Source organism: Pseudomonas reactans (genome assembly GCF_013387025.1).
Taxonomy (GTDB): Bacteria; Pseudomonadota; Gammaproteobacteria; order Pseudomonadales; family Pseudomonadaceae; genus Aquipseudomonas; species Aquipseudomonas reactans.
In genome coordinates, this window is the sequence record NZ_JACAQP010000006.1 from 291,877 (window position 1) to 349,547 (window position 57,671).

General features: G+C 61.7%; 47 protein-coding genes and 1 pseudogene (2 of these 48 only partly in view). 15 read left to right on the forward strand and 33 right to left on the reverse strand.

All coding sequences use genetic code 11. The features are described from left to right. From gltB to hemE, 3 genes are all read left to right on the forward strand, one after another. Nucleotides 1-2,997, forward strand: the 3' portion of a protein-coding gene (gene gltB / locus HX793_RS07785) for a glutamate synthase large subunit (protein WP_028615425.1). The gene continues 1,449 nt to the left of window position 1, outside the view; only the last 2,997 of its 4,446 coding nucleotides appear in the window; the start codon falls outside the window, past its left edge; it ends in the stop codon at nt 2,995-2,997. A 32-nt stretch (nt 2,998-3,029) separates the two neighbouring features. Continuing rightward, entirely contained in the window at nt 3,030-4,448 is a 1,419-nt protein-coding gene (locus HX793_RS07790; RefSeq protein WP_177094606.1) for an FAD-dependent oxidoreductase, read from the forward strand. Between the two features lie 199 nt (nt 4,449-4,647). After that, entirely contained in the window at nt 4,648-5,715 is a 1,068-nt protein-coding gene (gene hemE / locus HX793_RS07795) for a uroporphyrinogen decarboxylase (RefSeq protein WP_177094608.1), read from the forward strand. A 56-nt stretch (nt 5,716-5,771) separates the two neighbouring features. Here the strand turns inward: hemE and HX793_RS07800 are convergent, their stop codons facing one another. After that, complete coding sequence (locus HX793_RS07800; RefSeq protein WP_438810837.1) at nt 5,772-6,989, reverse strand: MFS transporter; 1,218 nt, start codon at nt 6,987-6,989, stop codon at nt 5,772-5,774. Between the two features lie 181 nt (nt 6,990-7,170). Between HX793_RS07800 and HX793_RS07805 the strand changes: the two genes are divergently transcribed. Next, nucleotides 7,171-8,064 carry a LysR family transcriptional regulator gene (locus HX793_RS07805; RefSeq protein ID WP_177094612.1) on the forward strand — a complete coding sequence of 298 codons (894 nt, stop codon included), beginning with the start codon at nt 7,171-7,173 and terminating at the stop codon, nt 8,062-8,064. A gap of 87 nt (nt 8,065-8,151) precedes the next feature. Further along, a complete protein-coding gene (locus tag HX793_RS07810; protein WP_177051637.1) occupies nt 8,152-8,538 on the forward strand; it encodes a type II toxin-antitoxin system PemK/MazF family toxin in 387 nt (128 codons plus the stop codon). A 207-nt stretch (nt 8,539-8,745) separates the two neighbouring features. Here HX793_RS07810 and HX793_RS07815 read toward each other — a convergent pair whose 3' ends face one another. Genes HX793_RS07815 through HX793_RS07910 form a run of 20 tightly spaced genes read right to left on the reverse strand, consistent with a single transcriptional unit; the run spans nt 8,746 to nt 26,090 of the window. After that, the gene (locus HX793_RS07815) at nt 8,746-9,189 is read right to left on the reverse strand and encodes a hypothetical protein (protein ID WP_095014395.1); all 444 of its coding nucleotides are present in this window, start codon (nt 9,187-9,189) and stop codon (nt 8,746-8,748) included. A 26-nt stretch (nt 9,190-9,215) separates the two neighbouring features. Beyond that, nucleotides 9,216-10,442, reverse strand: a complete 1,227-nt coding sequence (locus HX793_RS07820; protein ID WP_177094614.1) for a beta-ketoacyl-ACP synthase — start codon at nt 10,440-10,442, stop codon at nt 9,216-9,218. After that, nucleotides 10,442-11,170 carry a 3-ketoacyl-ACP reductase FabG2 gene (locus tag HX793_RS07825; protein ID WP_095014397.1) on the reverse strand — a complete coding sequence of 243 codons (729 nt, stop codon included), beginning with the start codon at nt 11,168-11,170 and terminating at the stop codon, nt 10,442-10,444. Before HX793_RS07825 ends, HX793_RS07820 begins: the two co-directional genes overlap by 1 nt. Further along, entirely contained in the window at nt 11,167-11,628 is a 462-nt protein-coding gene (locus tag HX793_RS07830) for a hotdog family protein (protein WP_177051631.1), read from the reverse strand. Before HX793_RS07830 ends, HX793_RS07825 begins: the two co-directional genes overlap by 4 nt. After that, nucleotides 11,625-12,791: a beta-ketoacyl-[acyl-carrier-protein] synthase family protein gene (locus HX793_RS07835; protein WP_177094616.1), complete on the reverse strand. Its 1,167-nt coding sequence runs from the start codon at nt 12,789-12,791 to the stop codon at nt 11,625-11,627. Before HX793_RS07835 ends, HX793_RS07830 begins: the two co-directional genes overlap by 4 nt. Continuing rightward, on the reverse strand, nt 12,788-13,270 hold the full coding sequence (locus tag HX793_RS07840) for a hypothetical protein (RefSeq protein ID WP_177051628.1): 483 nt from the start codon (nt 13,268-13,270) through the stop codon (nt 12,788-12,790). Before HX793_RS07840 ends, HX793_RS07835 begins: the two co-directional genes overlap by 4 nt. Beyond that, on the reverse strand, nt 13,267-14,001 hold the full coding sequence (locus HX793_RS07845) for a class I SAM-dependent methyltransferase (RefSeq protein ID WP_016979205.1): 735 nt from the start codon (nt 13,999-14,001) through the stop codon (nt 13,267-13,269). Before HX793_RS07845 ends, HX793_RS07840 begins: the two co-directional genes overlap by 4 nt. After that, a complete protein-coding gene (locus HX793_RS07850) occupies nt 13,998-15,245 on the reverse strand; it encodes an NAD(P)/FAD-dependent oxidoreductase (protein ID WP_177051626.1) in 1,248 nt (415 codons plus the stop codon). Before HX793_RS07850 ends, HX793_RS07845 begins: the two co-directional genes overlap by 4 nt. A gap of 33 nt (nt 15,246-15,278) precedes the next feature. Continuing rightward, on the reverse strand, nt 15,279-17,591 hold the full coding sequence (locus HX793_RS07855) for an MMPL family transporter (RefSeq protein WP_177094617.1): 2,313 nt from the start codon (nt 17,589-17,591) through the stop codon (nt 15,279-15,281). Further along, the gene (locus tag HX793_RS07860) at nt 17,581-18,264 is read right to left on the reverse strand and encodes an outer membrane lipoprotein carrier protein LolA (protein ID WP_177094619.1); all 684 of its coding nucleotides are present in this window, start codon (nt 18,262-18,264) and stop codon (nt 17,581-17,583) included. The genes HX793_RS07855 and HX793_RS07860 overlap by 11 nt, the downstream gene beginning before the upstream one ends. Further along, a complete protein-coding gene (locus tag HX793_RS07865; protein WP_016979209.1) occupies nt 18,261-18,686 on the reverse strand; it encodes an acyl-CoA thioesterase in 426 nt (141 codons plus the stop codon). Before HX793_RS07865 ends, HX793_RS07860 begins: the two co-directional genes overlap by 4 nt. Then, entirely contained in the window at nt 18,679-20,220 is a 1,542-nt protein-coding gene (locus HX793_RS07870) for an HAL/PAL/TAL family ammonia-lyase (RefSeq protein WP_177094621.1), read from the reverse strand. Before HX793_RS07870 ends, HX793_RS07865 begins: the two co-directional genes overlap by 8 nt. Then, the gene (locus tag HX793_RS07875; protein WP_177094623.1) at nt 20,204-21,139 is read right to left on the reverse strand and encodes a lysophospholipid acyltransferase family protein; all 936 of its coding nucleotides are present in this window, start codon (nt 21,137-21,139) and stop codon (nt 20,204-20,206) included. Before HX793_RS07875 ends, HX793_RS07870 begins: the two co-directional genes overlap by 17 nt. Then, nucleotides 21,136-21,870 carry a glycosyltransferase family 2 protein gene (locus HX793_RS07880; protein WP_177094625.1) on the reverse strand — a complete coding sequence of 245 codons (735 nt, stop codon included), beginning with the start codon at nt 21,868-21,870 and terminating at the stop codon, nt 21,136-21,138. Before HX793_RS07880 ends, HX793_RS07875 begins: the two co-directional genes overlap by 4 nt. Beyond that, complete coding sequence (locus tag HX793_RS07885; RefSeq protein WP_177058857.1) at nt 21,863-23,533, reverse strand: acyl-CoA synthetase family protein; 1,671 nt, start codon at nt 23,531-23,533, stop codon at nt 21,863-21,865. Before HX793_RS07885 ends, HX793_RS07880 begins: the two co-directional genes overlap by 8 nt. Next, nucleotides 23,530-24,075, reverse strand: a complete 546-nt coding sequence (locus tag HX793_RS07890) for a COG4648 family protein (RefSeq protein WP_016979214.1) — start codon at nt 24,073-24,075, stop codon at nt 23,530-23,532. The genes HX793_RS07885 and HX793_RS07890 overlap by 4 nt, the downstream gene beginning before the upstream one ends. After that, on the reverse strand, nt 24,072-24,326 hold the full coding sequence (locus tag HX793_RS07895) for an acyl carrier protein (protein ID WP_016979215.1): 255 nt from the start codon (nt 24,324-24,326) through the stop codon (nt 24,072-24,074). The genes HX793_RS07890 and HX793_RS07895 overlap by 4 nt, the downstream gene beginning before the upstream one ends. A gap of 9 nt (nt 24,327-24,335) precedes the next feature. Next, complete coding sequence (locus HX793_RS07900; RefSeq protein ID WP_014716603.1) at nt 24,336-24,605, reverse strand: phosphopantetheine-binding protein; 270 nt, start codon at nt 24,603-24,605, stop codon at nt 24,336-24,338. After that, the gene (locus tag HX793_RS07905; RefSeq protein ID WP_095014411.1) at nt 24,583-25,395 is read right to left on the reverse strand and encodes a lysophospholipid acyltransferase family protein; all 813 of its coding nucleotides are present in this window, start codon (nt 25,393-25,395) and stop codon (nt 24,583-24,585) included. The genes HX793_RS07900 and HX793_RS07905 overlap by 23 nt, the downstream gene beginning before the upstream one ends. Then, the gene (locus HX793_RS07910; RefSeq protein WP_177058858.1) at nt 25,371-26,090 is read right to left on the reverse strand and encodes a beta-ketoacyl synthase chain length factor; all 720 of its coding nucleotides are present in this window, start codon (nt 26,088-26,090) and stop codon (nt 25,371-25,373) included. Before HX793_RS07910 ends, HX793_RS07905 begins: the two co-directional genes overlap by 25 nt. Nucleotides 26,091-26,438: 348 nt before the next feature. Here HX793_RS07910 and HX793_RS07915 point away from each other — a divergent pair, with 348 nt between their 5' ends. Further along, on the forward strand, nt 26,439-27,209 hold the full coding sequence (locus HX793_RS07915; RefSeq protein WP_016979218.1) for a ParA family protein: 771 nt from the start codon (nt 26,439-26,441) through the stop codon (nt 27,207-27,209). A 337-nt stretch (nt 27,210-27,546) separates the two neighbouring features. Beyond that, a complete protein-coding gene (locus tag HX793_RS07920; RefSeq protein ID WP_177051612.1) occupies nt 27,547-27,762 on the forward strand; it encodes a DUF6124 family protein in 216 nt (71 codons plus the stop codon). Nucleotides 27,763-27,839: 77 nt separating this feature from the next. Here HX793_RS07920 and trxC read toward each other — a convergent pair whose 3' ends face one another. Beyond that, the gene (gene trxC, locus HX793_RS07925; protein WP_177051611.1) at nt 27,840-28,274 is read right to left on the reverse strand and encodes a thioredoxin TrxC; all 435 of its coding nucleotides are present in this window, start codon (nt 28,272-28,274) and stop codon (nt 27,840-27,842) included. A 236-nt stretch (nt 28,275-28,510) separates the two neighbouring features. Between trxC and HX793_RS07930 the strand changes: the two genes are divergently transcribed. Beyond that, entirely contained in the window at nt 28,511-28,810 is a 300-nt protein-coding gene (locus tag HX793_RS07930; RefSeq protein ID WP_016979221.1) for a type II toxin-antitoxin system HigB family toxin, read from the forward strand. After that, entirely contained in the window at nt 28,807-29,208 is a 402-nt protein-coding gene (locus tag HX793_RS07935) for a helix-turn-helix domain-containing protein (protein WP_016979222.1), read from the forward strand. The genes HX793_RS07930 and HX793_RS07935 overlap by 4 nt, the downstream gene beginning before the upstream one ends. A gap of 40 nt (nt 29,209-29,248) precedes the next feature. Here the strand turns inward: HX793_RS07935 and selO are convergent, their stop codons facing one another. From selO to HX793_RS31995, 5 genes and pseudogenes are all read right to left on the reverse strand, one after another. Continuing rightward, a complete protein-coding gene (selO, locus tag HX793_RS07940) occupies nt 29,249-30,712 on the reverse strand; it encodes a protein adenylyltransferase SelO (protein WP_177051609.1) in 1,464 nt (487 codons plus the stop codon). A gap of 48 nt (nt 30,713-30,760) precedes the next feature. Next, complete coding sequence (gene mscK / locus HX793_RS07945) at nt 30,761-34,102, reverse strand: mechanosensitive channel MscK (protein WP_177094626.1); 3,342 nt, start codon at nt 34,100-34,102, stop codon at nt 30,761-30,763. A gap of 50 nt (nt 34,103-34,152) precedes the next feature. Then, nucleotides 34,153-35,895: a potassium/proton antiporter gene (locus tag HX793_RS07950; protein WP_016977199.1), complete on the reverse strand. Its 1,743-nt coding sequence runs from the start codon at nt 35,893-35,895 to the stop codon at nt 34,153-34,155. Nucleotides 35,896-36,142: 247 nt separating this feature from the next. Next, nucleotides 36,143-37,015, reverse strand: coding sequence for a methyl-accepting chemotaxis protein (locus HX793_RS31990; RefSeq protein WP_370694346.1), 873 nt, complete (start codon nt 37,013-37,015; stop codon nt 36,143-36,145). A 30-nt stretch (nt 37,016-37,045) separates the two neighbouring features. Beyond that, nucleotides 37,046-37,768: pseudogene (locus tag HX793_RS31995) on the reverse strand (MCP four helix bundle domain-containing protein); the annotation flags it as partial. Nucleotides 37,769-38,046: 278 nt separating this feature from the next. Between HX793_RS31995 and HX793_RS07960 the strand changes: the two are divergent. Then, nucleotides 38,047-38,277 (forward strand): hypothetical protein, encoded by a 231-nt coding sequence (locus HX793_RS07960; protein WP_016977201.1) that lies wholly within the window; start codon nt 38,047-38,049, stop codon nt 38,275-38,277. Next, nucleotides 38,274-38,567 carry a cell division protein ZapA gene (locus HX793_RS07965; RefSeq protein WP_016977202.1) on the forward strand — a complete coding sequence of 98 codons (294 nt, stop codon included), beginning with the start codon at nt 38,274-38,276 and terminating at the stop codon, nt 38,565-38,567. The genes HX793_RS07960 and HX793_RS07965 overlap by 4 nt, the downstream gene beginning before the upstream one ends. Here the strand turns inward: HX793_RS07965 and HX793_RS07970 are convergent. Both HX793_RS07970 and putA read right to left on the reverse strand, forming a co-directional pair. After that, a complete protein-coding gene (locus HX793_RS07970) occupies nt 38,564-40,366 on the reverse strand; it encodes an acyl-CoA dehydrogenase (protein WP_177058863.1) in 1,803 nt (600 codons plus the stop codon). The genes HX793_RS07965 and HX793_RS07970 overlap by 4 nt on opposite strands. Nucleotides 40,367-40,576: 210 nt before the next feature. Beyond that, nucleotides 40,577-44,530 carry a trifunctional transcriptional regulator/proline dehydrogenase/L-glutamate gamma-semialdehyde dehydrogenase gene (gene putA, locus HX793_RS07975; protein WP_177058864.1) on the reverse strand — a complete coding sequence of 1,318 codons (3,954 nt, stop codon included), beginning with the start codon at nt 44,528-44,530 and terminating at the stop codon, nt 40,577-40,579. A gap of 461 nt (nt 44,531-44,991) precedes the next feature. Here putA and putP point away from each other — a divergent pair, with 461 nt between their 5' ends. The 4 genes from putP to HX793_RS07995 all read left to right on the forward strand — a co-directional run bounded on the left by putP (nt 44,992) and on the right by HX793_RS07995 (nt 50,281). After that, nucleotides 44,992-46,476 (forward strand): sodium/proline symporter PutP, encoded by a 1,485-nt coding sequence (gene putP / locus HX793_RS07980; protein ID WP_016977204.1) that lies wholly within the window; start codon nt 44,992-44,994, stop codon nt 46,474-46,476. 204 nt (nt 46,477-46,680) lie between these two features. Then, nucleotides 46,681-48,642, forward strand: a complete 1,962-nt coding sequence (locus tag HX793_RS07985; RefSeq protein WP_177051599.1) for a type VI secretion system Vgr family protein — start codon at nt 46,681-46,683, stop codon at nt 48,640-48,642. A gap of 21 nt (nt 48,643-48,663) precedes the next feature. Further along, nucleotides 48,664-49,347, forward strand: coding sequence for a DUF4123 domain-containing protein (locus HX793_RS07990; RefSeq protein WP_177094628.1), 684 nt, complete (start codon nt 48,664-48,666; stop codon nt 49,345-49,347). Between the two features lie 97 nt (nt 49,348-49,444). Then, complete coding sequence (locus tag HX793_RS07995) at nt 49,445-50,281, forward strand: 23S rRNA (adenine(2030)-N(6))-methyltransferase RlmJ (protein WP_177094630.1); 837 nt, start codon at nt 49,445-49,447, stop codon at nt 50,279-50,281. 109 nt (nt 50,282-50,390) lie between these two features. On the opposite strand, the gene msrA is transcribed toward HX793_RS07995, so the two are convergent. From msrA to aceE, 4 genes are all read right to left on the reverse strand, one after another. Beyond that, nucleotides 50,391-51,038 carry a peptide-methionine (S)-S-oxide reductase MsrA gene (gene msrA, locus HX793_RS08000; RefSeq protein WP_095014424.1) on the reverse strand — a complete coding sequence of 216 codons (648 nt, stop codon included), beginning with the start codon at nt 51,036-51,038 and terminating at the stop codon, nt 50,391-50,393. A gap of 73 nt (nt 51,039-51,111) precedes the next feature. After that, a complete protein-coding gene (locus HX793_RS08005) occupies nt 51,112-53,805 on the reverse strand; it encodes a putative bifunctional diguanylate cyclase/phosphodiesterase (protein ID WP_177094632.1) in 2,694 nt (897 codons plus the stop codon). Between the two features lie 305 nt (nt 53,806-54,110). Next, on the reverse strand, nt 54,111-55,766 hold the full coding sequence (gene aceF, locus HX793_RS08010) for a dihydrolipoyllysine-residue acetyltransferase (RefSeq protein ID WP_177094635.1): 1,656 nt from the start codon (nt 55,764-55,766) through the stop codon (nt 54,111-54,113). A gap of 11 nt (nt 55,767-55,777) precedes the next feature. Next, nucleotides 55,778-57,671 carry the 3' portion of a pyruvate dehydrogenase (acetyl-transferring), homodimeric type gene (gene aceE, locus HX793_RS08015; protein WP_016975588.1) on the reverse strand. 752 nt of this gene lie beyond the right edge of the window, so the window shows 1,894 of its 2,646 coding nt (coding positions 753-2,646); the start codon falls outside the window, past its right edge; its stop codon occupies nt 55,778-55,780.

The following is a 57,671-nucleotide window of genomic DNA, read 5'->3' on the forward strand; positions in this document are numbered from 1 at the left end:
GGTTCCATGGGCGATGACACGCCGATGGCCGTGCTGTCCCAGCGCGTGCGCACACCGTACGACTATTTCCGCCAGCAGTTCGCCCAGGTGACCAACCCACCGATCGACCCGCTGCGCGAAGCCATCGTGATGTCCCTGGAAGTGTGTCTCGGTGCCGAGCGCAACATCTTCCAGGAATCGCCTGAGCATGCTTCCCGTGTGATCCTCAGCTCGCCGGTTATTTCCCCGGCCAAGTGGCGTTCGTTGATGACCCTGGACCGCCCAGGCTTCGACCGTCAGATCATCGACCTGAACTACGATGAGAGCCTCGGCCTTGAAGCCGCTGTGCGCAACGTCGCTGACCAGGCCGAAGAAGCTGTGCGCGCCGGTCGTACCCAAATCGTGTTGACCGACCGTCATATCGCCCCAGGCAAGCTGCCGATCCACGCTTCCTTGGCAACCGGCGCAGTGCACCACCGCCTGACCGAAAAAGGCCTGCGCTGCGACTCCAACATCCTCGTGGAAACCGCCACCGCCCGCGACCCGCACCACTTTGCGGTGCTGATCGGTTTCGGCGCCTCGGCGGTATACCCGTTCCTCGCGTACGAAGTGCTGGGTGACCTGATCCGTACCGGTGAAGTGCTGGGCGACCTCTACGAGGTGTTCAAGAACTACCGTAAGGGCATCACCAAGGGCTTGCTGAAGATCCTGTCGAAGATGGGCATCTCCACCGTCACCTCGTACCGTGGCGCTCAATTGTTCGAAGCCATCGGTCTGTCTGAAGAAGTCTGCGACCTGAGCTTCCGTGGTGTGCCGAGCCGTATCAAGGGCGCGCGTTTCGTCGACATCGAAGCCGAGCAAAAAGCCCTCGCAGCCGAAGCCTGGAGCGCGCGCAAGCCGATCCAGCAAGGCGGCCTGCTCAAGTTCGTGCACGGTGGCGAATACCACGCCTACAACCCGGATGTGGTCAACACCCTGCAAGCCGCCGTGCAGCAGGGCGACTACGCCAAGTTCAAGGAATACACCTCGCTGGTGGACAACCGCCCGGTGTCGATGATCCGCGATTTGTTCAAGGTGAAGACCCTGGACACGCCGATGGACATCAGCGAAGTCGAGCCGCTGGAGTCGATCCTCAAGCGCTTTGACTCCGCCGGTATCTCCTTGGGCGCCTTGTCGCCTGAGGCTCACGAAGCCCTGGCCGAAGCCATGAACCGCCTGGGTGCGCGTTCCAACTCCGGCGAAGGCGGTGAAGACCCGGCGCGCTACGGCACCATCAAGAGCTCGAAAATCAAGCAGGTCGCGACTGGCCGTTTCGGCGTGACGCCGGAATACCTGGTCAACGCCGAAGTGCTGCAGATCAAGGTGGCCCAGGGCGCCAAGCCTGGCGAAGGCGGTCAACTGCCAGGCGGTAAGGTCAACGGTCTGATCGCCAAGCTGCGTTACGCAGTGCCGGGTGTGACGCTGATCTCGCCTCCGCCGCACCACGACATCTACTCGATTGAAGACTTGTCGCAGCTGATTTTCGACCTGAAACAAGTCAACCCGCAGGCGCTGGTTTCGGTGAAACTGGTAGCTGAAGCTGGCGTGGGCACCATTGCCGCTGGCGTGGCCAAGGCCTATGCCGACCTGATCACCATCTCCGGCTACGACGGTGGCACCGGCGCTTCGCCGCTGACCTCCATCAAGTACGCCGGCGCACCGTGGGAACTCGGCCTGGCTGAAACCCACCAGACCCTGCGCGGCAACGACCTGCGCGGCAAGGTGCGTGTACAGACCGACGGCGGCCTGAAAACCGGCCTCGACGTGATCAAGGCCGCGATCCTCGGCGCCGAAAGCTTCGGCTTCGGGACGGCGCCAATGATCGCCCTGGGCTGCAAATACCTGCGCATCTGCCACCTGAACAACTGCGCCACCGGCGTCGCCACTCAGAACGAGAAGCTGCGCAAGGATCACTACATCGGCACCGTCGACATGGTGGTGAACTTCTTCACCTACGTCGCCGAAGAAACCCGTGAGTGGCTGGCCAAGCTGGGCGTGCGTTCTCTCGAAGAGCTGATCGGTCGCACCGACCTGTTGGAAATCCTCGAAGGCCAGACCGCCAAGCAACATCACCTGGACCTGACGCCGCTGTTGGGCAGCGATCACATTCCGGCCGACAAACCGCAGTTCTGCGGCGTCGAGCGCAACCCGCCGTTCGACAAAGGCCTGCTGGCCGAGAAGATGGTGGAAATCGCCGGTTCGTCGATCAACGATGCCAGCGGTGGTGAATTCGCCCTGGATATCTGCAACTGCGACCGTTCGATTGGCGCCCGCATCTCCGGCGAAATCGCGCGCAAGCACGGCAACCAGGGCATGGCGAAAGCGCCGATCACCTTCCGCTTCAAGGGCACTGCGGGCCAGAGCTTTGGCGTGTGGAACGCCGGCGGCCTGCACATGTACCTGGAAGGCGACGCCAACGACTACGTGGGCAAGGGCATGACCGGCGGCAAGCTGGTGATCGTTCCGCCGAAAGGCAGCGTCTACAAGACCCAGGACAGTGCCATCATCGGCAACACCTGCTTGTACGGCGCCACCGGTGGCAAGCTGTTCGCCGCCGGTACTGCCGGTGAGCGTTTCGCCGTGCGTAACTCCGGTGCCCACACCGTGGTGGAAGGCACTGGCGATCACTGCTGCGAGTACATGACCGGGGGCTTTGTCGCGGTATTGGGCAAGACCGGTTACAACTTCGGTTCGGGCATGACCGGCGGTTTCGCCTACGTGCTCGACCAGGACAACACCTTTGTCGACAAGGTCAACCATGAGTTGGTCGAGATCCAGCGGATCAGCGGCGAAGCCATGGAGTCCTACCGGAACCACTTGCAGCACGTGCTGGACGAGTACGTCGAGGAGACCGGCAGCGAATGGGGTCGCAACCTCGCCGAAAACCTCGATGATTACCTGCGTCGTTTCTGGCTGGTCAAGCCCAAGGCTGCCAACCTGAAATCGTTGCTTTCCAGCATCCGTGCCAACCCGCAGTGATATGCGCCTGAAGAGTTTGATGAGGTTTTAACATGGCTGAACGTCTGAATAACGACTTCCAGTTCATCGATGTCGGGCGCAAAGATCCGAAGAAGAAACTGTTGCGTCAACGCAAGAAAGAGTTCGTGGAAATCTACGAACCCTTCAAACCCCAGCACTCGGCCGACCAGGCCCACCGTTGCCTGGGGTGCGGTAACCCGTATTGCGAATGGAAGTGCCCGGTGCACAACTTCATTCCCAACTGGCTGAAGCTGGTGGCCGAGGGCAACATTCTCGCCGCTGCCGAACTGTCGCACCAGACCAACACCCTGCCGGAAGTGTGCGGCCGGGTGTGCCCGCAGGACCGTCTGTGCGAGGGTGCCTGCACCCTTAACGACGGCTTTGGCGCGGTGACCATCGGTTCGGTGGAGAAGTACATCACCGACACCGCGTTCGCCATGGGCTGGCGTCCCGACATGTCCAAGGTCAAGCCGACTGGCAAGCGCGTCGCCATCATCGGCGCCGGCCCAGCCGGCCTGGGCTGCGCCGACGTATTGGTGCGCGGCGGCGTGACCCCGGTGGTGTTCGACAAGAACCCGGAAATCGGCGGCTTGCTGACCTTCGGTATCCCCGAGTTCAAGCTGGAAAAAACCGTACTGAGCAACCGTCGTGAAGTGTTCACCGGCATGGGCATCGAGTTCCGCCTGAACACCGAGATCGGCAAAGACGTGACCATGGAGCAATTGCTCGAAGAATACGATGCCGTGTTCATGGGCATGGGCACCTACACCTACATGAAGGGCGGTTTTGCCGGTGAGGACCTGCCGGGCGTTTACGACGCGCTGGATTTCCTGATCGCCAACGTCAATCGCAACCTGGGCTTTGAAAAGTCGCCGGAAGATTTCGTCGACATGAAGGGCAAGAAGGTTGTGGTGCTGGGCGGTGGTGACACCGCGATGGACTGCAACCGCACCTCGATCCGCCAGGGCGCCAAATCGGTGACTTGTGCCTATCGTCGTGACGAAGCCAACATGCCCGGCTCGCGCAAAGAGGTGAAGAACGCCAAGGAAGAAGGTGTGAAATTCCTCTACAACCGCCAGCCGATCGCGATTGTCGGTGAAGACCGCGTCGAAGGCGTGAAGGTGGTCGAGACCCGTCTCGGCGAACCGGACGCCCGTGGCCGCCGCAGCCCCGAGCCGATCCCGGGTTCCGAAGAGATCATCCCGGCTGACGCCGTGGTCATCGCCTTCGGTTTCCGCCCAAGCCCGGCGCCGTGGTTCGAGCAGTTCCAGATCCAGACCGACAGCCAGGGCCGCGTCGTGGCCCCGGAACAAGGCCAGTACAAGCACCAGACCAGCAACCCGAAGATCTTCGCCGGTGGCGACATGGTGCGCGGTTCTGATTTGGTGGTAACTGCGATCTTCGAAGGGCGTAACGCTGCCGAAGGGATTATGGATTACCTGCAAGTCTGATCACCGCAGCCCCTGTAGGAGCCGGCTTGCCGGCGATGGCGATCTTGAGGACGCCATCGCCGGCAAGCCGGCTCCTACAGGTCGGGGGTTACTCCGTTCTCCGCGACAAATTGACCCGATAGACAAAAGGCACGGCTCATCCCGTGCCTTTTGCGTCCGGCTCTGAGAAAATGCCCGCACTTTTTTTGCGGATGCCGACATGACTGCCCTCAAGAACGACCGTTTCCTTCGTGCCCTGCTCAAGCAACCCGTGGACGTCACCCCTGTGTGGATGATGCGCCAGGCCGGTCGCTACCTGCCGGAATACCGCGCCAGTCGCGCCAACGCCGGCGACTTCATGAGCCTGTGCATGAACCCGGAGTTCGCCTGCGAAGTCACGATGCAGCCGCTGGACCGCTACCCACAACTGGACGCGGCCATCCTTTTCTCCGACATCCTCACCATCCCTGACGCCATGGGCCAAGGCCTGTACTTCGAAACCGGCGAAGGCCCGCGTTTCAAGAAGGTCGTCAGCACCCTGGCCGACATCGAAGCGCTGCCGATCCCGGATCCGCACAAAGATCTCGGTTACGTGATGGACGCCGTCAGCACCATCCGCCGCGAGCTCAATGGCCGCGTGCCGCTGATCGGCTTCTCCGGCAGCCCCTGGACTCTGGCCACCTACATGGTTGAAGGCGGCTCGTCGAAAGACTTCCGCAAGACCAAGGCCATGCTCTACGACAACCCACAGGCCATGCACCTGCTGCTGGACAAGCTGGCGCAGTCGGTCACGTCCTACCTCAACGGCCAGATCATGGCCGGCGCGCAAGCCGTGCAGATCTTCGACACCTGGGGCGGCAACCTGTCGGCGGCGGCGTACCAGGAGTTCTCCCTGGCCTACATGCGCAAAATCGTCAGCGGCCTGATCCGCGAACACGAAGGCCGCAAAGTGCCGGTCATCATGTTCACCAAGGGTGGCGGCCTGTGGCTGGAAAGCATTGCCGACGCCGGTGCCGACGCCCTGGGCCTGGACTGGACCTGCGACCTCGGCGAAGCCCGTCAGCGCGTGGGCAACCGCGTCGCGCTGCAAGGCAACATGGACCCGACCGTGCTTTACGCCAAGCCGGAAGCCATCCGCACCGAAGTTGGCCGCATCCTCGCCAGCTACGGCAAAGGCAGTGGGCACGTGTTCAACCTTGGGCATGGCATTACCCCGGAAGTGAATCCGGAACATGCTGGCGCGTTCCTGCGCGCGGTGCATGAGTTGTCAGCGCAGTATCACGAATAACACGCAAAACAAATGTGGGAGGGGGCTTGCCCCTCCCACATCAAAGCCAGAGAAACTCAGGCCTTCGCTTGCCCCAACGGCGGCAACTTCGCCAACTTCAACGCCACCAGCAACGCGCCGATCAGCAGCGCCACGATAAACGCCCCAATCCCATTCCACCCGGCAAAATGCCAGAAGAACCCGCCGGCCGTCCCGGCAATACTCGACCCCACGTAATAGCAGAACAGGTACAGCGATGACGCTTGCCCCTTGGCCTTCACCGCACGACGGCCGATCCAACTGCTGGCCACCGAGTGGGCGCCGAAGAAGCCGAAAGTGAAGATCAGCATGCCCGGTACCACCAGCCACAGTGGAGTGAACAAGGTCAGGGCCATGCCGGCCAGCATCAATACGATGGTGCCCCACAGCACGCGGCGGCGGCCGAGGCGGTCGGCCAGTGAGCCGATTTTCGCCGAGCTGTAGATACCCGAGAGGTACACCAGCGAAAGCAACCCGACCACCGCTTGGCTCAGGTCGTAGGGATCGGCCAGCAGGCGATAGCCGATGTAGTTGAACATCGTGACGAACGCGCCCATCAGCAGGAACGCTTCGAGAAACAGCCACGGCAGGCCGGCGTCCTTGAAGTGCATGACGAAGCCATCCACCAGACTGCGCGGCTTGAGGCTGGTGGCGCGGAAGTTGCGCGATTCGGGGAGGATTTTCCAGAACACCGCGGCGGCGATCAGCGCCAGGGCGCCGATGATCAGCATTGCGCTGTGCCAGCTGACGAAGTCGATCAACACGCCGATGATCAGGCGCCCGCTCATGCCGCCAATCGCGTTGCCGCCGATGTACAGGCCCATAGCCAGGCCGATGTGCTGCGGGTGGATCTCTTCGCTCAGGTAGGTCATGGCCACGGCGGCCAGGCCGCTGAGCGACAGGCCCACCAGTGCGCGCATCAATAGGATGCCTTCCCAGGTCGGCATCAAGCCACTGGCGATGGTCGCCAGTGCGGCGCAGAACAGCGCGGAGACCATCACCGGCTTGCGCCCCAGGCGGTCGGAAATCGGTCCGGTGATCAGCAAACCGAACGCCAGCATCGCCGTGGCCACCGATAGGATCAGGCTGCTTTGTGCCGCATTGATGGAAAACTCCTGGGACAGCGCCGGCATCATCGGCTGCACGCAATACAGCAGCGCAAAGGTGGCGAAACCACCGGAAAACAGCGCCAGCACCGTGCGCATGAACATCGGCGTGCCTTTTTCGATGAACTCGTCATTGAGCTGGGCCACCACCTCATCTAGGGCGGTGGGCGGGACGTCTTGAGCGAGTGGAGCGACAGCAGCTTTCAAGGGGACCTCGGGGAGGAAGAGCGTGCCAGGACAGGCAATGCAAAAAAGAATATAGCTCCCTAATGATTCTTTCCAATATATTGTTCGACCTGTTTGATAGCTTTAACGACCTAATGAGGCTCCCATGGAATTGCGTCACTTGCGGTACTTCATCGCCGTCGCCGAAGAACTGCATTTCGGCCGGGCTGCGCAGGTGCTGGGCATCTCGCAACCGCCGCTGAGCCAGCAGATCCAGGCGCTGGAACAGGAGGTGGGGGCGCGGTTGTTTGAGCGTACCAATCGTCGGGTCGAGCTGAGTGAAGCGGGGCGATTGTTCCTGCACGAGGCGCGGTTGGTGCTGGCACAGGTCGACAAGGCGGCGGACGTAGCGCGCCGGGCGCAGTTGGGTGAGCTGGGCGAACTGAAGATTGGCTTCACCTCGTCGGCACCGTTCAATTCCAGCATCCCCCAGGCGATCTTTGCGTTTCGCCAGGCATTCCCGGCGGTGCATCTGAACCTGCAGGAGATGAGCAGCACCGAAGTGGCTGAGTCGCTGGTGGATGAGTCTATCCAGGTGGGCCTGATGCGCCCGCTGCCACTGCCGGATTCGCTGAGTGTGGTCGAGTTGATGCGTGAGCCGCTGGTGGCCGTGTTGAACGCCGGTCATCCTTTGGTGGAGGGCAGTGAGCGTGGCTTGCACCTGGCGCAACTGGCGCAGGAGCCGTTTGTGTTTTTCCCGCGCACCTACGGCAGTGGTCTCTATGCCCAGTTGCTCAACCTGGCGCGTGATGCCGGCTTCAGCCCGCACTTTGCCCAGGAGGCCGGGGAGGCGATGACCATCATCGGCCTGGTGGCGGCGGGGTTGGGCGTGTCGGTGCTGCCGGCGTCCTACCAGCGCATTCGGATCGATGGCGTGGTGTATCGCACGCTGCTGGATCAGGAGGCGATGACGGCGGTGTGGCTGGTGCAACGCAAGGGCGCGCAGACGCCGATGGCAGAGGCGTTTGTGGAGTTGTTGACGCGCAAGGCCTCGGTGTAGACGTGCTCACATATCAGGTAACGCAAGCTGCTTAGCGATTCGCGGGAAAGTTACGCAGAATCGTTTTTTCTCAAGCGAGTGATATGGATGGCACTTCTCTATCAGCCCAAGGAGGGCAGCGTGTTGATTTGTGACTTTCGAGGCTATGAGGTCCCGGAAATCATAAAGATCCGCCCGGTCATTGTGATACGCAAGCACCGAACCAATAAGTTGTTGGTGACGGTTGTGCCGTTGAGTACTACTGCGCCGCAGACGGTTCTGGATCACCACTGCCAGCTTGATAGTCATCTTCAAGGAGCAAGCCCTATCTGTTGGGCGAAATGTGACATTGTGGCAACCGTCAGCTTGGGAAGGCTCGACCGAATCAAAAGCAAAGATCGTCATGGCAAACGAACTTACAAAATCGCTGAGCTCACTTCTGATCAGCTTTTAGCAATAAAGGCGGCGGTGCGCAACGCGTTGGGGTTGCGCTGAGGGATGAACGGCACTTTGCCACAGGTTGCCGTAAAGTTGTTTTCAGGCATACTGCCCACGTTCCCGAAAGGGGCTTGTGAGACTCTGAGGATCCTGGGCAACCAGCAATCGCAGAGCCAGGCAGGAAGCGGCGATGACAAGCCAACCTGTTTGTGAAGAGGGCGCCGAAAGGCGCCCTTTGTCGTTTCTGTAGAGCCTGAATTCGTTTTACTTGGTGGTGCCGGTTTGCTCAAACAACTGCGCCGCCGTCCCTGCCTCATTCACGCCATTGCTGCGCAACCCCGCCATGATGTCGCTGTCCAGATTGTTCACCCAACGGTTGTAGTTGCGATGGATCTTGCCGTCCTTGTAGCCCAGGTCGCGGCTGTCGCGGTAGGTGATGGCGTAGCTGTTGCGGGTGTAGCGGATGTCGATGGCTGCGTAATACTGGTTACGCACGTTGATCTCGGCCTGTACCAGCTGCGGGCTCAGGCGTTGTACCGTCCACTCGCGTTTTTGCAGGGCGTTGACGATCACCGTTTTCATTTTTTCTTCGCTGACCTGGGCGTCGGCCGGCAGGTCGTGCTGGGTGTTGAGGATCGGCTTGCTGGTGCAACCCGCGGTGACCAGCAGGGCCAGGGTGATCAAGGTGACGCGTAGCAAGGAAGACATTCCGTATTCTCCAATCGATTTGAAAGTCAGGACCAGCGGCGGAAGATCAGCGAGGTGTTGACGCCGCCAAAGGCAAAGTTGTTGTTCATCACGTAGTCGTGGTGCATCTCGCGGAATTCACCTTGCAGGTAATCCAGCTCGCCGCATTGCGGGTCGACCAAATCCAGGTTGAAGGTGTGCACGTATTGGTCGCGGTTCATCATCTCGATGCTGAACCACGACTCCAGCGCACCGCATGCGCCCAAGGTGTGGCCGAGGAAACTCTTCTGCGAGCTGATAGGCATGCGGCTGCCGAACAGGCTGCTGGTGGCCAGTGTTTCGGCGATGTCGCCTTGGTCGGTGGCGGTGCCGTGACCGTTCACGTAGCCGATCGCGGAAGGCTCCAGCCCGGCATCTTCCAGGGCCAGTTCCATCGCACGGCGCATGGTTTTCTGCTCTGGGCGGGTGGTGTGCTGGCCGTCGGCGTTGCTGCCGAAGCCCACCAGCTCGGCGTGGATATGCGCACCGCGTGCCAACGCGTGTTCCAGTTCTTCCAACACCAGCATGCCGCCGCCTTCACCGATCACCAGGCCATCGCGCCCGCTGTCGTAGGGGCGTGGGCTGGTCTGCGGCGCATCGTTTTTCAGGCTGGTGGCGTAGAGCGCGTCAAACACCATGGCTTCGGTGGGGCACAGCTCCTCGGCGCCGCCGGCGAGCATCAACGGCAGGCGGCCGAACTTGATTGCTTCATAGGCATAGCCGATGCCTTGGCTGCCGCTGGTGCAAGCGCTGGACGTGGGGATCAGCCGTCCGGTCAGGCCAAAGAAGATGCTGATATTCGCCGCCGTGGTGTGCGGCATCATGCGCACATAGGAGTTGGCATTCAGCCCCTCGGCCACCGAGTTCAGCAGCATGTTGCCGAACGCCTTGATCTCGTCGGTGCTGCCGGTGGACGAGCCACAGGCCACGCCCATGCGCCCGTCCTTGATCGATTCGTCGCCGAGCAAGCCTGCGTCCTGCAACGCTTGCTCCGCCGCCCACACCGCCAGGCGCGACACCCGGCCCATGCTGCGCAGTTGTTTGCGCGTCCAGTGCGCGGGCACGACAAAATCGTCGATCGGCCCGGCCAGGCGCGTGTTCAGTTCGGTAAAGCGGTCCCACTCATCCATGCGCCGGATGCCGCTGCGGTTGGCGCGGAAGTTGGCGGAAATGGTCGCCCAATCGCCGCCCAGAGAAGTCATGCCGGCCATGCCGGTCACTACGACGCGTTTCATCAGCACAGGCCTCCATTCACGGCCAAGACCTGGCGCGTGATGTAACCGGCTTCGGCCGACATCAGGAAATTCACCGCGCCGGCCACCTCTTCCGGCGTGCCCATGCGCTGCGCCGGGATCATCTTCATCAGTTCTTCCACCGGCACGTTCTCGTCCAGCATGGCGGTGTCGATCAAGCCAGGGGCGACGCAGTTGACGGTGATCTTGCGCTTGCCCAGCTCGATGGCCAGGGCCTTGGCCGCACCTATCAAGCCGGCTTTGGAGGCGCTGTAGTTGACCTGCCCACGGTTGCCGATCAGCCCGGAAACCGAGGTGATGCACACGATGCGGCCAGCCGCGCGACGACGAATCATCGGCATCATCACCGGGTGCAGCACGTTGTAGAAACCGTCGAGGTTGGTGCGCATCACCACATCCCAATCGTCTTCCGACAAGGCCGGGAAGGCGCCGTCACGGGTCAGGCCGGCGTTGAGCACCACGCCGTAATAGGCGCCGTGTTGCTCAACATCCGCTTCCAGAATCTCCTTGCACGCCGCGCGATCCGCCACATCGAATTGCAGCACCCGCGCCTTGCGGCCCAGGGCTTCAACCTCGGCCTGCACCGCATCGGCGTCGCTACGGCCACTGCGGCAATGCAGCACGATGTCATGCCCGGCCTGAGCCAGGCGCAGTGCGATGGCGCGGCCGATGCCACGGCTGGAGCCGGTGACCAGTACGGATTCAGTCATGGCGTTACGTCCTTCGATTCATCTAAATAGTTGGCCGCCTGGGGCGGTCGAAATACATTCAAGCGGGCGCTGGCCTGGATCCCGTCGCCGGTCAGGTGGCATTCGAACACACCCATGCCGTTGTCGTCTTCCAGGGAGCGCAGGCCGTGGATCGCCAGCTCGGCGCCTGCCGGGAAGTGCTCCACATTGCACTCGAACTTACGTGTGCCGAGCAGGAAGCCCAGTTCCACCGCTTCGCCTTTCTGGCGAGCGCGGCAACCGGCGTAGGCGGCGACGCTTTGCGCCATCAGCTCGATGCCGACCCAGGCCGGCAGGCTGCCGTCCGGGCGGTTGAACAGGCCGCCGGGCTTGACGGTGACGCGGGTGTGGATCTGCTCTTCATCGAACGACAACACCTGATCGATCAGGATCATGTCGCCCGCATGGGGCAGCAGTTCAGCGAGTGGCCAATCGATCATGGGGCCTCTCCGATAATCAGGCTGACATTGTTGCCGCCGAAGGCAAACGAGTTGCTCATCAGGCAGCGTTTTTCCAAGGTTTCTGCGGCTTGCACCCACTGCAAGGCGGGCAGTGCCGGATCGGCCTGGCCGTCCCACACGTGCGGTGGCAACCGGTTGTGAGCCAGGCTCAACCAGCAGAACGCCGCTTCCAGCGCACCGGCGGCACCGAGGGTGTGGCCGCTCATGGGCTTGGTCGATGAACAGGCGACGCCGTCCGGGAACAGGCTGGCAACGGCCAGGCCTTCCATGGCGTCGTTATGGTGGGTGGCGGTGCCGTGCAGGTTCAGGTAGCCGATGTGTTCGGGCTGCAACCGGGCGCTGGCCAAGGCCTTGCGCATGGATTGCAAGGCACCTTTGCCGGTGGGCTCTGGCGCGGAGATATGGTGCGCATCGCAACTGGCGCCACTGCCCAGCAGGGCAATGGGCGCGGGTGTTTTGCTCATCAGGAACAACACCGCTGCTTCGCCGATGTTGATGCCATTGCGGTTCACCGAAAACGGATTGCAGCGCTCGTTCGACACCGCCTCCAATGAGCTGAAACCGTTGAGGGTCAGCTTGCACAGGCTGTCGACACCGCCGCAGATCACCGCATCGCACACGCCCAGGTCCAGCAGGCGCTGGGCACTCATCAACGCACGGGCGCTGGAGGTGCAGGCGGTGGAAATCACATAGGCCGGGCCGCTCAGTTGCAGCCAGTCGGCGAGGAAATTTGCTGGCGCGCTGAGTTCCTGCTGCTGGTAGTCGTAGTCGCCGGGGAATTGGTGTTCCCGCAGAAAGTGCGCGATGCCGCGGCTGGCTTCGTCGATGCCCGAGGTGCTGGTGCCGAGCACAACGCCGACGCGCGATGCGCCGTAGGTGTGGATCGCCTGGCGGATATCGCCCTCAATCTGCAATGCCGCTTCCAGCAGCAACTGGTTATTGCGGCTGCTTTGCTGGCCCAGTTCGGCGGGGATGCTCGCCAACTCGCCGTGCACTCCGGCCACCGGCAACACGCGTTCCGGCACCCAGCCGCTTTCGGTGCGCATGCCGGAGCAGTCACCGGCAAACAGGCTGCGGCTGACTTCGTCCTGGCCACGGCCGAGGGCGCAGATCACGCCGAGGGCGTTGAGGTAGGCGCTCATCGGGCCGCTCCGAGCGGCGTGATGCGGTAGCTCAGGGGCTGGCCGGTCATGTTCACGCTGAAGACCTCGGACGATTGATACACGATCTGCCAATGGCCCGGCAGGGTGCGCGTCAGGTCCATGGCCTGTGCGCTGGGGTAGAGCGCGCGCAGGTCATCCGCCGACGCCAGTGCAAACAGCAACGCGGCAAACAGCTCGCGCGCCTGGGGATTGGGCGGCAGCAAACCGTCGGCCTGCCATGCACCATCGATCAGTTTTTGTCGGGCCTGGGGAATGCCCAGCGGGTCCATCATCGACCAGCGAATGCCGCCGCTTTCGCTCTGGATCACCAACAGCCAGTCCTGGCTCTGGCCGTCGGCCAGGCGCTGCACATGCAATTGCAGCGGCAAGGCCAGGGCTGGGGTTTTCTCCGGCACCGGCGGCTGGCTGGCGCAGGCGTTCAGCAGCAACAGGCAGCCGATCAACAGCATGCGCATCATGGGGCAGCACTCGTCAGCGGTTTGCGTGCCACGCAGTTGACCAACGTTTCTTCGCGCTGACCCACCGGTGGCGCCTTGCGCAGGCCCCAGCGTTCCAGCAGGCCGAAGTCGCTGGAGCGGCTCCACCACAAGTACGGGTACGAGACGTTCTGCGGGCCAAATTCAAAGCCCTGGTCACGAATCATCTCCAGGTACTCCTCGGCGCTTTTCTGCACATGCATCGGGTGGCGGAACAGCCAGCGGATCACCCAGGTGTCGATATAGGCTTCGGTGGATTCGGCAAACAGCAGATAACCGCCCGGCTTGAGCACACGGTAGAACTCTTTGAGTGCGCGATGTTGCTCGACCAGATGGTGGAAGGTCTGGTGGCAGAACAGGATATCGACGCTTGCGTCCGGTACTTGCAAGGTCGCGCAGTCGCTGCCGATCAGCTCGATGGCCAAGCCTTGACGCTGGGCTTCTTCACGGCTCAGCTCCAGGCTGTGCGGGTCGGCGTCCAGGCCGATCAGGCGCTCGGGGGCGAACACCTGCTGCAAATACTGGAACGACTTGCCCTGGCCGCAACCGGCGTCCAGCAGCACTGGCGCCTCTGGCAAAGGGTCGGTAAACAGGCTGCGCAGGTCGTTGATCGCCACGCGCAGCACATGGTGCTGCCAGGTGTGGCTGCGCAGGAACCAGAAGCCGAACCTGGTTTCTTCGACGTAGTTCTTACTCAGGTACTGACTGCTCATACCGGCTCACTCGCACAAATCTCCGACAACATCCGCAACCGCCGCTTGGGCTCGCTGACAAACGGGTTGCGCTCATCCCACGCGTAGCCGGCGAGGATCGAGCAGATCATCCGGCGAATCTCCGGAGAGCTGTCCGGGTGATAGATCACATCCTGGAACGTCCCGGCATACCAGCCCTCGACGTAGCAGCGGAATGTGTCCACGCCGCGTTTCAAGGGCACGGCAAACTCGCTTTCCCAGTCCACGGTTTCGCCCTTGAGCTGACGGTGCAACACAGCGGCCGCCATGCTCGCCGAACGCATGGCGATGGTCACCCCGGAAGAAAACACCGGGTCGAGGAATTCCGCCGCATTGCCCAGCAAGGCAAAGCCCGGCCCGTGCAGGGTTTTGACGTTGGCTGCGTAGCCACCGAGAGTGCGCGCCGGCGTATCCCACACGGCGTTTTGCAGCACGCCGGCAAGGCTCGGGGTTTCGGCGATAAAGCCGCGCAGGCAGGCGTCGAGGTCGCCATCGCGACCGTCGAAATGCTCCTTGGCCGCGACCACGCCCACCGAACAACGCCCGTTGCTGAATGGGATGGTCCAGAACCAGATATCACGCTGGGTTGGATGGGTGGTCACCAGAATCTTGGTGCGATCAAAGCCTTGATGTTCGATGCGGTCTTCGACGTGGGTGAACACGGCTTGGCGTACGGGGAAGTCGGACGGCAGGTCCAGGTCCAGCAGACGCGGCAGCACGCGGCCATAGCCGCTGGCGTCGAGTACGAACTTGGCCTTGAGGTGGTACTCGCTGCCGTTCTCACGGCGCACATGCAGGTAGCGGCTCTCGCCGCTGAAATCCACGCCGGCGATCGTTTCGCCGTACCGAATCTCTACGCCTTGCAGCGCGGCCTGATCCGCGAGCAACTTGTCGAACTCGCCGCGCTGCACCTGGAAGGTGGTCGGCTTGCCGTTGCTGAAGGTGTCACTGAAATCAAACGCACTGTAACGCTCGCCCCAGGCGAACGCGGCGCCGGTTTTCACCTGGAACCCTGCGGCCTGTACCGCGTCGAGCATCCCGGCTTCTTCGATGAAGTCGATGCAGTGGGACAGCAGGCTTTCGCCGATCGAGAAGCGTGGGAAATGCTGGCGCTCGATGATCAATACATCATGCCCTTTGCGCTTTAACAGCGCGGCGGCGATAGCCCCGGACGGACCGGCACCGATCACCACCACCTGGCGACGTTCCATTTCAACTGTGGGCACGAGGGCTCCTTGCCACATTGGCGATTATCACATTCATAAGGCGTGCTTCTGTTGCCCGGCCCAGGGTGCCAGCATAAAGCTGAATGCCAGGCCCAGGCTGACCGATAAGCCGAAATTGCTCACCGCCGGTGTACTGGACACTGCCAACAGGCCAAACGACAGCCAGGTCGTCAGCGCCGCCAGCAATGTGCCCAGTAGACTGACCGCAGGGCCGCCGATTTGCTCGCGCATCAGGATCGCGTAGTCGACGCTGATGGCCGTGACCAGTAGCAGGCCGAACAGACTGAACAGTGTCAGCGGCTGGCCCAGCCATCCAAGGCTGGCCAGGCTGCACAGGGCCGCCAGCAGCGGTAGCGCGACGATACGCAAGGCACCGCCGAAACCGAACGGCAGGATCAGCAACAGTACGATCAACACGCAAGACATCAACTTCAATTCAGCGGCGCTGATCTGTGTGTCGGCGAACACCCGGTTCAAGTCGCCCAGGCGATCCACCAGTTGCACGCCCGGCAAGTCCAGCGCCTGCACACGCAGCAAGGCGGGGTTGTTCAAGCCTTGCAGGCTGACCATGGCCGCCACGCCGCCATCGACCTGGCCGAGCCACAGCGTGCGCCAAGGCTCGGCCATCGGACCGGCCAGCGCGGCGTCGATGTCTTGGGTGGGCAGCGCTTGCAGGTGCGCAACTTCGGCTTGCAGGGCGCTGGCGGGCACGCCGAGGTCGAGCAGCGGCTGCCAGTGTTGCGGCAGGTTGTTCAGCGCATCACGCAGTTGCTGTTGCTCGGCGGGCTGGCTGACCAGTTGATTGAGCGCCAGGTAGCCCTGGAGCTTGTCCATATTCACCAATTGATCCAGGCGCTGCGCCAACGCGCTCTGACGCTCTAGCAACTGTTGCTGGTTGTCCGCCCGCACCAGGAAGAACTGGCTGGTGGGCTGGAACCCGGTGATCCGCGCCACGGCCTGCGCTTCTTGCAGTAATTGTGGCGGCGCGCCGATCCATTGGCGGATATCGTTTTTGCTGTTCAGGTGCCACAGGCCACCGGCGCAAAACAACAACACCAGCGCCAGCAGTATCGGGCTTGGCACGCGCTTGAGCAGCGACTCGCGCACCAACCACAGGCATTCGGCGACACGCAGCGGCCATTGCGCCGGGCGTAACTCGACGCCCTTGAGCAGCGCCGGCAACAGGCACACGGCGGACAGGTAGGCACCGACCAGGCCGGCGGCGGAGAAGATGGCGATTTGCGTCAACGCCGGGAACGGCGTCCAGGCCAGCGCCAGGTAGCCGATGCAACTGGTCGCCAGGCTCAGGCTCAACCCCGGCAAGGTGATGCGCAACGCCGGCCAACTGCGCCACGGCTGCATGCTCCAGCTTTTCGACAGGTAATGCAGCGGGTAATCCACCGCCACGCCGATCAGGCTGGAGCCCAGCACCAGCGTCATCACATGCATATGGCCGAACAGCGCCACGCAGGCCACCGCGCCAAACAGCATGCCCACCAGCACCGGCACAAAGGCCAGCAACACCCGCCAGCGGCGGAAGGCGAGCAGCAGCAACAACAGGATGCCGACGGTAGCGCCGCCGCCGACCCAGGTGATTTCCCGCGTGGCTTGCTGCTGACCATTGGCGGCGTAGAGCAAGCCGCTGGCGGCGAGTAATTGCGCGCCGTGTTCGCTGGCCTGCGCGCGACTGCCCTGGAGCAAATCCGCCACTTGCAGCGGCAGTTTCATGTCGAAGGCATTGCCGGTGGTGCGCGCACGCAGCAGCACCCAGCTCTTGCCATCGGCATCGGCGATCAACGCACCGCTGCCGATATCCAACTGCACCGTGCCGTGTTGCGGCTGGCTGTTCTGGATACGCCCGGTGAGGCCCAGCCAATCGTCCTGGCTCGGCACCAGGCTGAAGCCGGTAAAAGGGTCGAACAGCGCTTGCACGCGCTGCTGGATAAACGCGTCGGGCTGTTCGAGCAACTGCTCGCGGTCCTTGGCCGAGAGCATCGCCAGGCGCCCGCGCAGCAGTTGCTCGCGCAGCGCCGGCAAGTCGGCTTGCAGGTTCCACTGCACTTTTTCAAACAGCCCACTGGCCTGCCAGCGCTCGCCCAATTGTTGGGCGACTGTCACGGCTTGCTGGCGGTCGGCGTGGCCCACCAGCACCAGCATCTCGCGGTTCAGCGGTTCCTGCATGCGCTGTTCGGCTTGCTGTTCCAAGGCGTCCGGAGTGTTGCCCGGTACCAGTTCCATCAGGTTGGCCGACAACGGCGCGCCATGGCGCCACTGCCAGCCGGCCAGGGCCAGCACGGCCACCAGCAGGATCAGGAACAGGCGCGGCAGCAGGCGCTCACTGGGCAAAGTCGTGTTGCTCCGCTTCGCTCAGGGGTTGGCCGGCGGTGCTGTCCTGCATGCGCAAAACAGTGCTGTCGCCTTGGGTTTCCAGCAGTTCGATGGTCTGCACCAAGTCGCCGCCGTCGATGTTGATCTGGGTGAAAACCTGCTTGAGCAACAGTGAGCGCGGGATCAGCGTGAGCTTCCATTGCTTCGCCTCGCCTTGCAGCTGCAATTCGAAGTCACGCTGCAAGCCGCTGCTGTCGCCCTGGAGCACGGCGAGGAACAGGCGATTCTGCTCGGCGCCGGCGCTCTTGTTCGGCAGCAGTTGCCAGCCATTGGCGTCGCGGCGGGCAATGCCCTGGGCGCTGATGCGGTAGTCCTGTTGCAGTGGAGTTTTCAGCAGCCACAGCAGGCCGTGGTCTTTCGCCAGCACAAAGGTGCCTTTGCTGATCAACGGCTGGGGCAGGGCACGCAGGTGTTTTTCCTGGGTGAAGTTGCCGTGGATCACTGAGGGCTTGGCCAGTTGGTCGCTCAACTGCTGCAAGTCAAAAGCCTGGGCACAAAAGCTCAGCAACAACCCGATCCCTGTAGGAGCGAGCTTGCTCGCGAAAAACCTGAGGGCGCTGCGCAGTGTCAGGCAGCCCGCGTTATCGTTGACGATTTTCGCCGGCAAGCCGGCTCCTACAGGGGGTCTCATTTCAGGGCCCTTTCGACGGCGTCGGTGAATACTTTGGGGGAGGCCAACCGCATCTCGCGACTGGCGATTTCCACCGCCACTTGCACGGTGCTGGCGCGGGTCAGCCGTTCGCCACTGGCCAGGTCAGTGATCAGGTAATTGACCTTCAAACGGTTCTCCCACTCCACCAGGCTGGCGCGCACGTTGAGGGTCTGGCCGAACACCGCGCCGCGTACGTAACGCAGCTGCATGTCGATCACCGGCCAGGCGTAGCCGGATTCGAGCATTGCCGTGTAGTTATGCCCGATCTTGTCCAGCAACGCACAGCGCGCCACTTCCAGGTACTTCACGTAATGCCCGTGCCACACCACGTTCATGGTGTCGACGTCAAAAAACGGCACGAGGATTTCAGTGTCGCAATGCAGCACGCCCTGGCTACGCATGCAGCCTCCAGTGTTGCTCGGCAATGCGTTGCAGGCAAAGGCGCAGTTCGCCTTCGAGGGCGCGGTCTTCGATCAGTGGTGGGAAGTCTTTGCCGAGTTCCTCATGCATGGTCGCCAATGCCGGCGGTAGTGGCCGTGCATCCTCGGCCTGGGCCCGCAGCCACACACCCTGATTGGCGGCGAGCAGCGTGGCGGCGGCGACCTGCTCGGTCAGCTCCAGTACGCGGATTGCATCGCGAGCGGCGATGGTGCCCATGCTCACTTTGTCCTGGTTGTGGCACTCGGTGGAGCGCGAGAACACGCTGGCCGGCATCGTATTTTTCAACGCTTCGGCGGTCCAGGCGCTGGTGCCGATCTGCACGGCCTTGAAGCCGTGGTTGATCATGGCGCGATCAGCCGGTGCGCCGGACAGGTTGCTCGGCAGGCCGTGGTTGTAACGCACGTCCACCAGTAACGCGAGCTGGCGGTCGAGCAGGTCAGCGACGTTAGCCACCAGCGTCTTGAGGCTGTCCATGGCGAAGGCGATATGCCCGCCGTAGAAATGTCCACCGTGCAGCACGCGCTCTTCTTCGGCGTCGATGATAGGGTTGTCGTTGGCGCTGTTCAGCTCGATCTCGATGAACGAGCGCAGCCAGTTCAGGCTGTCGGCCAGCACGCCAAGGACGTGGGGCGCGCAGCGCAGCGAGTAACGGTCCTGCAGGCGATGCAGCGGCGCGGTCGGCGCGTCGATCGCCAGGTCCTTGCGCAGCCAGGCGGCGACTTGCATCTGCCCAGGGTGCGGCTTGGCGGCGAACAGGCGTTCGTCAAAGTGCTCCGGGTTACCTTGCAGCGCCACCACGTTCAGCGCGGTGATGCGCGTGGCCAGTTGCAGCAGGTAGTCGGCGCGGGCGAATGCCAGGCAGGCCAGGCCGGTCATCACGGCGGTGCCGTTCATCAGGGCCAGGGCTTCCTTCGGGCGCAACACCAGCGGTTCCCAGCCCAGCTCGCGGTGCACGTCGGCGGCTTGGCGACGTTCGCCACGGAACATCACTTCGCGTTCGCCGGACAGGGTTGCGGCCACGTAGGACAGTGGCGTCAGGTCGCCGCTGGCGCCCACCGAGCCTTCTTCCGGGATCAGCGGCAGCACGTCGTGTTCAAGGAAACCGTGCAGGCGTTCGAGCAACTCCACGCGCACGCCGGACACGCCGTGGCACAGCGACTGCAATCGCGCCGCCAGCACCGCGCGGGTGGCTTGCGCATCCAGCAACTTGCCCAGGCCGCAACCGTGGAAGGTGTACAGATGACGCGGCAACGCCTCGACGTGCTGCAACGGCACCGCCACCACGCACGAGTCGCCGTAGCCGGTGGTCACGCCGTAGATTACGCCTTCCTTGTCCAGCAGCGAGTCGAGGAACTGCGCGCCCTTGGCAATGCGCTGGCGATAGGCGGCATCGTCCTGCAATTGGGTCGGCGCCTGACGGTTGGCCAGGGCCAACACGTCTTCGATGCGCAAAGCGCGTTCGCCAAAGGTTACCGGCTCAAGATGCGTCGTCATCGGTCTTCCAGAAAGGGTAAAAGTTGAACCATTGTTGGGGCGCTTCCAGGCAGAACTGGCCCAGGCGTGCGGCGTAGCGCGCGGTCCACAGGGCTATGACCTGCTCGCGGGTGTTGCGTTTCCATTCGATCAATTCAGCGAAAGGCTCAATGCTCAGGCGATAGCGGCCTGTGTGCTTGAGGCACATCAGCAGGTTCACCGGGCATTTGAGCAGGCCGGCCAGCAGCCACGGGCCCTGGGGGAAGGCCGCGTCATGGCCAAGGAAATCCACGCGCACCGTGCGCCCGCCGTGCAGCGGCACGCGGTCGCCGGCAATGGCCAGCCATTCGCCGTCGTCCAAGCGCTGGCTGAGCAGCAACATGGTAGCCGGGTCCAGCTCGCTGACCTGGATCAGACGCAAGTGGGTCGCCCCGGCTTCGCCCAGCAGGCGGTTGAATTGCTCGGCGTGCTTGGTGTGCACCAGTACGTTCATGGTGACTTGCTCGCCAATCTCGGCGAGGGCGCGGCACACTTCGAGGTTGCCCAGGTGTGCGCCCACCAGCATCTGCCCGCGCTCGCCGCGCAGTTGCCCGCGCAATTGCGCCGGGTCGTTGATCTCGATCTGCTCCAGGCGCAGCTTGCCGTTCCACACGTCGAGCTTGTCGAGCAGCGAGTCGGCAAAGGCCATGAATTGGCCGAAGACTTTCCAGTGGCTGGGGCGCAGTTCATCGCGCCCGCTCCAGTCGGCCAGGCGCTGCTGGTACTGCCAGGCGCTGCGGCGCGCGGTGCGGCCAAACAGGAAGAAGTACAAGACGATGCCGTACAGCACCGGGCTCAACAGGCGGCGGCCAAGGACCTTGGCGGCGAAAGCCGTGAGCTTCATCAGCCAATAGCTGCCGCGTTCCTCGCGGTCGGCCCAGTGTTTGCCGCTGTCATTCATGCCTGCCACCGTCGCCACAGGATCAGTGGCGCGCGCACCAACATGCCGAAGAACAACCGGGTGTGCATGGCCGAGATGCGTACGTTGTCGCGGAACAGCCGGAAGTGCGACAGGCCGTCAGCCGGGTAATGCACCTGGGTTGGCAGCCAGCGCATCGGCTGGTTGCGCCAGGCCAGGCGCACGAGGATGTCGGAGTCGAAATCCATGCGTGTGCCGATGTAGGCCGAGTCCATCAGTGCCAGCACCGGAGGCAGCGGGTATACGCGAAAGCCGCACATGGAGTCGCGGATCTGCAGCGACAAGGTGTTGATCCACACCCACACGTGGGTCAGGTAGCGCGCGTACAGGCGGCCTTTGGGTACGCTGTCGTCGTATTCGGGGTAGCCGCAGATGATCGCGTCGGGGTGCCGGCGGGAGGTGTCGAGGAAGGTCTCGACTTCGCGCAGGTCATGCTGGCCGTCGGCGTCGACTTGTAGGGCGTGGCTGAAGCCCAGGCGTGCGGCCTCGCGGAAACCGGCCATCACGGCACCGCCCTTGCCCTGGTTGGTGGGCAGGGTCAGCAGGGTGACGTTTTCCAGGGTGGCCAGTTGCGCCAGCACGGCGGCGCAGGCCGGGCTGCTGCCATCGTCCACCAGCAGGCAGGGCAGGCCACTGTTCAACAGACTCTGGACCACGGCGGGCACGGCGGCTTCGTGGTTGTAGACCGGGATCAGGGCGCAGGGGTTATGCATGCGCGGCCTCCAGCAAAATCCGGCCGCTGGAGCAGGCGGCGACGCCGTTGCGGTAGGCGAAGTACAACTTGCCGCGCTCCCGGTCGAAGCGCAGATGCAGCTCGATTGCGTCGCCGGGGCGGACCAATTGCTGGAACTTGAGCACCTCCATTCCGGCAAAGGTCGGCGGTAAATCCAGCAGCTGCTGGCCCAGGTTGAACGCCCATTCCACCTGCACCACGCCTGGCAGCACCGGCGTGACCGGGAAGTGCCCGCTGAAATAGGCCAGGTCTGGCGGGACGCTCAGTTGCAAGGTCCATTCGCCATCGGCTTCGACCTGCTCTAGTACTTCCGGGGCTTTCGGTCGTGGTGCCACCAACAGCGCCTCGACCTGCGCCTGGGGCAGTTTGCCTTGGCTGTTCAGCGGCAACTGTCTCAGTAAACGCCAGCGACGCGGCAGCGCCAGGGCTTCGCAATGCTGGCTCAAATGTTGGCGCAGTGTTTGGGTGAGCGTGCGTCGGCCCTGATTGCGCAAGGCATGCAGGCCTTCGGCGCTCAGCACCACCAAGGCACCCAGGGACGCGCGGTTTTCCTGCACCACGCCCAGGCGCGTTTCCGCGACCCACGGGTGGGCCATCAGCGCGTTTTCCAGCATGGGCAGGGAGATGCGTTTTTCTTCCAGCTTGACGATGCGGTCCAGGCGGCCCAGCAGCTCGAAGCGACCATCGGCATGGATGCGGGCAGCGTCGGCGGTCTGTTCGACATGCCCTTCAGGCAAATACGGTGAAGCGATGCGCAGGGCGCCGTCGGCGTCCTGGCTCAGGTGCACGTCTGCAAACGGCTGCCACGGCTGCGCACCCTGGCGCCAGGCAATGCCACCGGTTTCCGAGCTGCCAAGGATCTCAGTGGGCCACTGTTGCAAGCGGTCGTACAGGCTGCCTGCGGCGTCCACCGGCAATGCGCCGCCGGAGGAAAATACCCGTGACACCTGGCTCAGCGCCGGCCAATCAAGGTTGTCGCCCATGCGTTTGAGCAATGCCGGGCTGGCGACCCAGGCGAACCGGGCATGCTCACGGCTGGCGCGCTGCAAGTCTTCAGGGAAGGCCAGTTGCTTGCGCACGAAGGTGCGGCCGGCGCACAGCGGCCACAGCACGCGGAACAACAAGCCGTAGATATGCTGAGTGGCGACGCTGCCGATGATGCAGGCGTCCTTGAGGTCTTGACCCCACAGGGTTTCCAGGGCTTCGACCTCGTTGGCCAGTTGGCGCAGGGTCTTGTCGATGCGCTTGGGCTCGCCGCTGGAACCAGAGGTGCACAGGCTCAGTTGGCAAGCGTCCAGATCGAGTGCCGCAGCGCTCAGTGGCGCCTGGTACAGCGCGTCCAGGTCTGTCGTTTCGGTCAGCCAGGCATCGACGGCCTCGTCCCAGCGTTGGCGGGTCTGAGGTTGCAGGTCGGCGGGCAACAACACGCTGACTCCGGCGCGCCAGGCGCCCAGCAGGGCAATCGCCAGCAGGCCGGCGTCTTCCAGGTACACGGCCAGGCGCTGGATACCGCGCGCTTGCAGGCCTGCGGCCAGGCTCAGGGACTGCGCCCACAACTGGGCATGATTCATTGCAGGTTCGGTGGTGACCGGACGCTGTTCCAGCGGCTCAAGCAACAAGTGCTCAAGTTTCAACCCATTCATACGCGGCCTCGAACCCTTTGTCGTACCAGCCATTCCACGGCAAACAACAGCCCCATCAGCCCGTAGGCGATCAGGCCGTTGTACAACGTCCACCAGCTCAGCGGCGCCCACAGGGTGAGGGCGGCGGCGAGCAGGCCATTACACAGAAAAAACACGCTCCACACCACGGTGACCTGGCGGGTATACACAATGGCATGCGGGGGCAGCACCGGGTCGGTCATGCGCGCCAGGCGCTCGACCATCGGCGGGCCGTATTTGAGGCTCAAGCCAAACAACGCCAACATGAACCCGCTGACCAGGCTCGGGTACCAGCGCAGCAAGTGCGGGTTGTCGAACCAGGCCAGCAGCAGGCAAAAGAAGATCACCGCCAGCGCCATCCAGCGGCTGCCGGGGCGTCGCGCACCGGTCAGTGCGCGCAGCAGCCACAAACTGCCGAGCAGCAGGCCGAATTGCCACGGGGCGAAGTGTTCGGTGCCGTAATACACCGCAAAGGGGTACAGCAGCCCCGCCAACAACAGGCCAAGGCCGATCAGCCGGCTCATGCGGCAGGCGTGACCAGACGGTACACCGCCTCAACCACGTCGTTGACGGTGCGCACGGCCTTGAATTCTTCGGCGGCGATCTTCTTGCCGGTCTGGCGCTTGATATGGTCGATCAAGTCGACGGCATCGATGCTGTCGATTTCCAGGTCCTGGTACAGGTTGGCGTCAAGGGTGACGCGTTCCGGCGGCAGTTCAAACAGTTCCACCAAGGCGTCGCGCAAGGTGTTGAAAATATCGTCACGAGTTTGCATGGTCCGGTCTCAAGCTGCCTGTCTGGCCGTGACGAACGCCGCAAGGCTGGCCACGTTGGTGAAGTGATTGCGGGTGTCCTTGGCGTCGGCATCGATCTTGATGCCGTACTTTTTCTGGATCGCCAGGCCCAATTCCAGGGCGTCTACCGAATCCAGGCCGAGGCCTTCGCCGAACAGGGTCTGCTCGCTGCCGATGTCGTCGACACTGATGTCTTCCAGGCCCAGGGCCTCGATGATCAGCGTCTTTATGTCGTGCTCAAGGCGGTGTTGGTCGCTCATCTTCGGCGAGCTCCTTAATAAAAAAGTGATGCAGGTAATCGTTGAGCTTGCGTGAGGCCTGGGGCGCGGGCCCCATTGATGCGAACGCCTGTGGTTCTATATCGGCACCCACCCGCAAACTGAAGTGCACGCGGCATTTTGGGATGCGATACCAGGGTTCGGCCTTGGTCAGCGTGGTGGGGCTGACCTTGATCACCACGGGGGTGATGATTGTCGCACCGCGCAGCGCAATGGCGGCGCCGCCGCGATGAAAGGCAGGCGCCGCGCCGGGTGTGGTGCGGGTGCCTTCGGGAAAGATGATCAGGGTCTGGCCGCTGCGCAGGGCGTCAGCCGCCGCATCGAGCATTTCGGCACTGCCGTCGTTGCTGATATAGCCCGCGTCGCGCACCGGCCCACGGGTGAAGGGGTTCTGCCACAGGCTCTGCTTGACCACGCAGTTGGCCTGGCGCACCAGTCCAATCAGGAACACCACGTCGATCAACGACGGGTGGTTGGCGATGATCATCTGGCCAGGGCGGCCGAGTTTTTCCGCGCCTTCGACACTGTAGGTGAGCACGCCGGCGCGCTGCATCAGGCGAATAAAGAACCAGAACAGCCAACTGATGGTGTGGCGGGCGCGGCTGCGGTGTTTGGCAGCGTCCCCTGGCAGGCAACTGAGCAGCGGGAACACCAGCAAACGCAGGCACAGGCCGCCGAAGCCGAACAGCGCGAAGCTGGCGGCGGTGGCGAACAGGCGCCAGTAGTAGGCGTCCCGTGGTTTCTCGTTCAGGGCTTGCGTTGCCAGTTCCATACACGGTTCTTCCAGGCATGTTGGCAGGCGACCTGTTCGGTGAGCAGGGTGCGCAGCAGGTTCAGGGCGTGGGGCCACTGGGGTTGAGTGGGTTGGACAGTGCCGCTGTTCAGTTCCAGCTGCCACTCGTCGCCCGGTGTCAGCAGCAGGCCAAGGGCGTAGGGGAAGGGCACGTCGTGAATCCAGCTGGCGTAAGCCTCGGGCGGCTGTTCTTCGGTGATCACCAGCAACACCGCCGGCGCGCCTTCGTTGAGCAGCGCGGCGGCTTCGAGCATGCCGTGTTCCAGGCCGTCACCCGCAGCGGCGAGGGCGGTCATTTCGCTGGTCTCATTGCGCAGGATCGACCACAGGCCAATCACCGCGTTGTGCACTGACAGGCTGAACTGGGTCGGCGACAGCGGCTGGTCGTTGGCCAGGTCACTGAGAATGTCGAGGGTGCGCGGGGTCTCGCCATGCCGGGAGACAAACACCAGCGGCAGGTCCTGCAAACCCTCGGCCAGTGGCCAGCCCACGCTGAACGCCATGCGCGCCAGGCGGCTCAGGCGGCGGCGTTGCATGGCCGGCAGGAATGACACATCGGGGCAGGCTTCGCTGGCAGGCAGCAACACCGGGGCCTGGCACCATGAGTGCCAGTCGTCCGCACTCTCCAGGCCAGGGGCCCAGGCGCGCCATTGGGCGATGTTGAAGTTGATCACTGAGAAGTTATCCCGCCCCTGCGGGCTTCCATGTGCGACTTTTGGCCCCGAATACCGGGACAGGGAACAATAGTCGAATGGCGCGCATTATCCCGGTGCCGTGGGGTTCTAGCAAACTTTGGTAAAGATTTGTGCACGGTTGATTACAAAATAGTGGAAAGGATTTACAGATTGTCCTTTACCAAGGGGCTGATTGGATTGTCGGACCGTTCTTTTTAATCTGTCGGCTGCGTATGACAGGCAGGTCGCCGATCGGCCGTGATGCAGCAGTGCATGGATGAACGAGGTAGCTAACAGGCGCTTTTGCCCTCTACACTCGGACATTCATTGATACACGGAGGTTTTTCCATGCGGCGTGTGGTGTTCAATCAGAAAGGCGGCGTTGGCAAGTCCAGCATTGCCTGCAACCTGGCGGCAGTCAGCGCCAGCGAAGGTTATCGAACCCTGTTGGTGGACCTCGATGCACAAGCCAACTCAACCCAGTACCTCACGGGGCTGACCGGCGACGATATCCCCATGGGGATCGCGGATTTTTTCAAGCAAACCCTGTCTTCCGGGCCGTTTTCCAAGAAGAACAAGGTAGATATCTACGAAACCCCGTTCGACAACCTGCACGTCATCACCGCAACCCCGGAGTTGGCCGACCTGCAGCCCAAGCTTGAGGCCAAGCACAAGATCAACAAGCTGCGAAAGCTGCTGGATGATCTGAGCGAGGATTACGACCGGATCTACCTGGATACACCGCCAGCCCTGAATTTTTATGCCGTTTCGGCGCTGATTGCCGCTGATCGCGTACTGATCCCCTTCGATTGCGACAGCTTCTCGCGTCAGGCCCTGTATGGCCTGCTGGCGGAAATCGAAGAATTGAAGGAAGACCACAACGAAGGCCTTGAGGTGGAAGGCATTGTGGTCAACCAGTTCCAGGCCCGGGCGACGTTGCCGCAGCAGATGCTTGATGAATTGATTGCTGAAGGGTTGCCGGTATTGCCGGTGTACCTGGCCAGCTCCGTGCGCATGCGCGAGTCACACCAGGAGAGCAAGCCGCTGATCCACCTGGACCCACGGCATAAGCTGACGCAGCAGTTTGTGGAGTTGCATAACCTGCTGGAAAACGCGTGATCGATGTCGATCCTTCTTACAGGGGGTGTAGGAAGGGTCTGGCTATAGGGGTTAAGCCTTGTAACGTTGCCTACAGGTACTCCAGAATCCGCTGGCTTGTGCGTCTGGATGGGCTTCTCTTAAGGTTCTCGGGCCACTGAATTCTCAGTGGTCGGGTTTAGTAGCCCGTGTTGAGACGTACAGCAAAATCGTCGATCAGGACCTTCCTGAATTTGATGGTGGCTGTACGGAGGGCGCTCTTGAGCGCGCCGGTTGCGTCTCCCGGTCTACTAACCTGCGTACAGCTGCCACCCCCGTTTAGTAGCGGTCGGTTGCGGCTCCTGCTCGGAGACGATCCATGGTTAACCTTTATACCGTCACCCCCAACCTCCCCACCGAAACCCTCGTCCTCAACAGCTACGAAACCTTCTCCTCCGTCCGCACCCTGTTGCTCAACTTGTCCAACGACCTCACCGGCGAACACCGCGACGTGGCACTGGCGATCCACCAATTGAGCGAGCTAGGTGTACTGCTGGTCGGCCAGATGATGGACCGTGAAGCCCCGGTGGCCTGAGGCTAAAACGCGGTCAAAAAATGTGGGAGCGAGCAAGCCCGCTCCCACATTAGGTTGGTGTTGTTCTTAGAGGCGATTTACACGCCCTGACTGCGTAGCCAGGCTATCAACTGCGGCAACGGAAACGCCCCGCTCTGGCGCGCCACTTCGCGGCCGTTCTTGAACAGAATCAAGCTGGGAATCGAGCGAATCCCCAACTGCGCCGACAACTGCTGATTGGCCTCGCTATCCAGCTTGGCCAATCGGCACTTGCCCGCCAACTGCCCGGCCGCCTGCTCGAACACCGGCGCAAACGATTTACATGGCCCGCACCAGTCGGCCCATACATCCACCAGCAACGGCAGGTCGCCTTTGATCTGGCTGGCGTAGTCGCCTTGTTTCAGCTCAAACGGCTTGCTCAACAAAACCGGCTGCTTGCAGCGCCCGCATTTGGGCGCATCGCCCAGGCGTTCGCCGGGGATGCGGTTGAGGCCGTTGCAGTGGGGGCAAGGGATTACACGAGGTTCGGACATGGTGGGGCTCCAACGAAAGCAGTCAGTGGAGCTCAATGTGGAGTCGGGCGCAGGTGTTATCAAGTTCTAAGCGACGTTGCATATGCTCACAGATTTTTGCGCGTCGATTGCGCGTGCCTATCTAGGCTGTGAAAGCGTGTTCGACAAAGCACCACCGGTCCGATCGGCTCTATAGCAAATTGCGATAGTCAGCGTTCGGGTTTAACCTTCATAGCAAGATGCGATAGGGATGTTGCATGCGAGTGATCAGTGCGAAGCAAATACGAAATGCCAAGGAAAAATGGCCTCACTCAGCCAGTGCTCTGGATGAGTGGCATCGTAAGGTCAAAGTCATCAGCCCTGAAGATTTTGCGACGTTGAGAGCCGTTTTCCCTGCTGTGGATAAAGTTGGGGCGCTGCATGTGTTCAATATCGGAGGCAACAAGCTCCGCCTTGTTGCCATCGTGCGCTATCGAATGCAGCGTCTCTATATCCGGCATGTTTTGGACCATCGTGAATACGACAAGGGTAAGTGGAAGGAGTCATGGGAAAAATGAGTGTATTGATCGAGCAAGTCGCCGAGCATTGGCAGTTTGTATCACCCTTGTTGCGTAAGCCGAAAACCGAGGCAGATTACGATCTGTTGGTCGAGGCGCTCGACGAATTGCTGGATATCGTGGGGGACGATGAAACCCATCCGCTGATGGGGCTGGTCGATATCATCGGTGACTGGGTTGAGGCCTACGACTTAGAGCATTGGCCAATACCTGAGGCGAGCGGAGTTGATGTACTGCGCTCAATGATGCAGGAACATGGTTTGACGCAAAGTGATCTGCCTGGCGTAGGCGCTCAATCGGTTGTCTCAGAAATCCTGAGTGGAAAACGCCAGCTGAACGTTCGGCAGATTCGTTGGCTGGCGGAGTTCTTCAAGGTGCCGGTGGACATGTTCATCTGATCATGACTAAGACGGTGGGCGATCTTCTGGATACGCCTCCTTAAGACGAACAACTGATCTCCAAATGCTTCCCCCAATCCGGCGGACGCTGTGCGTATTGCTCCATCCCCGGCTGCTCCTCAAACGGCTTGGAAAGCACCTCATGCAGTCGTCGCACCTCGCTGTAATCCCCGGATTCGGCGGCCTCGATGGCGTTTTGCGCCAGATAGTTGCGCAAGATATACAGCGGGTTCACCGCGTGCATCCGCGCACGGCGCTGTTCCTCGCTGTATTCCCCATCCCGTTCAACACGCGCCTTGTACTGCTCGGCCCAGGCATCAAACCCGGCCAGGTCGACAAAGTCATCGCGCAACCGCGCCACGGCCAACGCCGCCGACTCATCCCCCAGGCGGCGGAAGAACAGGGTGTAATCCACGCCGCTGTTCTGCATCAGCTTCAACAACCGCTCGACCAGGTGCTGGTCATCGTCTTCGGCGGTGGTGAGTCCCAGGCGGCGGCGCATCAGGTCCAGGTAGTTCGCCTGATACAGCGGCAGGTACAGCCCAAGGGCTTCTTTCAAGGCGTCGACGCTGATAAACGGCGTCAGTGCTTGCGCCAATGCGCTGAGGTTCCACTGGCCGATCGGCACCTGATTGCTGAAGGAATAGCGCCCTTCGTGATCCGAGTGGTTGCAGATGAAGTGCGCGTCAAAGTCATCCAGGAACGCAAACGGCCCGAAGTCGAAGGTGATGCCAAGGATCGACATATTGTCGGTGTTCATCACGCCGTGGCAGAAGCCGTAAGCCTGCCATTTGGCGATCAGCTCGGCATTGCGCTCGACGATTTCTCGGAACATCGCCAGGTACGGCTCGGGCTGTTCGCGGCACTCGGGGTAGTGCAGGTTCAATACGTGTTCGGCCAACAGCGCCTGCTGCTCGGGCTTTTTGGTGTAGTAGAAGTATTCGAAATGGCCGAAGCGGATATGGCTGTGCGCCATGCGCAATACCATCGCGCCACGTTCCTGCTTCTCACGCCACACCGGGGTGTCGGAGCCGATCACGCACAAGGCACGGCTGCTCGGAATGCCCAGCGCGTGCAGCGCTTCGGAGGCCAGAAATTCGCGGATCGACGAGCGCAACACGGCGCGACCATCGCCCATGCGTGAGTAAGGCGTCATCCCGGCGCCCTTGAGGTGCAGGTCCCAGTGCTCGCCGGCTTCGTTGTACACCTCGCCCAGCAACAAGCCACGGCCATCGCCCAGTTGCGGGGTGTAGCCGCCGAACTGATGCCCGGAATAGACCATCGCCCGAGGCTCTGCTTCGGCCCACAATTTGTGGCCGCCAAACAGTTCGGCAAATACCGGCGTTTCGGCCACGGCGGGGTCGAGGTCGAGCAGGGCCAGGGCGGCCTCGCTCGCCACGACCAGGCGCGGCGCGTCGAGGGGCTCAGGCAGTACGTGGGTCGAAAACGCGTCGCCCAGGCGTGCGAAGCGGTTGTCGAAGGTCAGTTCGTCGAGGGCTTTCACCGGCCATCTCCAGCAGAATGTCCGAGCATTCTGCTGGGGATAGCGCGGTTAGTCGAGTTTGCTCGGCGGTGGTTCCTGCACGCCGCCGTCGTTGGCGGGCTTGGCGGGTGGGGTGTCGACTTCCACCAACTTGTATTCCTGGCCGTGGAGGTTCTTGAGGTAGACCTCCATCTGGCGGAACGAAATGTTGATGCTCTCTTTCTTGAACTCGCGGTTGATAAAGCGGTTCACTTCGTCGATCACCGGGTTGCGGTCGCCCAGGTCGCGCACGTGCATGCGCAGTTCGTGGTCGAGGGTGCTTTCGCCGAAGTTGAGGAAGTACACGTGGGGCTCTGGCTCCTTGAGTACCCGTGGGTTGTCGCGGGCGGCCTTGAGCAGCAGTTCCTTCACGCGGTCCAGGTCGGAGCCGTAGTCGACACCGAGTTTGAGGGTGACGCGGGTGATGGTGTCGGTCAGCGACCAGTTGATCAGTTGCCCAGTGATGAAGGTTTTGTTCGGGACAATGATGTCCTTGCGGTCAAAGTCAGTGATCGTGGTGGCGCGGATGCGGATCTTGCTCACGGTGCCCGACAGGTTGCCGATGGTGATGGTGTCGCCGATGCGCACCGGGCGTTCGAACAGGATCATGATGCCGGAGATGAAGTTGGCGAAGATTTCCTGCATACCAAAGCCCAAGCCCACCGACAGCGCCGCCACCAGCCATTGCAACTTGTCCCAGCTCACGCCGAGGGTGGACAGGGTGGAGACGAAGCCGACGCCGGCAATCACATACGACAGCAACGTGGTGGTCGCATAGGCACTGCCCTGGGCCAGGTCCAGCTTGGACAGCACCAGCACTTCGAGCAGGCCGGGCAGGTTGCGCGCCAGGGCGAAAGTGATGCCGATGATGATCAACGCACCGAGCAGGTCACCGATGCTGATCGGCACCATGCTGATATTGGCGCCGGTGCCGCTGGTGTATTCGTACAGCGTGACGTTATCCAGGTACGAAAACACCGAGATCAGGTCCGACCACACCCAGTACAGCGCCGCTATAAAGCCGCCGAGCAAGGCCAGGCGGATCAGGCGCATGGACTGTTCGTTGACCTGTTCGATGTCCAGGGTCGGTTCTTCGATCACTGCTTCGCCGTCGCCGGCTTCCTTGGCGGCTTGGCGTTTGGCCAGGGCGCGCGCATAGGCCAGGCGTCGGGCGGCAACGCCCAGGCCGCGAACGAAAGTGGCCTCGATCACCAGCCAGAACATCAGCAGGTACAGGGTGTTGATCAGGCGGTCACTGAGCTTGAGTGCGGTGTAGTAGTAGCCAAAACACACGGCGATAAACAGCGCGACCGGCAACGCGGTAAACAACAGGCCCACGGCCTTGCGGAACAGCGAGGCTTTTTCATGGGTCGGGCTGTTGAGCAACAGTCGGCCGAGCAGCCAGGCCATCAGTGCGTAGCAGGTGAGTACCACGCCGATGCCCAGCACGTCGTCGGCCAGCGCCGCCGGTTGGTGTTCAGCGATGGCCACCACGGCCACCAGCGCCAGTACCACCAACCCGAGCTTGCGTACCCAGCCTTGCAGGAATTCGACCTGGGGTTTTTCCCAGCGGAAGTGCAGTTCGGCCACGCCACCGGGCGCCAGGATGCGATAGGCGGTGTAGAACACCAGCCAGGCCTGGGCGATCTGCAGCAGGGCTGAACCGAGGTTGGCGTTTTGCCCACGGGCGTCGATTTGCAGCGCATACCCGCACAGCGCCAGGCCGAGGGACACCGGCATCGCCAGCAGGATGTTGATCAGGATGGCCTGGGGCGTGTGCCACTGGCTGTCGCGCTTGAAGTGGCCGATGTCCAGGTGCACCTTGTTCAGGCGCTGGTACAGGTTTTTACGACGCCACAGCAACGCGCCGATCAACAGCAGCAGGGGCAGGAACAGCAATGGGCGCTGGGTCAGGCCGTCGTACAGTTCGCTGACGCTGGACGCCCAGGGCAGGGTGGCAACTTGCTTGCTCAGGTGCGCCGGCACGGTTTCCAGCCATTCGGTGTCCAGCGGCTTGTTGCTGGGGATCCAGAACATCTGCTCATCCAGCGTCGCGCGCAGGGTGGTGGCGGTGCTGAGCAGTTGTTTCTGGTTCAGTTGCAGGGTAATGGATTCGTTGAGCAGCGCGCTCAGCTCACGGCTCAGGCGCTCCAGCAGATCGCTGCGGGTAATCGCCAGTTCCAGCAAGGTGCGACGCAGTTGCGGGGTGACGTCTTCCGGCGCTTGATTCGCCAGCAAGTTATCCACATAGGCACTCGGCGAACTGATCAGTTCGCGTTGCTGGTTGACCTCGAACTGGTACAGGCGAATGTTGGCGATGTCGTCCGCCAGGTCGCGATCCACGGTCAGGCGTGGCAAGGCTTGTTTCTGTTTGTAGAGGATCTTGGACAGCAACAGGCTGCCCTTGAGTACGTTGATCTGCTCGTCCAGGGCCGAGTCGCTCTGGGTCACCGTGTCGAGTTGCTGCTTGGTTTTCAGGTTCTTCTGGGTCAGGTCATTGAGGCGGTCGGTGCTTTTGAGCAGGTAGTCGGACAGCTTCAGGTTGGCCGCGCTTTCCGTGGCCAGCAGGCTGCTGCCGCCGGCTTTTTGCGCTTCGATGGACTGCTGGGTCACCGTTTGTTGGGACTGGGCCAGGCGTTTCTGGTTGATCAGGGTTTGCAGGTCCTGGATCTCTTGTTCCAGGCGCGCGGTTTTTTCCATCACCAGGTCGTGCTGGCTGTTGCCCAGGTCTTGCAGTTGGCTGTTGCCGGCCAGTTCCTGGCGGCGCAGCGGGATCAGTGCGTTGAGGGCGGCCAGTTCGGCATTGAGCTGGTTGCGCTGGTCACCGCTGAGGGTCTTGCCGTTGTCCTTGCCGGCCTTGAGGATCGAGTTGATCTGCAGGATGCGCGTCTGGCTGCTGCTGATTTCGGTCTGGGCGCGCTCGGGGCGGGTCTGGGCGGCGATGGACAGGCTGTTGGCGTCGGCCAGTTCTTTTTGCAGGTCGCCTTGCTGGGTGGTGCGCTGCACCAGCAGTTGCTCCAGCTGCGGCACCGGCAGGGTGGCATAGCGCTGGGCGACCGGGATGATTTTAGTGGCCTTGAGCCGGGTCAGTTCGCGCTGGTTGTCGGCGGTCTCGCGCGGCGCGTCTTCCAGCTGGCGCTTGAGGTCGACCAGCCGCTGCTCGTAATCCTGCTTGTTGCCCAGGTACGTCAAGGTCTGCTGCAGGATGGTCTGCAGGGCCTTCATGTCGGCGTCGGGCAGCTTGCGGTCGGGCAGCTTGTCCAGGGTTTGCTGGATGGCGTCGGCGCTGGGCGGGTCGGCCGCGTGAACGGTGCCGACACAAAGGGTCAGGCCCAGCAGGGCAGTGGCGAGGAACGTGCGCAGGGTAGGCATAGAGACCGGTCTTGCAAGGTGAAGAATCGGGGGCGTCGTCGCCCCGCAGTTTAGAGGAAGAGTCCGGGGCCCGGGCGACTTCCTTCGGGGAATCTGACGCCCACTTTGCCAATCTTGTTCCCGTCCATGACCGCGACGGTCCAGATGGTGTTGTTCCATTCCACCTGGTCGCCGACGATGGGCGCGCCGCCGACTTTCTGGGTGATGAAACTGCTCAGCGGCATATCCGGGTCGATGCCTTCCAACTTCAGGCCGTACAGCGCGGAAACCGCGCCCAACTGGGCGTCGCCTTCCAGCACGAAGTCGCCGAAGAAACGCAGGTCCAGACCGCGTTGCGGGGCCTGGCTGAACAGTTTGCCCAGGGCCGGCAAGTTGTGTTCATGGCCGATCACGCAGAGCAGGTCGCCGACTTCCAGCACGGTACTACCCGACGGATGGAGCAGTTGCTGGCCACGGAACAGCGCGGCGATCCGCGTGCCTTCGGGCATTTTCAGCTCACGCAGCGCGGCGCCGATGCACCATTTTTCCGCGCCCAGGCGGTAGACGAAAAGCTCCCACTCGCTGGTGACATGCACTTCCAGCGCGGCACGGGAAATCGGCGCCGGATCCGGCGGTACGGTGACTTTGAGCAGCTTGGCCACCCACGGCAGGCTTGTGCCCTGCACCAGCAGCGACACCAGCACGATAAAGAACGCGAGGTTGAAGTACAGCTGCGCATGGGGCAACCCGGCCATCAGCGGGAACACCGCCAGAATGATCGGCACCGCGCCCCGCAGGCCGACCCAGGCGATAAAGGCTTTTTCCCGACCGTGGAACGCTTTGAAAGGCAGCAGGCCGACCATTACTGACAATGGCCGCGCAAACAGAATCATCCACAGCGCCAAGCCCAGGGCCGGCAACGCGATGGGCAGCAAGTCGTGGGGCGTGACCAGCAGGCCCAGTACCAGGAACATGCCGATCTGTGCCAGCCAGGCCATGCCGTCGAGCATATGCAAAATGCCATGACGGCTGCGCACCGGGCGGTTGCCGATCACCAGGCCGCACAGGTACACGGCGAGGAAGCCGCTGCCGTGCAGGGCGTTGGTCACGGCGAACACGAACAGGCCGCCAGCGATCACCAGGATCGGGTACAGGCCGGTGGCCAGGTTGATGCGGTTGACCATTTGCAGCATCAGCCAGCCGCCGCCCAGGCCGACCACGCCGCCGATGCCGAACTCGCGCACCAAGTGAGTCAGCAGGCTCCAGTGCAGGCCGGTCTGGCCGCTGGCTAGCATGTCGATCAAGGTGACGGTGAGGAACACCGCCATGGGGTCGTTACTGCCGGATTCGATTTCCAGGCTCGCGGTGACCCGTTCGTTGAGGCCCTTGCCACCGAGCAGCGAGAACACTGCCGCGGCGTCCGTCGAGCCGACAATCGCGCCAATCAACAAGCCTTGGATGATATTGAGGTCAAACAGCCAGGCCGCGGCCATGCCGGTGAGGCCGGTGGTAATCAACACCCCCACCGTGGCCAGCGACAAGGCTGGCCAGAGTGCCACGCGGAAACTCGCCACCCGTGTGCGCAAACCGCCATCGAGCAGGATTACGGCCAGGGCGAGGTTGCCCACCAGGTAGGCGGTTGGGTAGTTATCAAAGATGATGCCGCCGCCATCGACGCCGGCAACCATGCCCACGGCCAGGATGATCACCAATATCGGGATCCCCAGGCGGGACGAAAGAGAACTCACCAGAATGCTCGCACTCACCAGCAACGCGCCGATCAAGAACAGGCTGTTGATGGTCGTCGCATTCAAAGGCAGTACTCCATGAGCAAACAAGACGGGGCGCAAACTGACCATGCAGTCTGCGTGCCAGCGATTCTAACCTGTTGAATTGCTGCGCTGTCAAAAAGCTTTTACAGGTTGCTATAGATCCAATGTGGGAGCGGGCTTGCTCGCGAATGCGGTACATCAGCTAAAGATATGCTGACTGAACCACTGCATTCGCGAGCAAGTCGAATCGTCGCACCGCCGCTCCCACATTTTGACTGAGGCGTGTCAGTTAGAGGCGGAAGCGCCCGACCATCCCATTCAAGTCCACCGCCAGGCGCGACAGCTCGCTGCTCGCCGCACTGGTCTGGCTGGCACCCGTGGCCGATTGCACCGACAGATCGCGGATGTTCACCAGGTTGCGGTCCACTTCCCGCGCCACCTGAGCCTGTTCTTCCGCTGCGCTAGCGATGACCAGGTTGCGTTCGTTGATCTCGACGATCGCGGTATTGATGGTATCCAGCGACATCCCGGCGCCTTTGGCGATGTTCAGCGTCGATTCGGCGCGTTCGGTGCTGTTGCGCATCGAATCCACCGCGTGTTCGGTACCGGCCTGGATACTGCCGATCATCCGCTCGATCTCGCTGGTCGATTGCTGGGTGCGATGGGCGAGGGCGCGCACTTCGTCCGCCACCACTGCAAAACCGCGACCGGCTTCACCGGCACGTGCCGCTTCAATCGCCGCGTTCAGGGCCAGCAGGTTGGTCTGGTCAGCCAGGCCGCGAATCACGTCGAGTACCTTGCCGATGTCGCGCGACTCGTTGGCCAGGTCGCCAATCAAGGTGGCGGTGGCTTGCACATCGCCGCTCATGCGTTCGATAGCGCTGACGGTTTCCTGTACCAGATCACGGCCATCACCGGCGGACGTGGTGGCGTTGCGCGATGCCTCGGAGGTGCTCACCGCATTGCGGGCGACTTCTTCGACGGCACTGGTCATCTCGTTCACCGCCGTAGCGGCTTGTTCGATTTCATTGTTCTGCTGGGTCAGGCCGCGGGCGCTTTCGTCGGTGACGGCGTTCAGTTCTTCCGCAGCAGACGCCAGTTGGGTCGCGGACCCGGCGATGCGTTGCAGGGTGTCGCGCAACTTGTCCTGCATCTTGGCCATGGCCGCCAGCAGGCGCCCGGCTTCGTCGTTGCCGTCGACCTTGATCGGCCGCGTCAGGTTGCCTTCGGCCACTTCTTCGGCGGCTTCCAATGCCTGGGAGATGGGCAGGGTGATGCTGCGGGTCAGCAGCCAGGCGAACAGCAGGGTCAGCGCCGTGGCGATCACCAGCAGGCCGACCACCAGGTCGAAGGCCAGGTTGTATTGGTCTTCGGCTTGCTGGTTGGTGGCCAGGGCCATCTTGTTGTTGATGTCCAGCAGGCGATTGAGCACCGCGTTGACTTGGTCGGAGTTGCTCAGCAGTTCGGTGTTGAGCAGGGTGCGCAGTTCTTCGATCTGGTTGGCGCGTGACAGGCTCTTCATGCGCTCTTCGATCTGGTGGTACTGGCCGAGCAGGCGCACGTAATCGTCGTAGGCCGCACGCTCTTCGCTGCTTTCGATGAGTTTTTCGTAAATGCCCTGGGCGGTGCGGATCTGCTGGTTGCGCAGTTCGAAGGCTTCCAAGGTTTTTTGCTGAACCTCCGGCTCGCGGTTGGTCAACAGGCGGTACGACAGCACGCGCAGGCGCAGGGTCAGCTGGGTGAATTCATCGAGCGCACGAATGCTCGGCACGCTGGACAGGGTGATGTCTTCGGTGGCGCCACGGATCTTGCTCATCTGGTTCAGGGCAAACACACCGAGAAACAACATCAACGCGCCAATAAACGCGAAGCCGAGGAAGGCCCTCGGAGCGATATTCATATTACGAAGCGACATGCGGGAATCCTGGGGGAGAAGCGCGATCCGTGCGGCCGTGAGACGGGGTGTCCCTCTCTATCGGTCGTACGACTAAAGTCTAAAGGGGCGTGTGCGGTTTTGTCGCATCTGACGAGGGGTTTGATCGATTCAGGAACCAGATCCGGTAAATGCAGTCACTAAGGCTCGAAAGTGCGGCCCGGCCCTTAAAAATCGGGCTGCGCGCCGGGGATAACCCTGGCATCCGAGGTGAATTTTCTTTATCGTCACCGCCCTTTGAAAAAGCCCGAGAAATCAAAATGTTAGAAGCATCCCTCAGCCAATTGGAACAACTGGTCAGCGACCTGGTACAGCAGAACCAGGACCTGCTGGGCACCAACGAATCCCTCAAGGCCGAACTGGCCCGCGCCAAGGACGAGAACGACAGCCTGCAACTGAACCTGATGGAACAGGAAGAAAAGCACGGTGCCACCGCCGCGCGTATCCAGGCGCTGGTTGAGCGTGTGAGCGCAGGGCCTGTCGGCGCATGAGTGAAGGGATAAAGGTCGTTTCGATTCTCGGAGAGGATTACTCGATCAAGGCTCCGGCCGGGGAAGAGAAAACCCTGATGCACGCCGTGACCCTGCTCAAGGCGTCCCTGGCCACCACCAAGAAGAAGTACCCGACCCTGATCGGTGACAAGCTACTGGTGCTGGCGGCGCTGAACCTGTGCGCCGAGCAGATCGAAATGCAGCAGGCGCACCAGCAGGAACTCGACCGTTACCAAGAGCAAGTCAGCGCCACGGTCGATGTGATTTCCAAGGCGATCGGAACGCCTTAGAACCACTCATCTTGCATGCCGAGGCACGTGTCATCGCGGGCCTCCAAGATTGCCAGTTCATGATGGCAGCTCGGCACTTCCCAGGTCAGGAAGTACCGGGCGGCCTGGAGCTTGCCTTTATAGAAGGCCACATCCGCCGCATTGCCCTTGGCCAAGCCTGCTTCGGCGTGAATCGCCTGTTCCAGCCAGCGCCAGCCAATCACCGTATGCCCGAACACCTTCAAGTACAGCGCCGAATTCGCCAGGCTGCTGTTGACCTTGCCGTGGGCGAGATCCGTCAGCAAACCGATGGTGACGCTTTGCAGGCGGTTGACCAACTGTTCCAGCGGTTCCCTCAGCGCGGTAAGGCTTGGGTATTCCTGGGCACGGGCGCCGGTTTCGGCGATCAATCGGATGAGTTGCTTCAAGCCTGCGCCGCCGTTCTGCGCCAGTTTACGCCCGAGCAAATCCAGGGATTGGATGCCGTGGGTGCCTTCGTGGATCGGGTTCAGGCGGTTGTCGCGGTAGTACTGCTCCACAGGGTATTCGCGGGTATAGCCATGGCCGCCGAGAATCTGGATCGCCAGTTCGTTGGCCTTGAGACAGAACTCCGACGGCCAGGATTTGACGATGGGCGTGAGCAGGTCCAGCAGTTCGTGGGCTTGTTTGCGTTCGGTTTCGGTGGCCAGGGTGGTGGTGTCGTCGAACAGCCGCGCGGCGTAGAGGCCGAGATCGAAGGCGCCTTCTACGTAGGATTTTTGGGTGAGCAGCATGCGCTTGATGTCCGCGTGCTGAATGATCGAGACCGGCGCGGTCGTGGGATCTTTACTGTCGGGCAGGCGACCTTGCGGGCGTTCGCGGGCGTACTCCAAGGAGTAGAGGTAGCCGGCGTAACCGAGCATGACCGCGCCCATGCCGACACCAATCCGCGCCTCGTTCATCATTTGGAACATGCAGCTCAACCCCTGGTGCGGTTTACCCACCAGATAGCCGATGCAATTCCCGTTATCGCCGAAGTTCAGCGCGGTAGACGTGGTGCCACGCCAGCCCATCTTGTGGAACAGCCCGGCCAGCAATACATCGTTGCGCTCGCCCAGGCTGCCGTCGTCGTTGACCAGGAACTTGGGCACGATAAACAACGAAATGCCCTTCACCCCGGCCGGCGCGTCCGGCAGTTTGGCCAGCACCATGTGCACGATGTTTTCCGACAGCGGGTGGTCGCCGCCGGAAATGAAGATCTTGTTGCCTTTGAGTCGATAGCTGCCGTCAGCCGCAGGCTCTGCGCGTGTACGAATATCTGACAGCGAAGAACCGGCGTGAGGTTCGGTGAGCGCCATGGTGCCGAAGAAACGGCCGTCGATCATGGGTTGCAGGAAGCGTTGTTTCTGATCCTCGGTGCCGAAGCTTTCAATCAGGTTGGCGGCGCCCATGGTCAGGAACGGGTAGGAAGTGGATGCGGCGTTGGCCGACTGGAAGTGCGCGAAACAGGCTTGGGACAGCAGGGTCGGCAGTTGCATGCCTCCGGCTTCGAAGCTGCGCGCGGCGTTGAGGAAGCCGGCTTCCAGGAAGGCGTCCACGGCGGGTTTCACCTCTGGAATCAGGATGGCCTTGCCGTCTTCGTAGCGCGGTTCGTTTTCGTCGTTCTTGCGGTTGTGCGGGGCGAAGTACTTTTCCGCGATGTTTCGCGCGGTGCTGATGGCCGCATCGAAGGTTTCGCGATTGTGTTCGGCAAACCGCTCGCGCTGGGTCAGGCCCTCGGCATCGAGGACTTCGTACAGCTCGAAAGCCAGATTGCGGGAACTGAGCAGCGTCTCGGACATGGCGGCTTACCTATGTGGGAATAGGGCCGAGTCTAGGTGGGCAAATAGAGGCTGGATAGCAAGATTGATTTGGGTGATGGAGGAACAAAGCGCGGTTGGAAGGTGGAACACGGTCAATGTGGGAGCGGGCTTGCTCGCGAAAGCGGTGGATCAGTCAGTACATTAGGTGACTGACACTCCGCATTCGCGAGCAAGCCCGCTCCCACAGGGTTAGCCGATGGTCATCAGGCTGGCGTTACCGCCTGCTGCAGCAGTGTTAACGCTCAACGCCCGCTCGATCACCAAGCGCTCCAGCGCAATCGCCGTCTCGCCCTGCGACAAGCCATGCACCCCGACAATCGCTCCGCCACGCTGGGCCACTTGCTGGCACACCGCACGCAATTGATCGGAATCACCGTGATGCAAGACCGCGTCGAACACTACGTCGTCCTTGGTCCAATCAGCCACGCGCTTGATCTTCGCCTGAATCTCTTTAGGCAGGCGTGGGAACAAGGCCTTGGTCAGGTCAGATTCCGGCCATACCGCCGAACCGCCCACGGCCAACACGGCCGCCAGTTGCGTCAGCAGGTCACCTTCCACGTCCGCCAGGCACAGTACGTGCTCGCGGGGCAGGATGGCGTAGCTGTTGCGTTCGCCGGTCGGGCCAGCCAATTGGCGGGTGATACCGCTTTGCGATTGCGCGGCGAACTGGCTGCATAGGGCACTCAGGTCGCTGAACTTGTTGCTGTCAGCCCAGGTTTTCAGGGCGGTCAGCGGCTGGCTCATGGCGTCACGCAGGCGCACGTCCGGCGCGGCCAAGGCGTCGCCGCGTACGAAGGATTGCTCGATGGCATCCGTAGGACGCGTCGACAGCAGGCGGTACAGATACAGCGGGCCACCGGCTTTCGGGCCAGTACCCGACAGGCCTTCGCCGCCGAACGGTTGCACGCCGACCACGGCGCCCACGATGTTGCGGTTCACATAGACGTTACCGGCATGGACGTTGTCGATCACCTTGGCGATGGTCTCGTCGATACGGGTGTGCACGCCCAGGGTCAGGCCATAGCCGGAAGCGTTGATCTGGCCGATGAGCTGGTCGATCTCTTTGCGCTTATAGCGCACCACGTGCAGTACTGGGCCGAAGATCTCGCGTTGCAGTTCGTCGAAGCTTTCCAGCTCGATCAGGGTCGGCATCACGAAGGTGCCACGCTTGATCTCTTCACCGTCGGCAATCGCTACCTGGTACACATTGCGGCCTTTGTCGCGCATGGCCTGGATGTGTTTCTCGATGCCGGCCTTGGCTTCGGCGTCGATCACCGGGCCGATGTCGACGGACAGGCGCTCAGGGTTGCCCAGACGGCATTCCGCCATGGCGCCCTTGAGCATTTCGATGACACGGTCTGCCGAATCTTCCTGCAGGCACAGTACACGCAGGGCCGAGCAGCGTTGGCCGGCGCTGTCGAAGGCCGAGGACACCACGTCGATGACTACTTGTTCGGTCAGCGCCGAGGAGTCGACGATCATCGCGTTCTGGCCACCGGTTTCGGCGATCAGCGGGATCGGACGGCCCTGGGCATCGAGACGACCGGCGACATTGCGTTGCAGCAGGCGCGCCACTTCGGTGGAGCCGGTGAACATCACGCCTTTGACGCGATCATCCCCCACCAGGCGGGCACCCACGGTTTCGCCCTGGCCCGGCAGCAGTTGCAGCACGCCTTCCGGAATACCGGCTTCCAACAGGATGCGCACGGCTTGCGCGGCGACCAGCGGAGTTTGTTCGGCCGGTTTGGCCAGTACCGGGTTGCCCGCGGCCAATGCGGCGGCGACCTGGCCGCTGAAGATGGCCAGCGGGAAGTTCCACGGGCTGATGCACACCACCGGGCCCAGTGGGCGGTGGGCGTCGTTGGTGAAATCGTTGCGTGCCTGCACCGCGTAATAGCGCAGGAAGTCTACGGCTTCACGCACTTCGGCGATGGCGTTGGCGAAGGTCTTGCCGGCTTCACGGGCCAGCAGGCCCATCAGTGGCTGAATCTCGCCTTCCATCAGGTCGGCGGCACGCTCCAGGATGGCGGCGCGCTCGGCTGGCGGGGTGGCCTGCCAGATCGGACCGGCGCTGATGGCGCACTGGATAGCGTTGTCGACGTCTTCGACAGTGGCTTCTTGCACATGACCGACCACGTCACGCAGGTCGGACGGGTTCAGTACCGGCGCCGCCGCTTGCTCGCTGGAGGCGCAACCGAGCATCGGCGCAGCTTTCCAGTTGTTGTGAGCGGTGGCCAGCAAGGCGCAGGACAACGACGCCAGGCGGTGTTCGTTGGCCAGGTCGATACCGGCCGAGTTGGCGCGGTCGCTGCCGTACAGGTCACGCGGCAAGGGGATGCGCGGGTGCGGCAGGCCGAAGCCGCCTTCCAGCGTGGCCATTTGCTCGATGCTGGCCACTGGGTCGGCCACCAGCTCCTGAATGGAGATGGATTGGTCGGCAATGCGGTTGACGAACGAGGTGTTCGCGCCGTTTTCCAGCAGGCGACGCACCAGGTAAGCCAGCAGTGTCTCGTGGGTGCCGACTGGAGCGTACACACGGCACGGACGGTTCAGCTTGCCATCGGCAACCTTGCCTACAACCTGCTCGTACAGCGGTTCGCCCATGCCGTGCAGGCATTGGAACTCGTACTGGCCGGGGTAATAGTTCTGACCGGCGATATGGTAGATGGCCGACAGCGTGTGAGCGTTGTGCGTGGCGAACTGCGGGTAGATGACTTCCGGCACCGACAGCAGTTTGCGTGCGCAGGCAATGTAGGAAACGTCGGTGTACACCTTGCGGGTGTAGACCGGGTAGCCTTCCAGGCCTTCGACTTGGGCGCGCTTGATCTCGCTGTCCCAGTACGCGCCTTTTACCAGGCGGATCATCAGGCGATGGCGGCTGCGGCGCGCCAGGTCGATGACGTAGTCGATCACATACGGGCAACGCTTCTGGTAGGCCTGGATCACGAAACCGATGCCGTTCCAGCCGGTCAGTTGCGGCTCGAAGCACAGGCGTTCGAGCAGGTCCAGCGACAGCTCCAGGCGGTCGGCTTCTTCGGCGTCGATGTTCAAGCCGATGTCGTATTGCTTTGCCAGCAGGGTCAGGGACAGCAGACGCGGGTACAACTCGTCCATCACGCGCTCGTATTGCGCACGGCTGTAGCGCGGGTGCAGGGCCGACAGCTTGATGGAAATGCCCGGGCCTTCATAAATCCCACGGCCGTGGGACGCTTTACCGATCGAATGGATGGCTTGTTCGTACGAGGCCAGGTACTTCTGCGCGTCGTGTTCAGTCAGCGCAGCTTCACCGAGCATGTCGTAGGAATAGCGGAAACCCTTGGCTTCGAACTTGCTCGCGTTGGCCAGGGCTTCGGCGATGGTTTCGCCGGTGACGAACTGCTCGCCCATCAGGCGCATCGCCATGTCGACGCCCTTGCGGATCATCGGCTCGCCGCTCTTGCCGATGATGCGGCTCAGGGACGAAGTCAGGCCTGCTTCGTTGTGGGTGGCGACCAGTTTGCCGGTCAGCAGCAGGCCCCAAGTCGCGGCGTTGACGAACAGCGACGGGCTGTTGCCCAAGTGCGGCTGCCAGTTGCCAGTGCTGATCTTGTCGCGGATCAGGGCGTCGCGGGTGCCTTTGTCCGGGATGCGCAGCAGCGCTTCGGCCAGGCACATCAGTGCCACGCCTTCCTGGGACGACAGGGAAAATTCTTGCAGCAGGCCCTGAACAATACCGGCACGGCCGCCAGCACTCTTCTGGTTGCGCAGTTTCTCGGCAATTGAGGCGGCCAGCTTGTTGGTGGCTTCGGCCATTGGGGCCGGCAGACGAGCCTGTTCGATCAGCATCGGTACCACTTCCGGCTCGGGGCGGCGGTAAGCGGCGGTGATCGAGGCGCGCAATACGGATTGCGGCAGGATGCTCTCGGCGAACTCCAGGAAGCACTGGTGGGCGTGGTCGGTCTGGACCTCGCCTGCATCGTCGGCGTCCTTGCTGCTCAAACCATTGAGTTCGGTCAGGGTTGCACCACCCTCCAGTTTCTCCAGGTAATTGAAAATCGCCTGCTTGATCAGCCAGTGCGGCGTGCGATCAATGGAGGTCGCGGCAGCCTTCAGGCGCTCGCGGGTCGGGTCGTCGAGTTTGACCCCAAGGGTGGTCGTAGCCATTTTCTTATCCTCATGGGTGCCACTACCGAGTGGCATCAGCTGGCGGCAAGATTAGCTTTGCGCATGCAGAGGTGCAACCGGGTGCAACCCTTTTTATTCAGGAAATTTTCGATCGTGATCGGGAAAAAAACACACCGCCGACGGATTGCGCTCTGCCTTGGTGCGTTTGCTTCTGAGATCGGCTGTTCTTGCTCCGAAAAGGAGCAAAAAAAGGGTGTTTTTCACAAAACATATCCAGGTGCAACTTATTCTCACGAAACTGGTTGCACCTTATTTGCTTTGTTGAATAGCATTCGCGCCCAAGGTGCAACCACCTCAACGAGTCGGTTCATCGGCTGACGGCTTTCCTGGGGAAACGTCAGTCATAAATGCGCGGTACGCAGTTACGTCTACCTACTTTCAAATAGGTGGCCGTCTGACAGACCGCTGCTACATAAAAACAAAGCCAGGGCGTCACTCTTATGAGCGTTAGTAATCCAACCCTGATCACGTTCGTGATCTACATCGCAGCAATGGTGCTGATCGGCTTCATGGCCTATCGCTCCACCAACAACCTTTCCGATTACATCCTGGGCGGTCGCAGCCTCGGTAGCGTGGTGACTGCCTTGTCGGCCGGCGCTTCCGATATGAGCGGCTGGTTGTTGATGGGCCTGCCGGGCGCGATCTACATGTCTGGCCTGTCGGAAAGCTGGATCGCTATCGGCTTGATCGTCGGTGCTTACCTCAACTGGCTGTTCGTCGCCGGTCGCCTGCGGGTCCAGACCGAGCACAACGGTGACGCCCTGACCCTGCCGGATTACTTCTCCAGCCGTTTCGAAGATAAAAGCGGCCTGCTGCGGATCATCTCTGCCGTGGTGATCCTGGTGTTCTTCACCATTTACTGCGCTTCCGGCATCGTCGCCGGTGCCCGCCTGTTTGAAAGCACCTTCGGCATGTCCTACGAGACTGCTTTGTGGGCCGGTGCTGCAGCGACTATTGCCTACACCTTTGTCGGTGGTTTCCTGGCCGTGAGCTGGACAGATACCGTACAAGCTACGCTGATGATCTTCGCGCTGATTCTCACGCCGATCATCGTGCTGCTGGCTACCGGTGGCGTCGACACCACGTTCCTGGCGATCGAAGCCCAGAACCCTGACAACTTCAACATGCTGAAAAACACCACCTTCATCGGCATCATCTCGCTGATGGGCTGGGGCCTGGGCTACTTCGGCCAGCCGCACATCCTGGCGCGTTTCATGGCGGCGGATTCGGTGAAGTCGATTGCCAAGGCTCGCCGCATTTCCATGACCTGGATGATCCTGTGCCTGGGTGGCACCGTGGCGGTGGGCTTCTTCGGTATTGCCTACTTCTCGGCGCATCCGGAAGTGGCAGGTCCTGTGACCGAAAACCACGAACGCGTATTCATTGAGCTGGCCAAGCTGCTGTTCAACCCATGGATTGCCGGCGTGCTGCTGTCGGCCATCCTGGCGGCGGTGATGAGCACTTTGAGCTGCCAACTGTTGGTGTGCTCCAGCGCCTTGACCGAAGATTTCTACAAAACCTTCCTGCGCAAGAACGCCTCCCAGCTTGAGCTGGTATGGGTCGGTCGCCTGATGGTGCTGGTGGTTGCACTGATCGCCATCGCCATGGCCGCCAACCCGGAAAACCGTGTACTGGGCCTGGTGAGCTACGCCTGGGCTGGTTTCGGCGCCGCATTCGGCCCCGTGGTGCTGATCTCGGTGATCTGGAAAGGCATGACCCGCAACGGCGCACTGGCCGGTATCCTAGTCGGCGCGATCACTGTGATTGTGTGGAAACACTTTGAGCTGCTGGGGCTGTACGAAATCATCCCAGGCTTTATCTTCGCCAGCCTGGCGATCTACTTCGTGAGCAAGATGGGCGCACCGACTGCGGGTATGGTCGAGCGTTTTGATGCTGCCGAAAAAGACTACAACCTCAATAAGTAATTCGCTGGGCGCTTAGTGCCAGGCGAGTTGAAAGAAAGGCCCGCGTCCTACGGATTGCGGGCCTTTTTTTACGTGTGATTTACGTCGGTCTGAAGAGGATTCAGACGCATCTGTGTAGGGCTTTACTGATTTATCTGGGGCATGCTCAGCCGGGGGGAGTCGTGATGCAGAATCGGTCCTCCACACCTAGCAGAGAAACACCGGATGTTCGCTCCTGCCAATCAAAGCGCCTTTACCCTGACCCTCGATGGGGAGCCCAGTGAATTCCAGGTCCACGGGTTCATGGGGGATGAGTTTGTTAGCCTGCCTTTTCGCTTTGACCTTGAACTGGTCAGTGAGCAACCAGATCAAGACCTTGAGAGCCTGCTACACCGCCAAGCGTTCCTGGGCTTTGATGCCCATGGTCATGGGATTCATGGCCTGGTGTATCGGGTGGCGCAGGGCGATTCGGGCAGACGCCTTACCCGTTACCAGATCACGCTGGTGCCGCAGTTGGCTTATCTGGAACACAGCACCCATCAGCGGATTTTCCAGAAAAAAACGGTACCCGAGATCATTGCGCAGGTATTGGAAGCGCAGGCTATCCAAAGTGATGCCTTTGCGTTTCAACTGAGCGGCAAGTATCCCGAGTGTGAATACTGTGTGCAGTTCGGCGAAACCGATCTGGAGTTCATTCAGCGTCTATGTGCCGAATCGGGCATTCACTATCACTTCCAGCACAACCCTGAGCGACACCTGTTGGTGTTTGGCGACGATCAAAGTGTTTTTGCACGGCCTGATCAATCCACGCCGTATTCGCCTGGTACCGGGATGGTTGCCGACGAGCCAGCGATCAAGCGCTTTATCCTGCGGCTGAAGACGCGTACCACCGGTGTGAACCTGCGTGACTACGATTTCAAGAAGCCTGGCCTGACGTTGGAAAACGAAGCATCCAGTCGGCTGCGGCCCACCCTGGACGACCAGCGCTACCCGGGGTACTTCACGGATCGTGAGCAGGGTAAGTACCTGGCGCAACGCTTATTGGAGCGTCATCGCAGCGATTACCGTCAGGCCAGCGGCGCTAGCGACCAACCAGCGTTGGTGACTGGGCAGTTCTTGAAGATGACTGGACACCCTCGTCAGGAATGGAATGATTTGTGGCTGGTTACCCAGTTGCACCATGTAGGGCACCAACCTCAAGTGCTTGAAGAGTCTGTTGGCGATGAGTCGCCTCAAGGCTACAGCAATGAATTTGTTGTAACGCCTTGGGACGTAGCGTTTAGAACACCTTTGATTATGTCTCGGCCTCAAATAGCGGGTTACCAGAACGCAGTGGTGACCGGCCCTGCCGACAGCGAAATCCATTGCGACGAATACGGTCGGGTCAAGGTGCAGTTGGCGTGGGATCGTGACGGTGAGCATAACGACCATTCCAGCTGTTGGCTGCGGGTTGCCAGCGGTTGGGCGCATGATCGTTATGGGGCGGTATTGATCCCTCGGGTCGGTATGGAAGTGCTGGTGGGCTTCGTTAATGGCGACATGGATATGCCGCTGGTCATGGGCTGCCTGCCCAATGCGGCCACCCAGGTGCCCCTCGATCTGCCTGCGGACAAGACTCGCAGCATCTTCCGCAGCCAGAGCAGCCCCGGTGGTGGTGGTTACAACGAGTTGCGCATCGAGGACCGCAAGGGGGCCGAGGAAATCTACCTGCGTGCCCAGCGGGACTGGACGCAGCATGTGCTGCATGATCTTCGGGTAAAGGTGGACGGTGAGTCGCATCACGAACTGCAAGGTGAGGAGCTGCGCATCATCCATGGCAACCGTCTGACCGACCTGAAGCAAGACGACCACTTGATGGTGGGCGGCTCACGGCAGGTAAGGGCAGGGCAGACCATCCAGATAGGCGCCGGGCGAAGCGTTGTGATCGAGGGTGGCGCAACCGTCACGATTCAGGCGGGCGGGCAGTCGATCACGCTGTCTGCGGGCGGGATTTTCAGCAGTGTGCCGATCCAGCTTGGCAGTGCGCCTGCTGTTACTGCAGCGCCGTTAACGCCTGGACTGAAGGAAACACTGTTGGCGGTGATTCCTGCTCCGCTGAGCCGCGTGCAGGTGGCCAGTCTCAAGCGCAGCGCGCCGTTTTGCGAAGAGTGTGAGCGTTGCAAAAACGGCCAGTGCGGCCCCATCTGACTTTTAAAGGGATTTACGAAGATGCATCAACCTTTGCTGCCTGGCGAACAAATGTTTGCAGTGTTGAGCGCTGCCAGCGACGCCAACCCCCTCGACGCTTGGCGGGCGCTCGTCGCCGGCGCCCCGCTGCAACCCGTTTGGGCCGGTACACCCTATGCGACATGGGACGAGGTGATGCCCTATATAGGAATCGTTGAGCCCGGCAGTCCTTTCCTGGAATGGGCCGTCTCCACTGATGCCACGGATTGGGGTTGGTTGGCCGTATCGACCCACCCGCTCGAGACCGTGATTGCACACCTGCAAGGGCTGACCAAGGTGTACCTGCCCGATGGCCAGGAAGTGTTCTTACGATTCTGGGACGGTGCTCAATTCCTGCCGATTCTTCAGCAGTCGGGCGATGATCTATTGCCGGTATTCCAGCGCTACGTGATCAATGGCCAGTCGCTGACCGTTGTCATTGGCCCAGTCACTACCGCCAAAGCGAGCCCGTGGTGGCGAGTACCTGCGCCGTTACTGGCGCATTTGGGCGAGCAATCGCCGCAAACCCTGATCGATAACCTTCTGCAATGGCTCGAAGAGCAGCGCCCAGATCTTTACACTGCCTTCACGCCGACGACCTTGCGGCACAAGGTCGCCTACTTCGCGTGCCGACGGGATGTCAGCCATCAGGGTTTGGCGGACTACCTGGCTTCAGAGTTGAGTTGAAGCCAGTGCGACTTTTCGACATAAGCACCGCCCGGCACGCCGCACTGCACCAACGCCCGCGTAAAAGGTAAACTTCGCCCCCTGCGCAGGAGCAACCATGAATTATCGTCACGCCTTTCACGCCGGCAACCACGCCGATGTCTTCAAACACCTGACCTTGACCCGCCTCATTGCCCTGATGTCGCGCAAGGAGCAGCCGTTCGCCTACCTCGACACCCACGCCGGGATCGGCCTGTACGACCTGCAGGGCGACCAGGCCAACCGGACCGGTGAATACCTGGAAGGCATCGCGCGCCTGTGGGGCGAAAGCGACCTGCCGCCGTTGACCGCTGATTACATGCGCGTGCTGCATGAGATGAACCCGGACGGCCAGTTGCGTTATTACCCTGGCTCGCCGGAACTGGCGCGACGCCTTACCCGCCCCCAGGACCGCGTGCTGCTTAATGAAAAGCACCCGGAAGACGGCGTGCTGCTCAAGGACAATATGAAGGGTGATCGTCGCGTCAAAGTGCACTTGGGCGAAGGCTGGCATGTGCCGCGTGCCTTGCTGCCGGTGCCGGAAAAGCGCGCCTTGATGCTGATCGATCCGCCGTTCGAAAAACTCGACGAGATGCAACGCTGCGCCGCTTCCCTCAAGGAGGCCGTGAGCCGCATGCGCCAGACCGTCGCGGCCATCTGGTACCCGGTGAAAGACCAGCGCATGTTGCGCCGTTTCTACCAGGACCTGGCCGGCACCGGTGCGCCGAAGTTGCTGCGTGTGGAATTGCTGGTGCATCCGTTGGACACACCCAACACCCTGACGGGCTCGGGCCTGGCGATCGTCAACCCGCCGTGGGGTTTGGAAGAGGAGTTGCGTGAGCTGCTGCCGTGGCTGTCCAAGAAGCTGGGTCAGACCCAGGGTGGGTGGCAGATGGATTGGTTGATCGCTGAGTAACTTGTAGGAGCGAGCTTGCTCGCGAAAAACGTCAACGATAACGCGTGTTTTCAGACGAAACGTGTCGCGCTCAGGTTTTTCGCGAGCAAGCTCGCTCCTACAAGGATTTTCAGATTGGGCAGGTTACGCCGGTGCCACCAATCCCGCAGTAGCCCTGCGGGTTCTTCGCCAGGTACTGCTGGTGATACGCCTCGGCGAAGTACACCGTCGGTGCTTCTTCGATTTCCGTGGTAATCACGCCCAGACCAGCCTTGCTCAGTTCGCCTTGATACGCCTCGGCACTCGCCTGTGCCGCCGCCAATTGCTCCGGCGTGGTCGCGTAGATCACCGAGCGGTATTGGCTGCCGATGTCGTTGCCCTGGCGCATGCCCTGGGTCGGGTTGTGCAGTTCCCAGAACATCTTCAGCAAGTCTTCGTATTTCACCTTGGCCTGGTCGTACACCACCAGTACCACTTCGCTGTGGCCGGTCAGGCCGGAGCAGACTTCTTCGTAGGTCGGGTTCGGCGTGTAGCCGCCGGCGTAACCGACCACTGTACTGACCACACCGTCGCGCTGCCAGAAGCGTCGCTCCGCACCCCAGAAGCAGCCCAGGCCAAAGATCGCAAAACCGACGTCATCCAGGAAGGGGCCGAGCAGCGGGTTGCCGTTGACGAAATGCGTCTCCGGCAGGTTCATCGGGGTTTCACGGCCAGGCAGAGCTTGTTCTTGGGTAGGCAGCACGTTTTTGTTCACCAGAATTTCCGAGCGCAAGACCATGATCAGTCCTCTCGTCAGGTTGAGTTAGCAGTAAAGATTCAGACAGCCAGTGTGCCCGAGTGTTACGGCGCTGTCAGGCGATTGGCCCGCGCGGGTAGCGTTTGAGCATCGCCAGCAGCTCTGCACCGGGGATCGGCCGGTCAAACAGGTAGCCCTGGCCCACATCACAACGATGACGACGCAGGAATGCCAGCTGCTCGGCGGTCTCGATGCCTTCGGCCACGACCTTGAGCTTGAGGTTGTGTGCCATGGCGATCACGGCCGAGGTGATTTCCATGTCGTCCTGGTTGTCCGGGATTTCGTGGATAAAGCTGCGATCGATCTTGATGATGTCGATGGGAAATTTTTTCAGGTAACTCAGCGACGAGTAGCCGGTGCCGAAGTCGTCCATGGCCAGGGTCAGGCCAAAGCTTTTCAGTTGATCAAGCTGCAGGCGCGTGTCTTCGGTGGCTTCCAGTAGCAGGCCTTCGGTCAGTTCCAGCTCCAGCAGGTTGGCCGGCAACTGTTCTTCCTTGAGGATCGCGGCAATCGAGGCCACCAGGTCCGGGTCGGAAAACTGCTTGGGCGACAGGTTGATCGCCACCTGCAAGTTGCCCATGCCGCTGGCGCTCAGTTGTTTGCTCATGCGACAGGCCTGGCGGGCGATCCATTTGCCGATGGGGATGATCAGGCCGGTCTCTTCCGCCACGCTGATGAATTGGTCCGGGCGGATCATGCCCTTTTCCGGGTGGTTCCAGCGCAGCAGGGCTTCCATGCCCAGCAGACGGCCGCTGCGCAGGCACAGCTTGGGCTGGTAGAACACGTCCAGCTCGTTCTGGGTGAGGGCGCGGCGCAGGTTGTTCTCGACGAACAGCTTGTAGCTGGCTTCGGCGTTCAGAGCCTCAGTAAACACCTGGACCTGATGCTTGCCGTTGGCCTTCGCCTTGTGCAGGGCCAGGCCGGCGTTGCGCATCAGGGTTTGCGGATCGCGACCATGCAGTGGCGCGCAGGCCAGGCCCACGGAGCCGGTGACGCTGATCAACTGGTTGTCGACGAACATCGGTTTGTCGAGGGTTGCCAGCAACTGGCTGGCAACCTGCTGGCCGCTCTCCAGGTCGGTGTCGTCGAGCAGTACCGCGAACTCATTACTGGCAAACCGGGCCAGGCTGCCACCGGCACTCAGGCTGTTGCGCAAACGCCGTGCGAGGCTGATCAGCAGCTTGTCGCCGGTCTGGTGGCCGAGGCTGTCGTTGATGCGCTTGAAGTTGTCGATGTCCACCAGCAGCAGGCTGATCGGGCTGTCGCTGTCGCGGGCAAAGCGTTCGTCGAGGTTGCGGATGAACGCCGGGCGGTTGCCCAGGTTGGTCAGGTTGTCGGTGTAGGCCAGGCGCTCGATGCGCTGCTGGGCCAGCTTGGTCTGGGTGATGTCTTCGTAGATGCCGATGTAGTGGGTCAACTCGCGGTTGTCGCCATACACCTTGGAAATCGACAACTGGCCCCAGTAGGGTTCGAGGTTTTTGCGGCGGCTCTTGAATTCACCCTGCCAGCTGTTGCTCTTGGCCAGGGCAGACGGTGCGTCGAACAGCAATTCACTGAGGTTTTCCAGCGCCGGCAACTGGGCGAGGCGGTGGCCGTGGACCTCTTCGGCGCTGTACTGAGTGATCGCGGTAAAGCTCGGGTTGACGTACTCGACCACGCCGTCGCAATTGACCAGCAGAAAGGCGTTGGCGCTTTGCTCCACGGCGCGCTGGAACAGGTGCAGAGCGCTGGTCGCCGTACGGCGGTTGTGGTTGTTGATGACCTGCGCGAACTGATCGGCCAGCTCGCCGGCAAAGGCAATTTCATCGGCCTGCCAGGCGCGGGTGCTGCCGCTTTGCTCCAGGCACAGCACGCCCACCACATGGCCGTCGACGCGAATGCTCGCGTCGAGCATGGCGTGGATGTCTTTATCGCGCAGGCTGTCGGCCATTTCCCGGGTGCGAGGGTCGCGCAGCGCGTTGGTGGCGTCGATCGCCCGGCTGCTGTGCAAGGCTTCCAGGTAGTCCGGAAAGCAGCTTGCATCAATGGATTCGGGCAGGTGGTGCTGCTCGTCGGCGCGGTGGTAGGCCGAGATCGGCACCAGGCGCTGACCTTCGAGGTTCCAGATGCTGGCGCAGTCAATCTGGTAGATATCGCAGGCACTGCGGGTGATCAGCTCTGCGGCTTCTTGCAGCGAATTGTGGGTCGTGTAGCGCTGGCGGGCCAATAGCAGGATCAGCTCCTGCTGGGCGCGCACCCGCTCCAGGTGCTGCAGTTGTTCCCGCTGGGCGCGCTGGTTGAGCTCCAGGGCGATCTGCAGGCGGCTGTTCTGGTTCTCCAGGTCTGCCGTCGGGGCGCCGGTGGGAATTTCGCTGAACAGGCCGTCGACCACCATCAAGTAACCACGCAGCAGGTGGCGATTGTGTTGTTTGTAGGCTTCGCCCATCTCCAGCAGGCTCAGCGGCCCGTCGCTGGTGTGCAGGGTGTAGCGCACCAGGTAATGCGGGCTCTGGGTCAGTTGCTGCTGGATGGTGTCGTGCAGTTGATAACGCGCCTGGGGCTCCATCAGGCTGGCGTAGGGCGTGCCGATCAAGGCACACAGCTCGACCGCTGGCAGGCCGAATTGGCGTTCGCAATTGGGGTCGAGGTAAAGGAGGGCCCAGCTTGCCTCATTCAGCCGCTCGAAACGCAGCATACCGAGGCGCGAAGGCACCGGTAACTGCGTCACTACCTCGGCCGCCATACGGGCGACATCGGGTTGGCTTTTCATGGGGGAAACTCACTTGAAATTACGCGCACGGCGCTGGGCTCACGCCCTCTTTTCTGTTGCCTGCGGCAAGGTTGCATCATGCGGCGCGGGCTGACAAGAGAGGATGAAGGCTAAGTGCTATAAGGGGGTTATCGGCCGCGAAGGGGATTTCTACAATCGGGGTGATGGAAGGTGTACAAGCCTGTTTTTATTGTCCAACAAACCGGCAAAAAAAGCCCCGCCAAGTGGCGGGGTTGAGGTACGAGCGTGGCGCTCGAAAATCGGTGCAACCAGGCCTCCCGGGTGAACGGGAGGCCTGTTCGTGCTTACAGCAGGATGGTGCGGATGTCGTTCAGCAACTGGCTCAGGCGCTGGGTGAAGCGAGCAGCAGCAGCGCCGTTGATCACACGGTGATCGTAGGACAGCGACAGCGGCAGCATCAGCTTCGGCTGGAACGCTTTACCGTCCCATACAGGCTGGATGGTTGCCTTGGACACGCCCAGGATCGCCACTTCCGGCGCGTTGACGATTGGCGTGAAGCCAGTGCCGCCAATGTGACCGAGGCTGGAGATGGTGAAGCACGCGCCCTGCATGTCGTCCGGAGTGAGCTTCTTGTCGCGGGCCTTGGCAGCCAGTGCAGCGGCTTCGGCAGCCAGTTGCAGCAGGCTCTTCTGGTCGACGTTCTTGATGACCGGTACCAGCAGGCCATCCGGGGTGTCGACGGCAAAGCCGATGTGCACGTACTTCTTGCGGATGATCGCCTTGCCACTTGGCGCCAGCGAGGCGTTGAAGTCCGGCAGCTCCTTGAGCAGGTGCGCGCAGGCCTTGAGCAGCAGCGGCAGCACGGTCAGTTTCACGCCGGCCTTTTCGGCCACGGCTTTCTGCGCAATGCGGAAAGCTTCCAGGTCGGTGATGTCGGCCTGGTCGAACTGGGTCACGTGCGGGATGTTCAGGTAGCTGGCGTGCAGACCGGCCGCGCCGATTTGCATCAGGCGGGTCATCGGCACTTCTTCGGTTTCACCGAAGCGGCTGAAGTCCACGGTGCGGATCGGCGGAATGCCCGAACCACCGGTAGCGCCGCCGGCAGCCGGAGCTTCCTTGGCTTTGTGCATCATGGCCTTGACGTAAACCTGCACGTCTTCCTTCAGCACGCGACCGTGAGGGCCAGTGGCCGACACAGCGTTCAGCTCGACGCCGAACTCACGGGCCAGTTGACGCACGGCAGGGCCGGCGTGAACCTTGGCACCGCTTGGCGCAGGTGCGGCAGCAGCAGGAGCCGGTGCGGCCTCGGCTTTTGCAGCAGGTGCAGGGGCGGCAGCGGCCGGAGCAGCTTCAGCCTTGGCGGCTGGAGCAGCGGCCGGTGCTTGCGCGGCAGCCGGTGCAGCGCCTTGTACTTTTAGCTTGAGGATGAAGTCGCCAGTGCCGACTTCGTCTTCCAGCTTGACCGCGATGCTTTCCACCACGCCGGCAGCCGGCGAAGGGATTTCCATGGAGGCCTTGTCGGACTCCAGGGTGATCAGTGACTGGTCGGCTTCGACGGTGTCGCCGACCTTGACCAGCAACTCGATGATCTTGGCCTTGCCCGACGAACCGATGTCCGGGACGTGGATGTCCTGAACAGAGGCTGCGGCCGGAGCAGCAGCCGGGGCCGCAGGGGCCTCGGCAGCAGCAGGCTTTTCAGCAGGTGCAGGTGCAGGTGCAGGTGCAGCAGCGGCAGCAGGCGCTGCCGCAGGGGCCGCATCAGCGGCACCTTCGATTTCCAGTTCCAGCAGTTCGTCGCCTTCTTTCAGGCGGTCGCCCAGCTTCACTTTCAGGCTCTTGACCACGCCGGCCTTGGGAGCAGGGATTTCCATGCTCGCCTTGTCCGATTCCAGGGTCAGGATGCTCTGGTCGGCTTCGACGGTGTCGCCGACCTTCACAAACAGCTCGATTACTTCACCTTCACCGCTGCCGATGTCAGGTACGCGAATGAGTTCGCTCACAAAAAGTCTCCTCAGCAGTCCAGTGGGTTGCGTTTTTCCGGGTTGATCCCGAACTTGACGATAGCGTCTGCCACCACCTTAGGTTCGATCTCACCACGGTCAGCCAAGGCTTCCAGGGCTGCCAACACCACGAAGTGACGGTCAACTTCGAAGAAGTGACGCAGCTTCTTGCGGCTGTCACTGCGACCGAAACCGTCGGTGCCCAGGACTTTGAATTCCTTGGACGGGACCCACTGGCGAATTTGTTCAGCAAACAGTTTCATGTAGTCGGTCGAAGCGATCACCGGGCCTTTACGGCCGGTCAGGCACTCTTCAACGAAGGTGCGCTGTGGCTTCTGGCCAGGGTGCAGGCGGTTGTGACGCTCTACGGCCAGGCCGTCGCGACGCAGTTCGTTGAAGCTGGTCACGCTCCATACGTCAGCGCCGACGTTGAACTCGTCGCGCAGGATCTTCGCCGCTTCACGCACTTCGCGCAGGATGGTGCCGGAGCCCATCAGTTGCACGTGGTGCGCTGCTTCCTTGGTGTCTTCTTCGAGCAGGTACATGCCCTTGATGATGCCTTCTTCCACGCCAGCCGGCATTGCAGGCTGCTGGTAGGACTCGTTCATCACGGTGATGTAGTAGAAAACGTCCTGCTGCTCTTCGGTCATCTTCTTCATGCCGTCCTGGATGATCACCGCCAGCTCATAGCCGTAGGTTGGATCAAAGGTGCGGCAGTTTGGGATGGTGGCAGCCAGGATGTGGCTGTGACCGTCTTCGTGTTGCAGGCCTTCGCCGTTCAGCGTGGTCCGGCCAGCGGTACCGCCGATCAGGAAGCCACGGGTACGGCTGTCGCCTGCTGCCCACGCCAGGTCGCCAATGCGCTGGAAGCCGAACATCGAGTAGAAGATGTAGAACGGCAGCATCGGCTGGTTGTGGCTGGAGTACGAAGTACCGGCAGCGATGAAGGAGCTCATGGCGCCCGCTTCGTTGATGCCTTCTTCGAGGATCTGGCCCTTCTTGTCTTCCTTGTAGAACATCACCTGGTCTTTATCGACTGGCTCGTAGAGCTGGCCGACGGAGGAGTAGATGCCCAACTGACGGAACATGCCTTCCATACCGAAGGTACGGGCTTCGTCGGGGATGATCGGCACGATGCGCGGGCCGATTTCCTTGTCCTTGACCAGTTGCGCCAGGATGCGCACGAAAGCCATGGTGGTGGAGATTTCACGGTCGCCCGAGCCGTCGAGGATAGCCTTGAGGGTGCTCAGGTCTGGCGTCGGTACGCTGAAGCTGTTGGCGCGGCGCTGAGGCACGAAACCACCCAGTGCGGCGCGGCGCTCGGCCAGGTAACGGGCTTCGGCGCTGTTTGGCTCTGGCTTGAAGAACGGCAGGTTCTCCAGCTCTTCGTCCTTGACCGGGATGTCGAAGCGGTCGCGGAACAACTTCAGGCTGTCGACATCGACTTTCTTGGTGTTGTGCGCAGTGTTCTTCGCTTCGCCGGCACCGGTGCCATAACCCTTGATGGTCTTGGCCAGGATGACGGTCGGTTGTTCTTTGTGGTTGACCGCTTCGTGGTACGCCGCGTAGACCTTGTACGGGTCGTGGCCGCCACGGTTGAGTTTCCAGATCTCGTCGTCGGACAGGTCGGCAACCATCGCCTTGAGTTCGGGCGTGTTGAAGAAGTGTTCACGAACGAACGCGCCGTCTTTGGCTTTGTAGTTCTGGTACTCGCCGTCGATGACTTCGTCCATGCGACGTTGCAGGATACCGTCGACGTCCTTGGCCAGCAGTGGGTCCCAGAAACGGCCCCAGATGACTTTGGTCACGTTCCACTGAGCACCACGGAACACACCTTCGAGTTCCTGGATGATCTTGCCGTTGCCGCGAACCGGGCCGTCGAGGCGCTGCAGGTTGCAGTTGATG

Bases quoted from the DNA above. Each gene is read 5' to 3' on its own strand.
- HX793_RS07805 (WP_177094612.1), top strand. From the start codon at position 7,171: ATGGAATTGCGTCACTTGCGGTACTTCATCGCCGTCGCCGAAGAACTG.
- HX793_RS07985 (WP_177051599.1), top strand. From the start codon at position 46,681: ATGTTCGCTCCTGCCAATCAAAGCGCCTTTACCCTGACCCTCGATGGG.
- mscK (WP_177094626.1), bottom strand. From the start codon at position 34,102: ATGCCTACCCTGCGCACGTTCCTCGCCACTGCCCTGCTGGGCCTGACC.
- HX793_RS07935 (WP_016979222.1), top strand. From the start codon at position 28,807: ATGAGTGTATTGATCGAGCAAGTCGCCGAGCATTGGCAGTTTGTATCA.
- HX793_RS07845 (WP_016979205.1), bottom strand. From the start codon at position 14,001: ATGAGCAGTCAGTACCTGAGTAAGAACTACGTCGAAGAAACCAGGTTC.
- HX793_RS07915 (WP_016979218.1), top strand. From the start codon at position 26,439: ATGCGGCGTGTGGTGTTCAATCAGAAAGGCGGCGTTGGCAAGTCCAGC.
- HX793_RS07880 (WP_177094625.1), bottom strand. From the start codon at position 21,870: ATGCATAACCCCTGCGCCCTGATCCCGGTCTACAACCACGAAGCCGCC.
- msrA (WP_095014424.1), bottom strand. From the start codon at position 51,038: ATGGTCTTGCGCTCGGAAATTCTGGTGAACAAAAACGTGCTGCCTACC.
- HX793_RS07920 (WP_177051612.1), top strand. From the start codon at position 27,547: ATGGTTAACCTTTATACCGTCACCCCCAACCTCCCCACCGAAACCCTC.
- HX793_RS07835 (WP_177094616.1), bottom strand. From the start codon at position 12,791: ATGAGCGCCTACCTCAACGCCCTCGGCGTGATCTGCGCCCTCGGCCGT.
- HX793_RS07820 (WP_177094614.1), bottom strand. From the start codon at position 10,442: ATGAAACGCGTCGTAGTGACCGGCATGGCCGGCATGACTTCTCTGGGC.
- HX793_RS07810 (WP_177051637.1), top strand. From the start codon at position 8,152: ATGGCACTTCTCTATCAGCCCAAGGAGGGCAGCGTGTTGATTTGTGAC.
- HX793_RS07960 (WP_016977201.1), top strand. From the start codon at position 38,047: ATGTTAGAAGCATCCCTCAGCCAATTGGAACAACTGGTCAGCGACCTG.
- HX793_RS07895 (WP_016979215.1), bottom strand. From the start codon at position 24,326: ATGCAAACTCGTGACGATATTTTCAACACCTTGCGCGACGCCTTGGTG.
- HX793_RS07900 (WP_014716603.1), bottom strand. From the start codon at position 24,605: ATGAGCGACCAACACCGCCTTGAGCACGACATAAAGACGCTGATCATC.
- HX793_RS07830 (WP_177051631.1), bottom strand. From the start codon at position 11,628: ATGATCGATTGGCCACTCGCTGAACTGCTGCCCCATGCGGGCGACATG.
- HX793_RS07840 (WP_177051628.1), bottom strand. From the start codon at position 13,270: ATGATGCGCATGCTGTTGATCGGCTGCCTGTTGCTGCTGAACGCCTGC.
- HX793_RS07885 (WP_177058857.1), bottom strand. From the start codon at position 23,533: ATGAATGGGTTGAAACTTGAGCACTTGTTGCTTGAGCCGCTGGAACAG.
- HX793_RS07965 (WP_016977202.1), top strand. From the start codon at position 38,274: ATGAGTGAAGGGATAAAGGTCGTTTCGATTCTCGGAGAGGATTACTCG.
- HX793_RS07860 (WP_177094619.1), bottom strand. From the start codon at position 18,264: ATGAGACCCCCTGTAGGAGCCGGCTTGCCGGCGAAAATCGTCAACGAT.
- HX793_RS07870 (WP_177094621.1), bottom strand. From the start codon at position 20,220: ATGACGACGCATCTTGAGCCGGTAACCTTTGGCGAACGCGCTTTGCGC.
- HX793_RS07790 (WP_177094606.1), top strand. From the start codon at position 3,030: ATGGCTGAACGTCTGAATAACGACTTCCAGTTCATCGATGTCGGGCGC.
- HX793_RS07865 (WP_016979209.1), bottom strand. From the start codon at position 18,686: ATGCGTAGCCAGGGCGTGCTGCATTGCGACACTGAAATCCTCGTGCCG.
- HX793_RS07970 (WP_177058863.1), bottom strand. From the start codon at position 40,366: ATGTCCGAGACGCTGCTCAGTTCCCGCAATCTGGCTTTCGAGCTGTAC.
- HX793_RS07995 (WP_177094630.1), top strand. From the start codon at position 49,445: ATGAATTATCGTCACGCCTTTCACGCCGGCAACCACGCCGATGTCTTC.
- HX793_RS31990 (WP_370694346.1), bottom strand. From the start codon at position 37,015: ATGGCCAAGATGCAGGACAAGTTGCGCGACACCCTGCAACGCATCGCC.
- HX793_RS07825 (WP_095014397.1), bottom strand. From the start codon at position 11,170: ATGACTGAATCCGTACTGGTCACCGGCTCCAGCCGTGGCATCGGCCGC.
- putP (WP_016977204.1), top strand. From the start codon at position 44,992: ATGAGCGTTAGTAATCCAACCCTGATCACGTTCGTGATCTACATCGCA.
- HX793_RS07990 (WP_177094628.1), top strand. From the start codon at position 48,664: ATGCATCAACCTTTGCTGCCTGGCGAACAAATGTTTGCAGTGTTGAGC.
- HX793_RS07930 (WP_016979221.1), top strand. From the start codon at position 28,511: ATGCGAGTGATCAGTGCGAAGCAAATACGAAATGCCAAGGAAAAATGG.
- HX793_RS07905 (WP_095014411.1), bottom strand. From the start codon at position 25,395: ATGGAACTGGCAACGCAAGCCCTGAACGAGAAACCACGGGACGCCTAC.
- HX793_RS07875 (WP_177094623.1), bottom strand. From the start codon at position 21,139: ATGAATGACAGCGGCAAACACTGGGCCGACCGCGAGGAACGCGGCAGC.
- hemE (WP_177094608.1), top strand. From the start codon at position 4,648: ATGACTGCCCTCAAGAACGACCGTTTCCTTCGTGCCCTGCTCAAGCAA.
- HX793_RS07815 (WP_095014395.1), bottom strand. From the start codon at position 9,189: ATGTCTTCCTTGCTACGCGTCACCTTGATCACCCTGGCCCTGCTGGTC.
- HX793_RS08005 (WP_177094632.1), bottom strand. From the start codon at position 53,805: ATGAAAAGCCAACCCGATGTCGCCCGTATGGCGGCCGAGGTAGTGACG.
- putA (WP_177058864.1), bottom strand. From the start codon at position 44,530: ATGGCTACGACCACCCTTGGGGTCAAACTCGACGACCCGACCCGCGAG.
- trxC (WP_177051611.1), bottom strand. From the start codon at position 28,274: ATGTCCGAACCTCGTGTAATCCCTTGCCCCCACTGCAACGGCCTCAAC.
- HX793_RS07890 (WP_016979214.1), bottom strand. From the start codon at position 24,075: ATGAGCCGGCTGATCGGCCTTGGCCTGTTGTTGGCGGGGCTGCTGTAC.